The organism is Nocardia sp. NPDC050175 (assembly GCF_044459885.1).
Taxonomy (GTDB): domain Bacteria; phylum Actinomycetota; class Actinomycetes; order Mycobacteriales; family Mycobacteriaceae; genus Nocardia.
Genome location: NZ_JBITJI010000014.1, coordinates 1 through 55,357 on the forward strand (window position 1 = coordinate 1; position 55,357 = coordinate 55,357).

The 55,357-nt window shown below is 67.2% G+C and carries 54 protein-coding genes and 1 pseudogene (1 of these 55 cut by a window edge); 20 read left to right on the top strand and 35 right to left on the bottom strand.

The annotated features are described in order from the left end of the window. Window positions 1-430 precede the first annotated feature (430 nt). Window positions 431-1,708, bottom strand: a complete 1,278-nt coding sequence (tyrS, locus tag ACIBK2_RS36135) for a tyrosine--tRNA ligase (protein ID WP_396974157.1) — start codon at window positions 1,706-1,708, stop codon at window positions 431-433. A gap of 82 nt (window positions 1,709-1,790) precedes the next feature. Beyond that, window positions 1,791-2,426 (bottom strand): TetR/AcrR family transcriptional regulator C-terminal domain-containing protein, encoded by a 636-nt coding sequence (locus ACIBK2_RS36140; protein ID WP_396974159.1) that lies wholly within the window; start codon window positions 2,424-2,426, stop codon window positions 1,791-1,793. Between the two features lie 91 nt (window positions 2,427-2,517). Here ACIBK2_RS36140 and ACIBK2_RS36145 point away from each other — a divergent pair, with 91 nt between their 5' ends. After that, window positions 2,518-2,844 (top strand): hypothetical protein, encoded by a 327-nt coding sequence (locus ACIBK2_RS36145; RefSeq protein WP_396974161.1) that lies wholly within the window; start codon window positions 2,518-2,520, stop codon window positions 2,842-2,844. Window positions 2,845-2,913: 69 nt separating this feature from the next. On the opposite strand, the gene ACIBK2_RS36150 is transcribed toward ACIBK2_RS36145, so the two are convergent. The 6 genes from ACIBK2_RS36150 to ACIBK2_RS36175 form a co-directional block, all read right to left on the bottom strand. Next, the gene (locus ACIBK2_RS36150) at window positions 2,914-3,339 is read right to left on the bottom strand and encodes a DoxX family protein (protein WP_396974163.1); all 426 of its coding nucleotides are present in this window, start codon (window positions 3,337-3,339) and stop codon (window positions 2,914-2,916) included. A 98-nt stretch (window positions 3,340-3,437) separates the two neighbouring features. Further along, window positions 3,438-4,064, bottom strand: coding sequence for a DNA-3-methyladenine glycosylase (locus tag ACIBK2_RS36155; protein WP_396974165.1), 627 nt, complete (start codon window positions 4,062-4,064; stop codon window positions 3,438-3,440). A gap of 15 nt (window positions 4,065-4,079) precedes the next feature. Continuing rightward, entirely contained in the window at window positions 4,080-4,361 is a 282-nt protein-coding gene (locus tag ACIBK2_RS36160) for a DUF3761 domain-containing protein (RefSeq protein WP_396974166.1), read from the bottom strand. Window positions 4,362-4,468: 107 nt separating this feature from the next. Continuing rightward, window positions 4,469-5,617 (bottom strand): low temperature requirement protein A, encoded by a 1,149-nt coding sequence (locus ACIBK2_RS36165; protein ID WP_396974168.1) that lies wholly within the window; start codon window positions 5,615-5,617, stop codon window positions 4,469-4,471. A 61-nt stretch (window positions 5,618-5,678) separates the two neighbouring features. After that, on the bottom strand, window positions 5,679-6,569 hold the full coding sequence (locus tag ACIBK2_RS36170; RefSeq protein ID WP_396974169.1) for an RNA polymerase sigma-70 factor: 891 nt from the start codon (window positions 6,567-6,569) through the stop codon (window positions 5,679-5,681). 4 nt (window positions 6,570-6,573) lie between these two features. Next, on the bottom strand, window positions 6,574-7,773 hold the full coding sequence (locus ACIBK2_RS36175; protein WP_396974170.1) for an NAD(P)/FAD-dependent oxidoreductase: 1,200 nt from the start codon (window positions 7,771-7,773) through the stop codon (window positions 6,574-6,576). 291 nt (window positions 7,774-8,064) lie between these two features. On the opposite strand from ACIBK2_RS36175, the gene ACIBK2_RS36180 reads away from it, so the two are divergent. From ACIBK2_RS36180 to ACIBK2_RS36190, 3 genes are read left to right on the top strand one after another with little or no spacing between them, the layout of a single operon-like run. Next, window positions 8,065-8,796, top strand: a complete 732-nt coding sequence (locus ACIBK2_RS36180) for an ABC transporter ATP-binding protein (RefSeq protein WP_396974172.1) — start codon at window positions 8,065-8,067, stop codon at window positions 8,794-8,796. Window positions 8,797-8,831: 35 nt separating this feature from the next. After that, on the top strand, window positions 8,832-9,626 hold the full coding sequence (locus tag ACIBK2_RS36185) for an ABC transporter permease (protein WP_396974173.1): 795 nt from the start codon (window positions 8,832-8,834) through the stop codon (window positions 9,624-9,626). Further along, window positions 9,623-10,252: a TetR family transcriptional regulator gene (locus ACIBK2_RS36190; protein ID WP_396974175.1), complete on the top strand. Its 630-nt coding sequence runs from the start codon at window positions 9,623-9,625 to the stop codon at window positions 10,250-10,252. The genes ACIBK2_RS36185 and ACIBK2_RS36190 overlap by 4 nt, the downstream gene beginning before the upstream one ends. 232 nt (window positions 10,253-10,484) lie before the next feature. Here the strand turns inward: ACIBK2_RS36190 and ACIBK2_RS36195 are convergent, their stop codons facing one another. From ACIBK2_RS36195 to ACIBK2_RS36210, 4 genes are all read right to left on the bottom strand, one after another. Then, window positions 10,485-10,712, bottom strand: coding sequence for a Trm112 family protein (locus tag ACIBK2_RS36195; RefSeq protein WP_379288813.1), 228 nt, complete (start codon window positions 10,710-10,712; stop codon window positions 10,485-10,487). Window positions 10,713-10,721: 9 nt separating this feature from the next. Continuing rightward, window positions 10,722-11,339 carry a GtrA family protein gene (locus ACIBK2_RS36200; protein ID WP_396974177.1) on the bottom strand — a complete coding sequence of 206 codons (618 nt, stop codon included), beginning with the start codon at window positions 11,337-11,339 and terminating at the stop codon, window positions 10,722-10,724. 77 nt (window positions 11,340-11,416) lie between these two features. Continuing rightward, window positions 11,417-13,660 carry a hypothetical protein gene (locus ACIBK2_RS36205; RefSeq protein ID WP_396974575.1) on the bottom strand — a complete coding sequence of 748 codons (2,244 nt, stop codon included), beginning with the start codon at window positions 13,658-13,660 and terminating at the stop codon, window positions 11,417-11,419. 15 nt (window positions 13,661-13,675) lie between these two features. Continuing rightward, window positions 13,676-15,886 (bottom strand): hypothetical protein, encoded by a 2,211-nt coding sequence (locus ACIBK2_RS36210; protein WP_396974576.1) that lies wholly within the window; start codon window positions 15,884-15,886, stop codon window positions 13,676-13,678. A 363-nt stretch (window positions 15,887-16,249) separates the two neighbouring features. Between ACIBK2_RS36210 and ACIBK2_RS36215 the strand changes: the two genes are divergently transcribed. Next, a complete protein-coding gene (locus ACIBK2_RS36215; protein ID WP_396974179.1) occupies window positions 16,250-17,362 on the top strand; it encodes a glycosyltransferase in 1,113 nt (370 codons plus the stop codon). Then, window positions 17,352-18,491: a dTDP-4-amino-4,6-dideoxygalactose transaminase gene (gene rffA, locus ACIBK2_RS36220; RefSeq protein WP_396974181.1), complete on the top strand. Its 1,140-nt coding sequence runs from the start codon at window positions 17,352-17,354 to the stop codon at window positions 18,489-18,491. The genes ACIBK2_RS36215 and rffA overlap by 11 nt, the downstream gene beginning before the upstream one ends. Before the next feature lie 321 nt (window positions 18,492-18,812). Here the strand turns inward: rffA and ACIBK2_RS36225 are convergent, their stop codons facing one another. Beyond that, on the bottom strand, window positions 18,813-19,412 hold the full coding sequence (locus tag ACIBK2_RS36225; RefSeq protein ID WP_396974183.1) for a class I SAM-dependent methyltransferase: 600 nt from the start codon (window positions 19,410-19,412) through the stop codon (window positions 18,813-18,815). A gap of 118 nt (window positions 19,413-19,530) precedes the next feature. After that, window positions 19,531-22,524 (bottom strand): acyl-CoA synthetase, encoded by a 2,994-nt coding sequence (locus ACIBK2_RS36230; RefSeq protein ID WP_396974185.1) that lies wholly within the window; start codon window positions 22,522-22,524, stop codon window positions 19,531-19,533. A gap of 469 nt (window positions 22,525-22,993) precedes the next feature. Between ACIBK2_RS36230 and ACIBK2_RS36235 the strand changes: the two genes are divergently transcribed. From ACIBK2_RS36235 to idi, 4 genes are all read left to right on the top strand, one after another. Beyond that, window positions 22,994-24,400 carry a family 2B encapsulin nanocompartment shell protein gene (locus ACIBK2_RS36235; RefSeq protein ID WP_396974186.1) on the top strand — a complete coding sequence of 469 codons (1,407 nt, stop codon included), beginning with the start codon at window positions 22,994-22,996 and terminating at the stop codon, window positions 24,398-24,400. Between the two features lie 20 nt (window positions 24,401-24,420). Then, window positions 24,421-26,085, top strand: a complete 1,665-nt coding sequence (locus tag ACIBK2_RS36240) for a family 2 encapsulin nanocompartment cargo protein terpene cyclase (protein WP_396974578.1) — start codon at window positions 24,421-24,423, stop codon at window positions 26,083-26,085. A gap of 71 nt (window positions 26,086-26,156) precedes the next feature. After that, complete coding sequence (locus ACIBK2_RS36245; protein WP_396974188.1) at window positions 26,157-27,029, top strand: geranyl diphosphate 2-C-methyltransferase; 873 nt, start codon at window positions 26,157-26,159, stop codon at window positions 27,027-27,029. Next, window positions 27,026-27,589, top strand: coding sequence for an isopentenyl-diphosphate Delta-isomerase (gene idi, locus ACIBK2_RS36250; protein ID WP_396974190.1), 564 nt, complete (start codon window positions 27,026-27,028; stop codon window positions 27,587-27,589). Before ACIBK2_RS36245 ends, idi begins: the two co-directional genes overlap by 4 nt. On the opposite strand, the gene ACIBK2_RS36255 is transcribed toward idi, so the two are convergent. Beyond that, window positions 27,576-28,094, bottom strand: coding sequence for a hypothetical protein (locus ACIBK2_RS36255; RefSeq protein WP_396974192.1), 519 nt, complete (start codon window positions 28,092-28,094; stop codon window positions 27,576-27,578). The two genes, idi and ACIBK2_RS36255, sit on opposite strands and share 14 nt — an antisense overlap. A 265-nt stretch (window positions 28,095-28,359) precedes the next feature. Between ACIBK2_RS36255 and ACIBK2_RS36260 the strand changes: the two genes are divergently transcribed. Then, window positions 28,360-28,710: a hypothetical protein gene (locus ACIBK2_RS36260; protein WP_396974194.1), complete on the top strand. Its 351-nt coding sequence runs from the start codon at window positions 28,360-28,362 to the stop codon at window positions 28,708-28,710. Window positions 28,711-28,771: 61 nt separating this feature from the next. Here ACIBK2_RS36260 and ACIBK2_RS36265 read toward each other — a convergent pair whose 3' ends face one another. From ACIBK2_RS36265 to ACIBK2_RS36275, 3 genes are all read right to left on the bottom strand, one after another. Beyond that, the gene (locus ACIBK2_RS36265) at window positions 28,772-29,509 is read right to left on the bottom strand and encodes an aspartate/glutamate racemase family protein (RefSeq protein ID WP_396974196.1); all 738 of its coding nucleotides are present in this window, start codon (window positions 29,507-29,509) and stop codon (window positions 28,772-28,774) included. Next, the gene (locus ACIBK2_RS36270) at window positions 29,509-31,014 is read right to left on the bottom strand and encodes an NCS1 family nucleobase:cation symporter-1 (RefSeq protein ID WP_396974198.1); all 1,506 of its coding nucleotides are present in this window, start codon (window positions 31,012-31,014) and stop codon (window positions 29,509-29,511) included. Before ACIBK2_RS36270 ends, ACIBK2_RS36265 begins: the two co-directional genes overlap by 1 nt. Window positions 31,015-31,099: 85 nt before the next feature. Beyond that, window positions 31,100-31,825 carry a GntR family transcriptional regulator gene (locus ACIBK2_RS36275; protein ID WP_396974200.1) on the bottom strand — a complete coding sequence of 242 codons (726 nt, stop codon included), beginning with the start codon at window positions 31,823-31,825 and terminating at the stop codon, window positions 31,100-31,102. A gap of 159 nt (window positions 31,826-31,984) precedes the next feature. On the opposite strand from ACIBK2_RS36275, the gene ACIBK2_RS36280 reads away from it, so the two are divergent. Continuing rightward, the gene (locus tag ACIBK2_RS36280) at window positions 31,985-33,154 is read left to right on the top strand and encodes a serine hydrolase domain-containing protein (protein WP_396974202.1); all 1,170 of its coding nucleotides are present in this window, start codon (window positions 31,985-31,987) and stop codon (window positions 33,152-33,154) included. Window positions 33,155-33,358: 204 nt separating this feature from the next. Then, complete coding sequence (gene ilvA / locus ACIBK2_RS36285; RefSeq protein ID WP_396974204.1) at window positions 33,359-34,588, top strand: threonine ammonia-lyase; 1,230 nt, start codon at window positions 33,359-33,361, stop codon at window positions 34,586-34,588. Window positions 34,589-34,704: 116 nt separating this feature from the next. Here ilvA and ACIBK2_RS36290 read toward each other — a convergent pair whose 3' ends face one another. The 4 genes from ACIBK2_RS36290 to ACIBK2_RS36305 form a co-directional block, all read right to left on the bottom strand. After that, a complete protein-coding gene (locus tag ACIBK2_RS36290; RefSeq protein ID WP_387244743.1) occupies window positions 34,705-34,851 on the bottom strand; it encodes a hypothetical protein in 147 nt (48 codons plus the stop codon). 275 nt (window positions 34,852-35,126) lie between these two features. Further along, window positions 35,127-36,101 carry an ABC transporter substrate-binding protein gene (locus ACIBK2_RS36295; RefSeq protein ID WP_357391479.1) on the bottom strand — a complete coding sequence of 325 codons (975 nt, stop codon included), beginning with the start codon at window positions 36,099-36,101 and terminating at the stop codon, window positions 35,127-35,129. 42 nt (window positions 36,102-36,143) lie between these two features. Next, complete coding sequence (locus ACIBK2_RS36300) at window positions 36,144-37,199, bottom strand: ABC transporter permease (RefSeq protein ID WP_396974207.1); 1,056 nt, start codon at window positions 37,197-37,199, stop codon at window positions 36,144-36,146. After that, the gene (locus ACIBK2_RS36305; RefSeq protein ID WP_396974209.1) at window positions 37,196-38,002 is read right to left on the bottom strand and encodes an ATP-binding cassette domain-containing protein; all 807 of its coding nucleotides are present in this window, start codon (window positions 38,000-38,002) and stop codon (window positions 37,196-37,198) included. Before ACIBK2_RS36305 ends, ACIBK2_RS36300 begins: the two co-directional genes overlap by 4 nt. 402 nt (window positions 38,003-38,404) lie before the next feature. On the opposite strand from ACIBK2_RS36305, the gene ACIBK2_RS36310 reads away from it, so the two are divergent. Further along, window positions 38,405-38,962 (top strand): Uma2 family endonuclease, encoded by a 558-nt coding sequence (locus ACIBK2_RS36310; RefSeq protein ID WP_396974211.1) that lies wholly within the window; start codon window positions 38,405-38,407, stop codon window positions 38,960-38,962. 55 nt (window positions 38,963-39,017) lie between these two features. Here the strand turns inward: ACIBK2_RS36310 and ACIBK2_RS36315 are convergent, their stop codons facing one another. The 4 genes from ACIBK2_RS36315 to ACIBK2_RS36330 all read right to left on the bottom strand — a co-directional run bounded on the left by ACIBK2_RS36315 (window position 39,018) and on the right by ACIBK2_RS36330 (window position 43,142). Then, entirely contained in the window at window positions 39,018-39,341 is a 324-nt protein-coding gene (locus tag ACIBK2_RS36315) for a DMT family transporter (RefSeq protein ID WP_396974213.1), read from the bottom strand. Window positions 39,342-39,491: 150 nt separating this feature from the next. Continuing rightward, a complete protein-coding gene (gene argH, locus ACIBK2_RS36320) occupies window positions 39,492-40,913 on the bottom strand; it encodes an argininosuccinate lyase (protein ID WP_396974215.1) in 1,422 nt (473 codons plus the stop codon). Continuing rightward, complete coding sequence (locus tag ACIBK2_RS36325) at window positions 40,910-41,830, bottom strand: class I SAM-dependent methyltransferase (RefSeq protein WP_396974217.1); 921 nt, start codon at window positions 41,828-41,830, stop codon at window positions 40,910-40,912. Before ACIBK2_RS36325 ends, argH begins: the two co-directional genes overlap by 4 nt. A gap of 109 nt (window positions 41,831-41,939) precedes the next feature. Continuing rightward, complete coding sequence (locus tag ACIBK2_RS36330; protein WP_396974219.1) at window positions 41,940-43,142, bottom strand: argininosuccinate synthase; 1,203 nt, start codon at window positions 43,140-43,142, stop codon at window positions 41,940-41,942. A 257-nt stretch (window positions 43,143-43,399) separates the two neighbouring features. Between ACIBK2_RS36330 and ACIBK2_RS36335 the strand changes: the two genes are divergently transcribed. Next, the gene (locus ACIBK2_RS36335; protein ID WP_396974221.1) at window positions 43,400-43,555 is read left to right on the top strand and encodes a hypothetical protein; all 156 of its coding nucleotides are present in this window, start codon (window positions 43,400-43,402) and stop codon (window positions 43,553-43,555) included. Window positions 43,556-43,562: 7 nt separating this feature from the next. Here the strand turns inward: ACIBK2_RS36335 and ACIBK2_RS36340 are convergent, their stop codons facing one another. From ACIBK2_RS36340 to argC, 6 genes are read right to left on the bottom strand one after another with little or no spacing between them, the layout of a single operon-like run. Continuing rightward, window positions 43,563-44,078: an arginine repressor gene (locus ACIBK2_RS36340; RefSeq protein ID WP_396974223.1), complete on the bottom strand. Its 516-nt coding sequence runs from the start codon at window positions 44,076-44,078 to the stop codon at window positions 43,563-43,565. A gap of 28 nt (window positions 44,079-44,106) precedes the next feature. Then, the gene (gene argF / locus ACIBK2_RS36345) at window positions 44,107-45,063 is read right to left on the bottom strand and encodes an ornithine carbamoyltransferase (RefSeq protein ID WP_396974225.1); all 957 of its coding nucleotides are present in this window, start codon (window positions 45,061-45,063) and stop codon (window positions 44,107-44,109) included. Then, window positions 45,060-46,283 carry an acetylornithine transaminase gene (locus tag ACIBK2_RS36350; RefSeq protein ID WP_396974227.1) on the bottom strand — a complete coding sequence of 408 codons (1,224 nt, stop codon included), beginning with the start codon at window positions 46,281-46,283 and terminating at the stop codon, window positions 45,060-45,062. The genes argF and ACIBK2_RS36350 overlap by 4 nt, the downstream gene beginning before the upstream one ends. Beyond that, window positions 46,280-47,206, bottom strand: a complete 927-nt coding sequence (gene argB, locus ACIBK2_RS36355) for an acetylglutamate kinase (protein ID WP_396974228.1) — start codon at window positions 47,204-47,206, stop codon at window positions 46,280-46,282. The genes ACIBK2_RS36350 and argB overlap by 4 nt, the downstream gene beginning before the upstream one ends. Beyond that, complete coding sequence (gene argJ / locus ACIBK2_RS36360) at window positions 47,203-48,408, bottom strand: bifunctional glutamate N-acetyltransferase/amino-acid acetyltransferase ArgJ (protein WP_396974580.1); 1,206 nt, start codon at window positions 48,406-48,408, stop codon at window positions 47,203-47,205. The genes argB and argJ overlap by 4 nt, the downstream gene beginning before the upstream one ends. A gap of 47 nt (window positions 48,409-48,455) precedes the next feature. Further along, the gene (argC, locus tag ACIBK2_RS36365) at window positions 48,456-49,529 is read right to left on the bottom strand and encodes an N-acetyl-gamma-glutamyl-phosphate reductase (RefSeq protein ID WP_396974229.1); all 1,074 of its coding nucleotides are present in this window, start codon (window positions 49,527-49,529) and stop codon (window positions 48,456-48,458) included. A 127-nt stretch (window positions 49,530-49,656) separates the two neighbouring features. On the opposite strand from argC, the gene ACIBK2_RS36370 reads away from it, so the two are divergent. Both ACIBK2_RS36370 and ACIBK2_RS36375 read left to right on the top strand, forming a co-directional pair. Continuing rightward, entirely contained in the window at window positions 49,657-50,487 is an 831-nt protein-coding gene (locus ACIBK2_RS36370) for a helix-turn-helix domain-containing protein (protein WP_396974230.1), read from the top strand. 86 nt (window positions 50,488-50,573) lie between these two features. After that, a complete protein-coding gene (locus tag ACIBK2_RS36375) occupies window positions 50,574-51,155 on the top strand; it encodes a dihydrofolate reductase family protein (protein ID WP_396974232.1) in 582 nt (193 codons plus the stop codon). A gap of 81 nt (window positions 51,156-51,236) precedes the next feature. Here ACIBK2_RS36375 and ACIBK2_RS36380 read toward each other — a convergent pair whose 3' ends face one another. Then, on the bottom strand, window positions 51,237-51,473 hold the full coding sequence (locus tag ACIBK2_RS36380; protein WP_396974234.1) for a hypothetical protein: 237 nt from the start codon (window positions 51,471-51,473) through the stop codon (window positions 51,237-51,239). Window positions 51,474-52,017: 544 nt separating this feature from the next. Here ACIBK2_RS36380 and ACIBK2_RS36385 point away from each other — a divergent pair. Continuing rightward, entirely contained in the window at window positions 52,018-52,350 is a 333-nt protein-coding gene (locus ACIBK2_RS36385) for a hypothetical protein (RefSeq protein ID WP_396974236.1), read from the top strand. A gap of 62 nt (window positions 52,351-52,412) precedes the next feature. Here the strand turns inward: ACIBK2_RS36385 and ACIBK2_RS36390 are convergent, their stop codons facing one another. Together ACIBK2_RS36390 and ACIBK2_RS36395 are read right to left on the bottom strand one after the other, a co-directional pair. After that, a complete protein-coding gene (locus ACIBK2_RS36390) occupies window positions 52,413-53,048 on the bottom strand; it encodes a DUF4097 family beta strand repeat-containing protein (protein ID WP_396974238.1) in 636 nt (211 codons plus the stop codon). A 48-nt stretch (window positions 53,049-53,096) separates the two neighbouring features. Next, window positions 53,097-54,209 (bottom strand): serine hydrolase domain-containing protein, encoded by a 1,113-nt coding sequence (locus ACIBK2_RS36395; RefSeq protein WP_396974240.1) that lies wholly within the window; start codon window positions 54,207-54,209, stop codon window positions 53,097-53,099. Window positions 54,210-54,356: 147 nt separating this feature from the next. On the opposite strand from ACIBK2_RS36395, the gene ACIBK2_RS36400 reads away from it, so the two are divergent. Together ACIBK2_RS36400 and ACIBK2_RS36405 are read left to right on the top strand one after the other, a co-directional pair. Further along, a complete protein-coding gene (locus tag ACIBK2_RS36400; RefSeq protein WP_396974241.1) occupies window positions 54,357-55,298 on the top strand; it encodes an ATP-binding cassette domain-containing protein in 942 nt (313 codons plus the stop codon). Between the two features lie 26 nt (window positions 55,299-55,324). Then, a pseudogene (locus ACIBK2_RS36405) lies at window positions 55,325-55,357 on the top strand (ABC transporter permease) (its annotated part continues 339 nt past the right edge of the window); the annotation flags it as partial.

Consider the following 55,357-nt stretch of genomic DNA (forward strand, 5'->3'; position numbering starts at 1 on the left):
TCAACCGGGGGGTATGAGAGGCCGGAACCAATTAAATAATTGGCACTGACATTCATCGACACACTATTGAGTTCTCAAAGAACACACGCACACACTTCATCCCCGGCGCTAACCGGTTCTTCCGTGAGGCAACTGTTCCAGCCTAAACGGCATCTCCCGCAGAGTCAAGTCCGCGTGATCACCTTAGGTTTCTAACTGATGGCCAGGCGCTCTCGTACTACCTCGTTTCCCGGTCCATCCGCTCAGCGTTTCCGCTGGGCTTCTCGGCTCCGGGTCGGTGTCCGTGTCGCTCTGACTCGAACTAAGTTACGCGGCGGATAACGCAGAGTCAAATCCACCGTTCGGTCCGGTGTTTCCCCAGGTCAGAGCCCCGGGCCCGGCCCGACCGGGGGCTTGAATCACATGGATGTGACTCAAGCCACCGCGATCTTCATGCACCTGCCCGCAGTACCCCGGCGAGGTTCTTCTTCCCACGCCGCAAAACCAGCCAGCGTCCGTGCAGGTAGTCGCTGTCGGCGGGGGTCCATTCCAGATCCGAGACCCGCTCGTTGTTCACCGACGCCCCGCCTTCGTTCACCGCGCGCCGGGCCGCACCGCGACTTTCGCTCAGCCCGGTGGCGACGAGCAGATCCACGATCGTGCTCGGCTCCCCCGCGCCCAGCTCGGCGACGGCGGCTTCCCGCAGCGCGGCGCCCAACGTCGGCTCGTCCAGTTCGCGCAGCTCGCCGCGCCCGAACAACGCCTGACTCGCGAACTGCACCGCGCGGGTGTTCGCCTCGCCGTGCACCAGCGTCGTCATCTCGGCCGCCAGCCTGCGCTGCGCTTCCCGCGCGTGCGGCCGTTCGGCGGTGGCCTGCTCGAGTTCGTCCAGTTCTTCCCGCGAGAGGAAGGTGAACCACCGCAGGTTCCGGATCACGTCGGCGTCGGCCGTATTCACGAAGTACTGGTACCAGGCGTACGGGCTGGTCATCTCCGGATCGAGCCACAGGCTGCCGCCGCCGGTCGACTTGCCGAACTTCTTGCCGTCGGCCGAGGTCACCAGCGGAACGGTGAGCGCGTGCACCGAGGCGCCGTCGACCCGCCGGTTCAGCTCGACGCCCGCGATGATGTTGCCCCACTGATCGGAGCCGCCGACCTGCAACGTGCAGTCGTACTGCCGCCGCAGCTGCAAGTAGTCGTTGGCCTGCAGCAGCATGTAGCTGAACTCGGTGTAGGAGATGCCCTCGCCGTCGAGGCGCCGTTTGATGGTGTCGCGGGCCAGCATCACGTTCACCGAGAAGTGCTTGCCGATATCGCGCAGGAAGTCGACGGTGGACAGCTGCCCGGTCCAGTCCATGTTGTTCGCGATCACCGCGCCGGTCGTCGGATCGTCCAGGTCGACGAAGCGTTCCAGCTGCGAACGGATGCGTCCGGCCCACTCCTCGACGGTGTCGGTGGAGTTCATGGTGCGCTCGCCGACGTCACGCGGATCGCCGATGAGACCGGTGGCGCCGCCGGCCAGCACGATCGGCCGGTTGCCCGCGCGCTGGAACCGCTTCAGCGCGAGCAGTGGCACCAGGTGTCCGGCGTGCAGGCTGGGCCCGGTGGGATCGAAACCGGCATAGACGGTCAACCGTCCCGCGTCCAGGGCCGCGCGCAGCGCGTCCAGGTCGGTGGATTGCGCGATCAGTCCGCGCCAGGTCAATTCGTCGATGATGTCGCCGCTCACGGTGTCCCATCTTTCCGCACGGGTAGTTGGTGGCTGGAGTGCACCTCAGTGTGTCGGTGTTATCCGGCGCAGGTCGAGCGAATTACGTGGTCTCGGCGAAGCCGCGGACGAGGATGTCCACGGTGGTGGCGAAGCGGGATGCGAAGTCGAGTCCCGCACCCGTGGCCAGTGATTCGGCGAGCAGCGGATAGGCGGCCGGGTCTGCCTCGGCCTGGCCGGTGGCGTCCTGCTCGTGGCCGGGTGTGGTGCCCGCTTCGGCGAGGGTGTGCCCGATGACGAAGGTCATCACGGCATTGACGATGTCCATCGCTCGCCCGAGCGGCACGCCCTGATCACACATCACCGCCAGACCCGATTCCAGAATCCGATAGGCGCCGGGTGAGTTGACCGGCCTGGTCGCGAGGATGCCCAGCGTCGCGGGATGAGCGAGCAGCGTCGCACGGAATCCGTGTGCCATCGCAGTCACCGCTTCGGGCCACGGTCGGTCCCCGTCCGGCAGCAACTCCGATTGTTCGAGCAGACGCTCGACCATGCCGTCCAGCAGCGCGGCCTTGCTCGGCACGTAGTGATAGAGACTCATGCCGTCCACGCCCATCGCCGCGCCGAGTTTGCGGGTCGACAGGGCGGTGAGTCCGTGTTCGCCGACGAAAGCGATCGCCGCGTCCAGGATCTTCTCCCTGGTCAGCCCGGCGCGCGGGCGGGATCTCCGATCAGCCACGCAGTCATCCTCCCAGATTTCTCTTGCACTGCAAGAAAACAGCGGCTACGGTTTATCTTGCACTGCAAGATAACTGGAAAGGCCCTCGAAGATGCTGATCGCAGCCATGTCCCGCCGCCTCAACGACGATGTCGACTACGCCACCTTCCGCAAGGCGTGGCTCCCCGACGAGACCATCCCCGGCGACCCGCGCACCCGGGTGTTCAGCGCGCTGAACGTCGAGGACCCCCGCGAGCTGTTCACCCTCGCCCTCATCGAGCACGCCGAGGCCGCCGATATCCCGGCCTGGATGGAGCGCCTCACGCCGATCGAGGAACGCCGCCACGAACGCATCAAGCACCTGGTGGGCGAACCGACCTTGAACGCCGTGTACCAGGTGGTCGCGGAAGACGATCTCTCCCAGCCGATTACCGAGTGAGCCTGCCCCGCAACGCAGCGTGACGTTCGACGGACCGAAGTCCGCCGAGCGTCCGCGTTATCGAATTGTTCAGCGGGACAGCATTTCCCGCACCGCAACGATGCTGTCGCGCCGCTCGTAGGCGATCCAGGCGAAGAGGACGGCCAGCACCAGCGGGAAGGGCGCGAGCTGGGGCGCGTCCAACAGGAAGGCCTGGGTGGCGGCGGCGAGCACCGTGGTGATCGACAGGCCGGCGGCGGCCAGGCCGCTCAGCCGCGGCACCAGCAGGCCGATGCCGCCGGAAACTTCGACGATGCCGGTGAAGTAGCGGAACCAGTCGCCCCAGCCGATGTCCTTGAAGGCCTGCACGGCGTCTTCCTGGCCGAACAACTTCGGCAGGCCCGAGGCGATGATGAAGAAGAGGCCGAGCACGATCTGCAGAGTCCACAGGGCCACGTTCAGCTTCTTGCCGGGGCGGGCGTCGGGGGTGGAGGCGGAGGCGGGGATGGCGGTCATGATGTCGTTCCTTTAGGTCGGTCGCGCCGGGTGTTAGCGCGTTCACCTGATAGGACGTGGCCCCTCGAAAAAACTCATCGGCCGCCGCGAAAAAACTTTCAGGACACCTCGGCGCGCGGTGCCCTGGGGCTGCGTCGGTAGGTGGAGACCGCAGGAGAGGACGGCAACCAGAACCGCCACGGCAGGTCCGCCGCAGTGCTCACGCCGACGCGCGGACCGCTGGCGATCTGCTTCGCGGCGATGGGACGACCGAGTTCCAGCCGAATCGACGAGGACGGTTCGAACAGCGCAGTTCCGTAGTCGCTCAACGTGATTCCCAGCGCGCTGCCGAGATTGCCCGGCCCCCTTGCCAAATCGGCCTCGGTCCGCGCGGTGCGGCGGCGCGCGCGGGCCTCGTCCAGCCCGGCCACCACCTCACCGGATCTGATCAGCGCGGCGCTGGCGATCCCGTCGGGTCCGCTCGTCACGTTGATGCAGGTGTGCATGCCGTAGCTGAGATACACGTACAGCACCCCGGCCGGGCCGAACATCACCATGTTGCGCTTGGTCCGCCCGCGCCCGGAATGTGACGCGGTATCCGGCCACGGCCCGGCGGGATCTCCCCCATACGCCTCGACCTCGACGATCCGCACGCCGACCGCGCCGGACCAGAGGGTGGCTCCCAGCAGTCGGCGGGCGGCGACGGGCGGTTCGACGGCTAGCTCATCGGCACACACAGCCGCCATTGTCCAAGACGGCGACTACGGCAGCCGCACCAGCCACTCTGCGACGCCCTTGTGTCCGGAGCAGGTGCCGCTGCGGTGCTGACTCTGGCTGTAGGTGCCGTCTTTGCACAGTGCGGTCGCCCCCGACGGCGGGGTCGCGGCCTGTTGCGGACGCGGCACGCACCGGTTGTCGACGTTCTCGTACTGGCTCGCCGGGCATGCGGTGTGCAGCGCCGGTGTCGCCGCCGCGGGCGCGGAGACCAGCGCGGCGATACCGGCGACGGCCGCGAACAGCCCGAGCAGAGATTTCATTCTCATTGCGAAAGTCCTTGCGACAGAATGGCATTCGGCGAGACGATGCGTATTTCTCGCCGGTCGCAACAACCTACCGCGCGCCGGAGGTGCCCCGGTATCAGTCGTACGACCTACACATACGAGCTGTGCTGGCCGCTGCGCAAGGTGATCAGATCGTCGATGATGACGGCCGCGTAGCCCACCGCGACGAGTGCGGCCAGCTGCCCCCATGACACCCACACCACCCCGATCGGCGTGGTGGCCGCGACCGCGGCGGCGGCGATCAGCCGACTCCACGCGCGCGGCAGCCCCAGCGCGCGGCGGAAGAAGAACTGGCCGAGGAAATACACCGCGACACCGCCGGACAACGCGGCCGCGGTCGCGACGGAGGCGGGCTCGTTGCCGTGCGCGATGCTCATCTGAATGCCCGCAGCCGTCACAATGATGCCGATGAGCAGGACGTACAGCGAATATCCGTAGGCGAGCACCGCGGGCCGGGAGCGTTCGCGATCCGGCACCGCCGCGAGCGCGTGCTCGCCGCGCTCGTCGTCCATGCCGAAGTACGCCCACCACAGCACGTAGGCCAGGCACAGGCCCAGCGCCACGGTCGCGATGAGCGGCACCGTGATCTTCTCCTCCGCCAGCCCGACGCCGATGGCGACGATCGACTCACCGATCGCGACGATGATCACCAGCCCGTGCCGCTCACAGAAATGACTGGCCCGGATCCGGAAGTCGCCCGTATCGACCAGATACGGGCTCAGCACCTGCACCGCGAGCGCCGCACCCCACAGCGCGTATTGCGGCCAGCCGTGCGCGAATCCGCCGGCCAGCACCAACCCGGCGGCAAGGGTATTGAGCGGCGCGATCCGCTTGATCGCGAGGACGGCGGACTCGCCGCCGTTGCTATAGAACAGCGCCGTGTGCACCGCAGTGATCACGAAGTAGCCGACACCGAAGGCCACGCCGGTGCCGTGGAAGGCGTCCGGAATGGCCAGCGACACCACGAAGAAACCGAACATGCCGATCAGCAGCCAGGTGCGCCGGGCCGAACTGCTCGGCGCCACCTCGTTGGTGAGGAAGACGAATCCGCTGTACATCCACCAGATCACGCCGAACAGCAGCGCCACCTGACCCAGTGCCTGCCAGCCGGGGTGGTGCGAGAAGACATGGGTGAGCTGGGTGATGGTGAAGACGAAGACAAGATCGAAGAAAAGTTCCAGCGTCGACGCTCGTAGCTGGCCGCCGTCGCTGGACGACGCGGTGTTCTGGTTGTTCACGGCAGGAGCCTAAAACGCCAGGACACTCCGCGCCCGGTCAGGTCTGGCCGGGCGCGTCGTCTCATCCGAGGGTGTCGGGGCTCAGGTACAGGCCCTTCAACTTTCCGGGATTCACTTGAAACCGCAGGTTCTGGATGCGACCGTCGACGATGTCGTAGGTGAACGCGCCACCCGGATTTCCGCCCATGCAGGCCAGCGTGCCGAGTTCGCCGTTGATGTAGGCGGATTCGAGTTCGAAGCCCGCGGACACCGGTTTGGCGAACACGCCGAGCAGCCAGCGGGCCACGTGGTCCGGGCCGTGCAGCGGGCGGCGGGCGGCCGTGACCACGCCGCCGCCGTCGTTCCACAGGGTGACGTCGGGGGCGAGCAGATCCATCAGCGCGTTGAGGTCGCCGCCCGAGCAGGCGGCCATGAACTGGGCGGTGATGTGGTCGCGTTCGGCCTTGTCGGTGTCGAAGCGGGGGCGGCGGGCTTGCACGTGGGTGCGGGCGCGGTGCGCGATCTGGCGGATGGTCGGTTCGGGGCGGTCGAGGGTGTCGGCGATCTCGGCGTGGGTGTAGCCGAAGACCTCGCGCAACAGGAAGACGGCGCGTTCGATCGGGCTCAGGGTTTCCAGGATCACCAGCATCGCGGTGGAGACGGTGTCGGCCAATTCGGTCTCCTCGGCGATGTTCGGGGTGGTGAGCAGGGGTTCGGGCAGCCAAGGGCCGACGTAGTTTTCGCGGGTTGCCCGGGCGGAGGTGAGCCGATTCAGGGAGAGGTTGGTGACGGTGCGGACCAGGTAGGACTTCGGGTGCCGCACCGTCGCCTGATCGGTGTCGTGCCATTTGAGCCAGGTGTCCTGGAGGATGTCCTCGGCGTCGGTGACGGTGCCCAGCATCCGGTACGCGGTGGCGAACAGCAGCCGCCGGTGTTCGAGGAAGGGATCCTGCCGGGGTGTCACGTCGATCATCCGGTCATGCTCCCAAATCCGTTTTCGACTGAACATCGCAGGTCAGAGCGGGGCGGCCGGCCTTCAGTTTGATCGGGACGTTCATCCGACGGCTGAACCGGAAGACCGGGACCGGGCTGGCGCTGACCGACTCCTTATAGGCGGCGGCTACGCGACCGGTCAGGTAGAACCGGCCCGGTGTGTCGTCCGACTTGGTGAATTGGACGACGCCGTCGCGGCGGCCGAGGCTGACCGGCTGGTGGAAGTAGCCGAAGCGGAAGGGGCGCAACGTCTTTCCGCGTAGGCGCCGGGCGATCGTGTCGGCGGTGTACGCGGCGGTCGGCATGCCGCTCTGGCAGGTGCCGTGGATCTGGCCCCACGGCATGCGGACGGCGGCCGCGTCGCCGATCGCGTGGATGTTCGGGTGCGAGAGCGAGCGCAGGGTCTCGTCGACCACGATCAGCCCGCGGGCGTCGGTCTCGATGCCCGCCTGCGTGGCCAGCGGCGCGACGCGCACGCCGGCGGTCCAGAGGGTGACATCGGTGGGAACCAGTGTGCCGTCGGCCAATTCGACCGCGTCGGGCAGGACCTTGGTGACGGCCCGGCCGGTTTCGCGGGTGACGCCGAGGCGGTCCAGCGTGCGGCGCAGGTAGGCGCGCGCCTTGTCGCCCATCATGGCGCCGGGTTCGCTGTTGCTGATCAGGGTGACGCGCAAACCTGGGTGCCCCTCGGCGATTTCGGCCGCGGCCTCGATACCGGTCAAGCCGCCGCCGCAGACCGCGACCGTACCGCCTTGCACCGCAAGGGCATTCAGTTGTCCGGCGAAAAGGTGCGCGGCGTGTGGGTCGTTGAGGGTCCAGGCGTGGTCGGCGGCGCCGGGGACGAGGGTGGTGTCGGTGCTGCTGCCGAGGGCGTAGACGAGTTCGTCGTAGGGCAGGGTCACCGCGTCGTCGACGACTACCCGCTGGGCGGCCGGATCGATGGAAGTGGCCCAGCCCTGGACGAATTCGACGCCGGTGCCGGTCAGGATGTCGGCGATGCGGTGGTCGGCCAGTTCCTGGCCCGCGGCGATCTGGTGCATGCGCAGGCGTTCGGTGAATCGCGGCGATGGGTTGACCAGCGTGATCCGGACGTTCAGTTTGCGGGTACGCCGGGCCAGCCGCACGGCGGTCAGCAGGCCGGTGTACCCGGCGCCGAGGATGACGATCCGATGGTCGGTGTTCATGGCGTTGCTCCGATGGTCCGGTCACCGAGGTTGGTGACGACCATGGGACAAACAGCCCTGGGCTGACGTGACAGTACGGCGTTGTGATCCGGGTCACCTGGCCTGATCGGCCCTCTTCCCACGCCCTCGAGTTGACGACGCGCGCATGGGGATCGCAGTGCTCAGCCGGAACACCCGCAACGCCGATGCGGGCAGACACGCCGAGGTCAACCATCCCACTCTTGCCCCTGCGGCATACCCGCGCTAAATTCATCACACAGTGAATTCAACACTCGATGAATTGAGGCGACCATGTCGCAAAACACCTCATCAACTGCGGTCGAGGTGCAGAACCTGACCGTGCGACGCGGCGGGCGCGAGGTCCTGCACGACGTGTCGCTGACGATTCCGCGCGGTTCGATCACCGGATTGCTCGGCCCGTCCGGCTGCGGCAAGACGACGCTGATGCGCAGCATCGTCGGCACCCAGATCGTGGAGTCCGGGGAGATCTCGGCGCTGGGCCGGCCAGCGGGGTCGGCGGAGTTGCGGCGGCGGGTCGGTTACGTCACGCAGGCGCCGAGCATCTACTCCGACATCAGCGTGCACGAGAACGTCGCGTACTTCGCCGCGCTCTACGGTCGCGAGCGCGGCGCCACCGACGACGCGATCAACGCGGTCGGCCTCACCGAACACGCATTCCAGCGCGGTGACCAGCTCTCCGGCGGGCAGAAGACCCGCGCCTCCTTGGCCTGCGCGTTGGTCGCCCAGCCGGAGCTGTTGATCCTCGACGAACCGACGGTTGGACTGGATCCCGTGCTGCGCGTGGATCTTTGGCAGCAGTTCCGCGAATTGGCGTCGAACGGCACCACTTTGGTGGTGTCCAGCCATGTGATGGACGAGGCCGAGCACTGTGACCGGCTGCTGCTGATGCGCGACGGCCATCTGCTCGCCCAGCTGAGCCCCGACGAATTGCGCGCCGAAACCGGCGAGCAGAACCTCGAACGGGCCTTCCTCACCCTCATCACGACCGCGCATGCGGCATGATCACCCACGCGCACAACGAATTCCAGGCAGGAAACATGACCACCATCGTCGAGTCCGCACCGCGGCGGACTCTCACCCTTCGCCCCTATGTCGCGACGACCACCCGCATCCTGCGCCAACTGCGCAACGATCACCGCACCGTCGCGATGATCCTGGTGGTGCCCGCGCTGCTGATGACGTTGCTGTACTTCATCTATCGGGACACCCCGACCAATCCGTTCAACCCGGTGTCGCTGTTCGACCGGGTCGGCATCAGCATGCTCGGCATCCTGCCGTTCATCGTGATGTTCCTGATCACCGCCATCGCCATGCAGCGCGAACGCACCTCCGGCACGCTGGAGCGACTGCTCACCACGCCGTTGGCGAAACTCGATCTGCTCGGCGGTTATGGCACGGCGTTCTCGCTGGCCGCGGCGGCGCAGGCGGTGGTGGCGTGTCTGGTGTCGTTCGGGCTGCTCGGCCTCGACTCGGCGGGTAACCCCGGCTGGGTGGTGCTGATCGCGGTGGTCGACGCGGTCTGCGGTGTCGCCCTGGGTCTGCTGGCAAGTGCCTTCGCGCGCACCGAGTTCCAGGCGGTGCAGTTCATGCCGGTGGTGGTGGCGCCGCAGATCTTCCTGTGCGGCTTGCTCGTTCCGCGCGGGGAGCTGCCGGGTTGGCTGGAGGCGATCAGCAATGTGCTGCCGTTGAGTTACGCCGTCGATGCGCTGCAACAGGTTTCGACGCATCCGAACGCCACCGGGGCGATGTGGCGTGACCTCGCGGTGGTTGCCGGGTTCGCGGTGGTCGCCTTGTGCCTCGGTGCGGCGACACTAAGGCGGCGCACTCCGTGACGGCGAACGGATCCGATACCGGAGATCGCCCCCGCTCCGGGCGTAGGCCGGGACAGTCCGGGGCGCGCGAGGCGATCCTGGCGGCGGCACGAACGCGATTCTCGGAGGTTGGTTTCGACAAGACGTCCATCCGGGCGGTGGCCTCGGACGCGGGTGTCGATCCCGCGTTGGTGCACCACTACTTCGGCACCAAGCAGCAGTTGTTCGGCGCGGTCGTGCAACTGCCGGTGAATCCCGAAGACACCCTCTCGGCCGTCGATGCCGCTCCCCTCGACCGGCTCGGCGAAACCATCCTGCGCGCAGTCCTCGGCGTCTGGGACTCCCCCGCCGGCCCCGGCATCGTCGCAATGGTCCGCAGCATCATCGGCGGCGGCGACAACTCCCTGGCCCGCGCCTTCATCCTGGAGGTCGTCATGGAACGAGTCCGCCTGCGCATCGCCACCCCCGAAGACGACGGCCGCCTACGAGTAGCCCTCCTCGGCTCCCAAATGATCGGCCTACTGATGGCCCGCAAGGTAATCGGCATCGAACCCATGGCGTCGGCCGAGGCCGACAAGCTCGTAACCGCGATAGCCCCCACCCTCCAGCGCTACCTGACCGGCGAAATCGACACGGCCCCAAGCTAACCCAACTGAGCAGACGCTGAGCATCGCGCACGGCACCGAACGAGATAAGGGCGCGCCACAGGCTGAGTGCGGCCGCCCTCGTGTCCCGGTCGAGAACCTCAGGGCGGACCGCTGCAGCGGGCGGGACATGGTGGCGGCAGATGGCGCGTCGACCTCGCCGTCATGTCCTACTCGGCAGCCTGGCCGCTTCGGTGGCTGCGGCGCAGGTCAAGCAGCGCGGGGCCGGGGTGGGTCAGGCTTCTACTGGTTGTTCGATGAAGTCGGTGTGTTCTGCGTCGGTGACGTCGCGGGCCTCGTCGATGAGCAGCACGGGGATGCCGTTGTCGATGGGGTAGGCGCGGCGCAGGCGCGGGTTGTAGAGGACGGTGCCCTCGGTCGCGCGGACCAGCAGTAGCGGGCCCTTGTCCTGGGGGCAGGCCAGCAGGCTCAGCAGCGTGGCGTCCAAGGTGTGCTCCGGCATGAGCAAAACCTACCCGACGGCGCCGTCGGCCTCGACCGGCGGTCGGCGCCGGAACGAGATGTGGCGGTGGCCGAAGTAGCTGGCGACGGCGACCAGCGCCATCACCACGACCGCGGCGGGTTTGTCGGGGAAGTGCCAGACCGAGACGGCGAGCTCGAGCAGCGCCATATTCAACAGCAGCCCACCGGAATTCACCGCGACGAACCGCAGGAAGTCGCGCAGCAGATGCCCGCGCACCCGGAACACCAGCGTGCGATGCAACACGAACGCGATGACAATGCTGACGGCATAAGACGCGGCCACCGCCACCGACGGCGGCACGTTGTCCCCGAGCACCGCCAGCCACACAACGGTCAGCCCGATCCCCAACGCGGTGTTGAACCCACCGACCGCCGCGAACGCAACCTCCTGCCGCTGCACAAGCCGCAGCAGCGGACCGGGTTTCGCCTGCTCGGCAGGGCCGATATCACCCGTCGGATCGAACGGCTCCGCCAGCGGCCTCGGCAAACCGGCATCTCGCAGGCCCGATTCGTCGACCTCGGTCAGCGAATGAGCGCCACCGGTCACCGTCGGCACAACCCCGTCAACGCCCGCAGACGCCGTACTTCGCTCACCGTTGAAATCCATCAGACGCCCACCTCCAGTCGCGCCAGGCACTCTATCGCCCTATTGGTCCAGCCGGTCGACCGGACTCGCTGTGGGAGTCAGTGCTTCGCGTCGACCAGGTCGGGCTGCGGTGTGGGTTCGGGGGTGTCGGTGGGGGTCGGTGGATCCAGGTCGTCGTCGCGGCGGCGACTTCGCAGGAACGCCCATTGCAGGACGCCGACGCCGAGTAACCCGAGCAGCACCGACGCGCCGCCGATCTTCCAGCCGGGTGGGCGCCAGCTCAATTCCAGGTCGCCGTTTTTGGCGCCTGCGGGGATGTCTACCGCGACAAAGGTTTTCGCGACGACCCTGATCGGGAGGTCGTGGCCGTTGAGGGTGGCTCGGTAGCCGGGCCAGCCGAGGCGGGCGAAGACGACCTGGCCGCCGTTGTCGGAGTTCACTCGGACGCGGCTGGTCAGGTCGGATTCGGCGACGGAGGTTGCGGTGACGCCGGTGGTGGTGGCGACGCGGCCGTTGCGGGTGGAGATCAGTCCGCCGACTCGTTCCAGCACGGAGATCTGCTGTTCGTGGCCGGGGTAGTCGACCCATTTCCAGCCGTCGGGTGCGGGTTGGGTGCGGGCGTCGGGGTACATCGAGCGCTGCAGTACCACTCGGTCGACCTTCATCAGGTCGACGATGGTGCGTCCGGTGGTCGGTTCGACCTCGAACGCCCGCCGGAACGCGTCGGGGCACACGCTGGTGTCCCATCGCATGCAGAGCATCTCGCCGAACCAGAAGTGTCCGTTCGGCGTGTATCCGCTGACGTAGGTCTGCTCGAGATCCTTGGCGTAGTTGCCGAAGACGAGCGACCCGTAGGCGCCCTTCAGGTTCTTCTCGGCGGGCGGGATGGGCCCGCGGTCGGCGAGTTGCAGTGTGGTGCCGGTGAAGCCGGGGAACGCGGCCTTCATCTCCGACCGGTTCGTCGGCAGGTTCCAGCTCATCGGCGTCGGCTGTGCGCCACGCACCTGCACGTAGGCGATGGGGAACACCGCGACGAGCGTCAGCACGCAGGCCGCGACCATCCCCCTGGTCCGCCCGAGCCACACCACCGCGGCACCGAGCGCGGCCACCGAAAGTGCCGCCAGCACATGCCAACCCAGCTGATGCGGCGCCGCCGAGAACGAGCGCACGAACAGCAGCCCGATCAGCACACCGCCTGCGATCCCGCGCCGCCGCCACCCGTCGAAGGTGGCGAAGCGACCGAGCAGCACACACACCAGCACCAGCAGCCCGAGCGCCACCATCGGCAGCACCCGCGCGGGCCAACGCAGCGGACCGATGGTGCCCGGCCCGGCGGTCCACATCAGCCCCATGATCGCGACGAGCGCGATCGCGGTGAATTCGCGCCAGTTCTCCCGCGCCTTACCCCAATCGATGAACGCCAGCGCCGGAATCAGGAACCACGCGATGTAGACGACCGGCATCGGCTGCACATAGCCCCACCAGGAGCTGTACGCGGGCAACGTGCTCGGCAGGCTCGCGTTGAGCGATTCCGACCACGGCACGGTGAGGAACTGGTCGTTGTTGATCTGCGCGGTGCCGCGCCAGGTCACCTTCGCCGACAGGATGCTCGGCAGATAGGTGGCGAGCCCGGCCAGCGCCGCGCACGCCGACACCGCGAGCAACCGCAACGACGGCATCCACTTGCGTTGGTAGACAACCTCACCCACGGCCACCGCGCCGATCATCAGACCGGCTTCGACCGCCGGAAAGATGTACTGCACCGAGATCGCCAGATACAGGAAGATAAATGCCGGGATCGGCCCGCTGCGACCGCGCGCATAACGAACACCGGACGCCCACGCGTGCACCAACCACGCGGTGCCGACAAAGGCGGTGTACCAGCTGGCCTCGTCGAAGAACAGCAGCCAGCCGGTGAACGGAATCGCGATACCGGCAACCGAAGCCCACGGCGCGCTGGCCCCGTACTCCAGGCACACCCGGTACACGCCGAGCCCGAGCACGATCGCGAAGATCAGCTTGACGAGGGTGGCGTAGAGGGCGACGTTGTCCACCGAGGGCGCGATCAGATCGATCAGCAGCTGCGGCGGATTCAGCAGCCCCGCCTCTTCGATGGTGTAGTTACCGGCCATCCAGTGTTCGGGGATCATCGCCGGGAACTGCCCGTCCCGCAGGCGATTCCCGAGCATCACCCACAGCGGGGCGTACTGCGACTCGGTGTCGTCGGTATAGAAATGCCGGATGTTGGCCAGCAGGACGGCACCGTAGCCGGCCACCACGCCGAGCGCGGTTATGAGGCCCCATTTGTACACGTCCCGCCGGGCGAGGGCGCTGCTTTCCACCACGAGTTCCAGACCCTACATTGCGGCGGGCTGCGCCTTGGCACGCCGCCGCGACCGTACGTACAGCCATTGCAGTACGCCGGTACCGATCACGCCGGCGGCCAGCGCGGCGATACCGATCTTCCAGCCCGGCGGACGCCAGGTCAGCACCAGTTCCGCGTTCTGGGTACCGGCGGGAATATCCACGGCGACAAACGATTTCGCGACCGTGGTGATCGGGATCTGCTTGCCGTCGATGGTAACGCGATAGCCGGGCCAGCCGAGCCGGGCGAACACCACGCGACCGCCGCTGGGCGAGCTGACCCGCACCCGGCTGGTGGTGTCGGTCTCGGAGATCGACGCCGCCGTCACGTTCTTGGTCGCCGAGACCCGGCCGTTCACCGTCGAGATCGGCCCGTCGGCCCGTTCCAGTACCGAGATGAACTGCTCGTGGCCGGGATAGTCGACCCACTTCCAGCCGTCGGGTGCGGGCTGGTTGCGGGCGTCCGGGAACAGGGCGCGCTGCAGTACCACTCGATCCAGTTTCATCAGATCGACCAGGGTGCGCTCGGTGGTCTTCTCGGGAGTGAACATGCGCCGGAACGCGTCCGGGCAGACGCTGCTGTCCCATCGCATACACAGCAGTTCACCGAAGTAGAAGTGACCCGTCGGGGTGTAGCCGTTGACGTAACTCAGTTCGAGCGACTTGGCGTAGTTGCCGAAAACCAAGGAACCGTAAGCACCTTCGAGGCTCTTGTCCTCCGGCTGCACCAAGCCACGCTCGGCGAGTTGCAGAGTGTTGCCAGGGAAATCCGGGAACGCGGCCTTGGCCTCGGATCGGTTGGTCGGCAGGTTCCACGTCATCGGAGTCGGCTGCGCGGCCTGCACCTGGAAGAACGCGATCGGGAACATCGCGACGATCACCAGCACACACGCCACCGCGATGCCCTTGACCCGACCAAGCCACAGCACCGCGGCACCGAGCGCGAACACCGCGACCGCCGCGAGCACATGCCAGACCACGTCGTGCGGATCGGCGGAGAACGTCCGCACCCACAGCAGCAGGATCAGCACCCCCGCTGCAATCCCGCGATTCTTGAGATCACGAGTCGTGCCATAGCGCGCGAGCAACACACACACCAGCACCAGCAGCCCGATCGCCAGCATCGGCAACACCCGAACCGGCCAGCGCAACGGACCGATCGAACCCGGCCCCGCCGCCCACATCAGCATCATCACCGCGAAGAACGCGACCCCGAAGAGCTCGCGCCAACTGTCCTTGGCCCGCCGCCAATCGATGAACGCGAGCGCCGGAATCAGGAACCAGGCGATGTAGGTGACCGGCATCGGCTGCACGTACCCCCACCAGGAGGTGAACGCGGGATGCGTGCTCGGCAGGCTGGCATTCAACGATTCCGACCACGGCACCGTCAGGAACTGATCGTTGATGATCTCCATGGTGCCGCGCCAGGTCACCTTCGCCGACAGCATGCTCGGCAGGAAGGTCAGCAGACCCGCGAGCCCGGCACAGCCGCCGACGACCGCCAGCCGCAGCACCGGCCACCATTTGCGCTGGTAGATGATCTCGCCCACCGCGACCGCCAGCAGCATCAGCGCCGCCTCGACCGCCGGGAAGATGTATTGCGTGGAGATGGTCAGATACAGATAGACGAAGACCGGGATCGGCCCGCCCTGACCGCGCGTGTAGCGCACCGACGACGCCCACGCGTGCACCAGCCACGCGGTGCCGGTGAGCGCGGTCATCCAGCTGGCCTCGTCGAAGAACAGGAAGAAACCCGACAGCGGGAACGCGACACCCGCGACCGCGGACCAGGCCGGCTTGCCGCCGTAGGCGAGGCAGATCCGGTAGACGCCCAGTGCGGCGATGATCGCGAAGATCAGTTTGACGACGGTCGCGTACAGCGCCATGTTGTCGACGGACGGTGCGATCAGATCGATCAGCAGCTGCGGCGGGTTGAACAGGCCCGCGTCGTCCATCGTGTTGTTGCCCGACATCCACCGCTCGGGCACCAGCACCGGGAAGGTGCCGTCGCGCAGGGCGTGGCCGAGGCCGACCCACAATCCGGTGTATTGGGATTCGGTGTCGTCGGTGTAGAAGTGCCTGGCGTTGGCGAGCAGCACCGCGACATAGCCGAGGACGACGCCGACGGCGGTGATCAAGCCCCACAGGTACACGTTGCGGCGCGCGGCGCGCTGAAGATCATCCGGCCCGGTGGCGGCAGGCATGGCGGCGGCAGCTCCGGCGGTTCCGGCCGGAACTTCTGCTGCGACCGGGTCACCCCCGTTGACCTCGGCGGACCCGGGGCGCGTCACCCTCGACACTGCACTATCCGTCACGAGTTCCAAACCCTACACAGCAGTGTGGCGCTTGGCATCCGGCCGCCGACGCGATGATGATGGTTGGCATGCACACGGCGGTAGCGGCAGGCCCGGAAGCGGCAGCTTGCGTAACCATGGAGGGACCCGCGGACGCCGCATGATCCAGCCCCGATTCCGAAACCCGCACCATGCTAGAGTTCTGGGCGGCTCGGGCCCTGCTGTCCAGCGGGGGACACCGGCACGCACCGTCATCGAAAGTCGATCCAGCTGATGCCGATTCCCTCCCGCACGCCCCGCCCCGCCGCGGTCACCCCGAACGGCAGGCCGTCCCGGCCGCACGCCGTTTCCGTAGTGGTGCCGATCTACCGTGGCGAGGACACCATCGGCGGTCTCGTCGCCGAACTGCACGAGCTCACCCGCCCCACCCAGACTCCCGGCGGCACCACCTTCCAGATCGACGAGATCATCCTGGTGCACGACCGCGGACCGGACCGTTCCGACGTGGTGCTGCAGGAGTTGGAGCAGACCTATCCCGAGGTGCGCACCATCTGGTTGAGCCGCAACTTCGGCCAGGACGCCGCGACGATCGCGGGCATGTCGGCCGCGGGCGGCGACTGGATCGTCACCATGGACGAGGACGGCCAGCACGATCCCCGGTTCATCGGCACCTTCCTCGACGCCGCGCTGACCGAGCGCGCCGAGCTGGTGTACTCCAAGCCGAGCAACACCCGCCCGCACGGCTTCCTGCGCAACATCACCTCGCGCGGCGCGAAGCTGGTGCTCGCGACGATCTTCGCGTTCCCCGACTCCACCCGTTTCGAGAGCTATCGGCTGATCCGCGGCGCCATCGGGCGCCAGCTCGCCGAGGTCGCCTCGAACGGCGTGTATCTCGATGTCGCGCTGACCTGGGTGGTCGGCACCGTCGCGCAGGTGCCGGTGGTGCTGCGCGCCGAGGGCCGCGAGGAGTCCGGCTACAACTATCGCCGCCTGTTCTCGTTGTTCTGGAAGATGGTGCTGTGCAGCGGAACTCGCGGCCTGCGCCTGGTCAGCCTGCTCGGCGTGACGCTGGGTCTTGGCGGCGGTGTGATGGCGAGCGTGATCGTTTACGAGGCGCTCACCACCGACAACTGGGCGCCCGAAGGCTGGGCCTCGATGATCGTCGTGTTGCTGCTGGTCTCCGGGGCGATCCTGTTCTCGCTCGGCCTCATCGCCGAATACCTCGGGGTGGCATTGCATATCCTCGTCGGTAAGCCGCTCTATCTGACCGTCGATTCACCGACGCCGCGCCCGGTAGCAGCGGCGGACCCGGACGCCGACTATTCGGCCGCCAGGGAACTGACCACAACCATTGCGAACAAGGGGAACGACCGGGTTGAGCACTGACCGCATCATCTTCAGCCGACCGTTTCGGGCGCGCCGCGAACTGGCCAACCTCGAGACGGTGCTCGCCTCGGACCAGAGCCACGGCGACGGGCCGTTCACCGCGACGGCGACCGAGAAGCTGAAGGTCATCACCGGGGCGCCGCACGCGCTGCTGACCACCTCGTGCACCTCGGCACTGGAAATGGCGGGCCTGCTGCTGGAACTGGGTCCCGACGATGAAGTGATCGTGCCGAGTTTCGCGTTCACCTCGACTGCGACCGCGATGGCGTTGCGCGGGGCCACCTGCGTGTTCGCCGACATCGATCTCGAAACCGGCAACCTCGACCCGGAATCGGTCGCGGCCGCGGTCACCGAGCGGACCAAGGCCGTGGTGGTCATCCACTACGGTGGCGTCGCCGCCGACATGGACCGGCTGCTCGCCCTGGCCAACACGCACGGTTTCGCCATCGTGGAGGACAACGCGCACGGCCTCGGCGGCCGGTGGCAGGGGCGGCCGCTGGGCACCCTCGGCAGCCTGGGCACGCTCAGCTTCCACGACACCAAGAACGTGCACTGCGGCGAGGGCGGCGCGCTGCTGCTCACCGACGAGATCCTGATGGCGCGCGCGGAGATCATCCGGGAGAAGGGCACCGACCGGGCCCGGTTCCTGCGCGGCGCGGTGGACAAGTACTCCTGGCAGGACATCGGCTCCAGCTACCTGCCCAGCGAATTGAACGCGGCGGTGCTCGACGCGCAGCTCGACGAATTCGACACCATCCAGGCCGGACGGCACCGAGTATGGAACGCCTACGCCGCAGCCCTCCCGGAATGGGCCGCCCGCAACGACGTTCGCCTCATGACGGTCCCCGCCGACCGCGAACACACCGCCCACCTCTACTTCCTGCGTACCCCCACCGAGGACCGCCGCGACGACCTCATCGCCCACCTCCGCGCCCGCGGCATCGTCGCCCCGTTCCACTACGTCCCCCTGGACTCCAGCCCCGCCGGCCTCAAACTGGGCCGCACCCCGCACCCTTGCGTCCGCAGCGCGGAGTTCTCGGGAACCGTTGTCCGCCTCCCCCTCTGGCCGGATCTCACCGACGAACAGATCGCCCGCGTCATCGAGGGCGTCACCGACTTCACCGTCTGACCGCTCGTCCGGTATCGAACGCCCCGCCGCGCGACCTACCGCCCAGCCGCACGCCTTTTGACATCGGCACGCGTGTTAGTGCGGCGAGTCCGAGTGCGAGAGATCAGAAGCCGTGCGGCTGTCAGCAATCGGCGGCCCGGAAGGCGTGCGGCTGTCAGCAATCGGCGGCCGACCACGCACGACTTCTCCAGCCCACTCGCGACCGGCTCCCGCCGCACCACTCGTGACCGCGTGACGTCGCAGCCGCACGCCTTCTGACAAACGCACGCATGTCAGGGCGGCGAGTCCGAGCGCGGGAGGTTAGGAGGTGTGCGGCTGGGGTTAGGCGTCGAGGACGTAGAGCTTCTCGCGGCCGCCTGCGATCAAAGTCTGCTGGACCACTCGCGATTCGTAGGGGCGGAAGAAGGCGTCGAGGGTGGGTTCGGTGAATCGGTGGGCCTGGACGCCGTCGCCTGCGTTGGTGAAGCGTTGGCCGATGGCGGCGAGTAGGCGGTTGTCGCTGCTGGACATGTTGCGGATCGGTTCGGCGATGATGACCTGTTTGCGGGCGGCGGTCAGCATGCGGTCGAGGACGGGGGCCGGCTCGGGCAGGAAGTGGTAGAGGCTGGCCTGCATGAGGACGTAGTCGGCCTCGGGCAGTGGGGCGTCGGAGTTCAGGTTCCAGACCTGGCCTTGCCCACCGGCTTTGGTGAGTTGGGCGACGAATCGGTCGTTGCGGTCGAGGCCGGTGTAGTCGACCGACTTCTGCCGCAGGTAGCGGGTGTACAAAGTCGCAGGGCCGCAGCACAAATCGACCACGCTGGCACCCGCAGGGAGCAGCCCCTCGACCGCGCGATAGCGAGCCGTGTAGTACCGGCCGTATAGCGCACGGATCAGCAGCTCGTAGAGGGTGGCGTTGCGGTAGATAAGGCTCGTACTCACCAAGTACTCCTGACAAATCGGACAGCAACGTCAGCGTGGGATGGTACGGACCGAGCCACCTGCGCGCGCGACCGGGTCGAGCCGCCGCGCTGGTGAATCCGCGGCGGCTCGATGCGCGTCAGCTGTCGCCGAGGATCTTGGCTGCGTCCTCGTCGGTGAGGACCTCGTAGGCGTCGGAAGCCCGGTTGTACCACCAGGTGTCGGGACCGGGCGTCGGACGTCCCGCCGCCTGCACCGCGCGGGTGGACGGCCGGTACGAGGAGCTGCGCGGGATCTCGTCGACCACATAGACCAGATCGGGCCGCTTGTCGGGCTCGAGTGCGCGCAGCGCCTCGGTCACGTCCTTCGGCTCCAGCCGGAAACCCTTGCGCACACTGACCGCGGCGACGGCGATGCAGTGATCGCCAACCTCCAAGCCGTAGGCGACTTCCATGTCGACACCGGTGATGTCGTTGAGGACATCGACGATCGGCTGCCCGTACACCGGCCCACGCTGAGTGCGGATCACGGTGTCCTTGCGGTCGATCAGCCAGTAGTCGCCGTCGCTGTCGCGCCGGAACAGATTCTCCGTCGGCATCCACGAGTCACCGGGCGCGAACACTCCGCGCAGCCCGCCCGCGGAGATGTCCACCCCGTCTGAGGCCTTGCCGAGCATCAACCCGACCTCGTTGTCCGCGCACCGCCGCGCGTAACCCGAACCGTCGACGAGGATCTCCTCGGTGATCGGGTCGTAGGCGACCAGTTCCACCTTGGCGGTCCCCGGCACCGGGCGACCCTTGCAGCCGCGCTTCACGCCCTTCACGTTGGCCAGCACCACGTCACCCTCGATGGAGGCGTAGAACTCCAGCACCCGTGCCGGGTCGAACTGCTCGGTGGTGCGCCGCCACAGACCCGCGGGCATACCCGAACCGATGAACAACCGGATCGGATGCCACTGGGGGACGGCAGTCGGCGGAGCCGACGGGGTGGGCGAATACTGCCCGGCCGGGAACACCTCGGCATCGAGGATGTCGCGCAACATCGTCCAGGTGTAAGTGACCACGGTGACGCCGTAGCGGTGCACCTCCTCGGCGAACTGCGCCGGATCCAGCGAACGCGCCAGCGCGATCCGGCTACCGCCCGCGATCGCCCCACCGAGACTCACCAGCAGCCCCGACGAATGATGCAGCGGCGCAAGGCAATACACCGTGTCGCGGCGGTTCAGATCCGCGGTCGTCGCGGTACCGAAGGCGGACAGCGCCCAGCGGTGGTTGCTGATGTACTTGGTCTCCAACCGATCTCCGGTGCCGGTGACGAGCACGAACGCCAACTCACGCGCCAAACCCGGATCGGCTCGATACCAGGCGGGTAGCTTCACCTGCGCCGGATCGATCTGCTCGAGATCGATCACCTTGTCGCTCAACGGAATACCGAGCTGACGGGAATCGCCGCCGCCGAGCACCAACACCCGCGCACCGGCGCTCGCCGCCTGCCGCAGATTCTCCGGATCCGCGACAACCGTATCGACACCGGTGATCTCGAGCGCCCGAGCAAGCTCACTACCCGGGGCGAGCAGCACCGCCACCGCGCCCAGCCGCGACAACGCGGCAACCGTCGCCAGCGCACTGGGCCGGGTCTCCATGATCACGCCGACCCGCATCGCAGGCCGGACACCGACCGAGACGAGCCCACGCACCACGTTATCGATGCGGACGTTGACCGCAGCGTTGGTGTGCACCCGATCCTCGAACAGGAACAGGTCTTTCAGCGGTGCGCGCCTGCCCTGTTCGGCGATCAACCGCCCCAGCGAGATGCGGGTGTGCGGCTGGATCATGCCGAGCCTGGTCAGCCGCGGCAGCGCCCGCGCGGCCTCACCGGCCAGCTCGACCGAACCGCGCATGGTATTGCTCGCGATGCCTTCGAGCGCCTTGCCGACGCCCGCGCCCGCCTCGGCCAGCGACGCGGCGGTGTGCACCGCCCGGGTGGCCGCCGAGCGCGGCCGATTCGAGTCGACATGCTCGGTCATCGGATGGATTTCCGGCGGCAGTGCCTTGTCGCGTTCGAGCCAGTCGATCCACTGCCGCACCAGCGGCCAGGTCTGATTGGTCGCCATGCTGCCCGCTACCAGGCCGAAATGCCCGGCGAGCAGGTTGGCCTCGTACACCTCCGCGTTCGGCGCGGCCCGCACGATGCCGCGCACCGCGGCGGGCTGGCCGATGTCGTCGACCTCGCCGACGAACGCGAGGATCGGGCACTTCAACTCGGCGAGCGAGACCGGCTGATCGCGAATCACGAAGCCGCCCAACATCAACCGGTTGTGCGCGACGAACTGCTTGAGCAGATCCGCCGCGGCCGGACCGGCGTAACCGACCCAGCCGTCACTGTTCAGGAACCGGCGTTGCCGCTCCTTGGGCAGCAACGCCTCCCGGTCGTGCAACTGCCGTAGGAAGTCGATCCTGGCCTTGGCGGTCTTCACCGGGTCCAGCAGCTGGAAGCCGATGCGCACCATCGAATCGGTGATCGGCAGCCGGGTGACCACGTGATCGGCCAGGAAATCGGCGACGTCGGACACCATCCCGTAGGGCAGCCCGAACGGCATGCCCGCGACCACGTCGACGGGACTGCCGAACGTCACGATGCTCTGCACGCCCTTGCCGTACCGGTAGGCGGCGACCTGATAGGCGAACATGCCGCCCTGCGAATAGCCCATCAGGTGCACGGCGCTGCCGGTCGCCTCGGTCACCGCGTCGATCGCGCTGCTGACCGCCAGGACATGGTCGGCGAGATCACGTTGCCAGCCGCCCTCCTCGCTGGCGGGTGAGCCGAAATCGACCACCCAGCAGTCGATTCCGCCGCGCTGCAGGATGCCGACGGCACCGTCCTCGACGTTCACGTCCCAGATGTCGGCGTTCACCATCAGCGGCGGCACGAGCAGCGCGACAGGGCGCCCCGGGGTGGTGTCGTCCGGGAAGTAATGCCGCAGCCGGTACATCCGCCTTCTCTCGACCACCTCGAACGGGGACGACTCGACATCGTGGGTCAACCCGCCGAAGCGGATGACCTCGAGGCCGTTCTGCGCGGTTGCCATCAACCGCTGCACCGATCCGACCAAATCCTTCGCACTGAACTTCAAGATCGCTCCTGGCCCTACCCTAGAACGTAACCCTCATCCGCGTCCGCGTACTCCACCGGAGGGATACCCTTCGGTCCCCTAGAAGTACACAGCGATGTTTCAGACGAGCTTCCCACATCGTGTGTCCATTATGGGTCCGCTGTGACCCGATCCATGCACGTATTGCGGGGTCAGTGGCCGATTATCGGCAGATTCACAGCGACGCCCGCCGCGCGCGGTAGCTACCGGGCGGCGATCTGTCCCGGCGATTCGATCGGCGGCGTGTCGTCACCCTCCGCGACGGCATCCGCCGTTTCGCTGCGTGCGGGCCGCTGTCCGGCCTACGATCGATGCCGTCTGGAACGCACTGTCGCGTAAGCCATTTCGCTCGAGTGACTGGTTTTGCGGGCCGCATTCGCCCGCTGTTTTGCTGTGCAGAATAACCGTCTCCACATAACGGGCTCGACCCGTCTCGAGGTGAGGACAACGCATGACTATCGAAATGCCGGTCCAAACGGAAAACAATCACCGCAAGAGCCTCAGCACCTCGGCCGCGGCCAAGCTGGCGCACACCACCAAATCCGAACCCCAGATGCAGGGCATCAGCTCCCGCTGGCTCACCCGCATGCTGCCGTGGACCCAGGTCAAAGGCGGTGTCTACCGGGTGAACCGGCGGCTCACGCACACCGTGGGCAATGGCGAGGTCGAATTCGACGTGGACGGCCCGCAGGCCCGGGTCATTCCGTCGGAATTGCGTGAGCTGCCCGCATTGCGCGATTTCGACGACGAGGAGGTGCTGCAGGCCCTCGCGCAACGATTCCAGCAGCATGATCTGGCGCCGGGCAGCATCGTCGCCGAATTCGGCAATCCGATGCATCAGGTCGTCCTCGTCGTGCACGGCAAGTTGAGCAAGAACGGTTCCGGCGAATACAACGAACACACCATGCTCGGCATTCTGGCGGGCGGCAATTACTTCGGCGACCAAATCCTCACCGACCCGCATGCGATCTGGCCGGTCACCGTCAAAACCGTCACCAAGACAACCCTGCTGGTACTCCCCCGCCAGGCCCTGCACGACCTGCTCGGCAACGCGCCGCAGCTCCGCGAGCAACTGACCAGAATGGCCGAGGCGCCGGCCCAGCCGCAGAACGCCAAGGGCGAGGCCGCCATCGAGATCGCCTCCGGCCACGTCGGCGAGCCGCTGCTCACCGGAACGTTCGTCGACTACGACGCCGCGCCACGCGAATACGAGCTCAGCCTCGCGCAGAGCGTGCTGCGGGTGCACACCCGCGTCGCCGACCTGTTCAACGACCCGATGGACCAGGTCCAGCAGCAGCTGCGCCTCACCGTCGAGGCACTCTACGAACGCCGCGAACACGACCTGGTCAACAATCCCGAATTCGGGCTGCTGCACAACTGCGACCTGAAACAGCGCATCTCGACCGAGTCCGGCCCGCCGACCCCCGACGACATGGACGAGCTGCTCAGCATGCGGCGCAGCACCAAACTCTTTCTGGCACACCCGAAAGCGATCGCCGCGTTCGGCCGCGAATGCAGCAAACGCGGCCTCTACCCGGATCCGGTCAACGTAGACGGCCACCGGGTGCCCGCCTGGCGCGGCGTGCCGATCTTCCCGTGCGGCAAGCTCGCGGTGAGCCCGACCCAGACCACCTCGATCCTCGCCCTGCGCACCGGCGAGCAGGACCAGGGCGTGGTCGGCCTGCACCAGACCGGCATCCCGGACGAGTACGAGCCGAGCCTCAACGTCCGCTTCAAAGGCATCGACGACCAGTCGATCATCTCCTACCTGGTCAGCTGCTACTACTCCGCCGCCGTACTGGTACCGGACGCGCTCGGCGCACTCGACAACGTCCTGGTCGCTCGACAAACGGACTGACGGAGGGATGAGCCGTGTCGATGCTGTCGCGCTCCCTGGCCCTACCCGCAACCCACGAAATCGCCACCACCGTCGCCGCACTGCTCTCCGACCTGGGTGGTGGCGCGCCAAAGATGTTGGTGCACAAGGACGCACCCACGCCGGAGGTCGCCTCTCTGCCCACGTCGGAGGCGGCCTCTCCACCCGCGCCGGAGGTGACCTCTGCCCCTACACCAGGAGCGACCGATCCAGATACGGCCAGCGTAGTTACGTCGGAGGTGGCCGGTCGACCCGCACCGAACGTGCCCCATGCACTCGCGCCGAACGTGCCCGATGCACTCGCGCCGGATGCACTCGATGCACTCGCACCACAGGTATCCGACGCACCCGCGTCCGACCTGCCCGCCCGGCCGCGGATACTCGGTCCGACCGGCCTCGGGGCCGCATCACTGTTGATCACGCCACCGGTCGGCACGACGGGACCGACTGTCCCGCCGGTCATTTCGTCGACAGCTTCAGCTCCACCACGTGTGACGACCACCACCCGCACCATTGCCGAACAGCCGACTCCGCCGACCAGCCCGGCAAACCTGCCCGGCGCGACCATGTCGCCCGGACCGACCGCCGCACCATGGATCGGCGAACCGCTCGCTCCGCCCACCGGCCACATACCCACCGGCCCAACCGGATTGGGCACCGCGTCGACGCGCCGCAGCGCCGGGGGTTCCGCGATCCCTCCGCTCTACTGCCCGCCGCCGATGCGCGACGACCCGGCGCTGGCCGCTATCGTCAACGAGCGAATCCTTGCCTGGGCCAAGGCAATCGGCTTATACGAGGGCAGATTGGATGATCTGCGGGACGCGGGGTTCGGTCGGCTGATCATGCTCGCGCACCCCGACTGCAACGACCCCGACCGGCTGCTTGCCGCCGCGAAATGCGCGGTGGCCGAATGGGCGGTCGACGATTACTACTGCGACGCCGGAGCCGACGACACCGCACCCGACGGCACACCATCGAGTGCCGAGGCCGAACTCGGGCCTCGGCTTGAATTGGCCGCTGCTGCAATAGATCCTGTCCATCTGCCCGCACGCTACGTCGCACGGCTCGAAGAGGTGATGCAGGCGGACCCGATCCTGCGCGCGTTCCGTAGCGCCTTCGCGCATGTGGCCGAGTACGCCACGCCCGCTCAACTGGCACGACTGCGCACGGAGATCGCGGGCTGGTTCATCGCACTCGGTGCTGAAGCGGGCTGGCGGCTGGCCGACCGGACGCCACCGGCCTGGGAGTACCTCACCAACCGGCAGCCGCACAGCTTTCTGCCCTGTATGGCACCGATCGACGTGGTCGGCGGCTATGAACTCCAGGCCGCCGAATACACCGATCCGCGGGTGCGCCGGGTGATCACCACGGCCGCCCTCGCCAGCCAGCTGGTGAACGACCTGTACTCGATGGCCCGCGAAGATCGTTCGGACGGTAGGGAATTCAATCTTCCGACGGTTCTGGTCGCCGAGGAGGGCTGTACCCGGCGCGAGGCGGTCGTGCGCACGGCCGAGTTGCACGACGAACTGATGCACCGCCTCGAACTCGAGGCGGCCCCGTTGGCCGCCCTCGGCTCCGCCGAACTACGCCGCTACCTCACCGGCGTGTGGGCCTGGCTCGGCGGCAGCCGCGCCTGGCACGCGGACAGCAGGCGCTACTCCGATTGACACCGCGACACCTCCAAAGCTGTGACACCGCTAGGGAAATAGACAGTGCTGCAACGAGAGGGTGAATTGGCATGACCATTCTCAATCCGGACACCGACGCCGTGCTCCAGACCAGCTACCAGAAAGCCGTTGCCGCCTACTGGAACAACAATCCCAACGACGACCGGGTCAACACGAAACTCGGTGAGGTGGACGGGCTTTACCACCACCACTACGGCATCGGCGCACCCGACCTCTCGGTGCTGAGCGGTCCGGAGGAGACCCGCCAGGAACGAATCGTCAAGGAACTACACCGTTTAGAGACCGCACAGGCCAATCTGCTGCTGGATCACCTCGGCCCGGTCCACCCGGACCAGCGCCTGATGGACGGCGGATCCGGCCGTGGCGGCACGAGTTTCCTGGCCAACCAGCGCTTCGGCTGCTACGTCGACGGCGTCACCATCTCCGAGTACCAGGTCCGCTTCGCCAACGAGCAGGCCGCCAAGCGCGGCGTGCAGGACAACGTGCGGTTCCATTTCCGGAACATGCTGGAGACCGGTTTCGAGCCGTGGTCGATGCGCGGCATCTGGACCAATGAGACCACCATGTACGTCGACCTGTTCGAGCTGTTCCACGAATTCTCCCGGCTGCTCGAGCCGGGCGGCCGCTACGTGTGCATCACCGGCTGCTCCAACGACGTGACCGGCGGCCGCTCCTCCTCGGTCAGCTGGATCGACGCGCACTACGGCTGCATGATCCATCCGCGCAGCGAATACTTCCGCGCGATGGCCGAGAACAACCTGGTCCCGGTCGACGTGACCGACCTCACCGCGGCCACCATTCCGTACTGGGAACTGCGCACGAAATCCGAGCTCGCGACGGGCGTGGAGCGGCCGTTCCTGACCGCCTACCAGGAGGGCAGCTTCCAATACCTGCTGATCGCCGCCGATAAGGTGGGCAGGTGACCGAGACCTTCGCCCAGGCGATCACCGACCGCGAGGCCCTGCCCGTCGAGCTCGTCGACGACGCGGGGCACGCGATCGGTACCTGCCCGGTGTCACAGGCTCATCAGGCGCCGGGACAGCTGCATCGCGCGTTCTCGGTGCTGCTGTTCGACGACGCGGGACGGGTGCTGCTGCAGCAGCGGGCCGCGGTGAAAACCCGCTTCCCGTCGCAGTGGGCCAACACCTGCTGCGGCCATCCCGCGCCCGGCGAACCCGTCGCCGCAGCGGCCGCGGTCCGCCTCGCCGAGGAGATGGGCCTGGCCACCTCGTTCACCGAGGTCGGCGTCTACCGCTATCGCGCCGAGGATCCGTCGACCGGCCGGGTCGAGAGCGAATGGGATCACGTCCTGCTCGGCAAGCTCAGCGCCGGTGTCCCCCGTCCTGATCCGGCCGAGGTCGCCGACTACGCCTGGATCGAGCTCGACGCGCTGCACGAGGCGATGGCCGCCGATCCGGCCGCCTACACGCCGTGGCTGGCCGGCGTGCTCGAGCTCGCCGAGCGGGCGCTCACTGAAACGTAGCGGCGCTGAGCCGTCCGACACCGGTGCGCACGCCGGGGCCGAGGCAGCCGCCGAGCATCGCGGGCGTCATCATCTCGTAGTCGGCGGTGATCCGGACCTTGCTGCCCTGGCCGAGCCCGTCGACGACGTCGAGGGTGCCGACGGTCGGCTGCTGCATGGTCACCGGCCACGGTCCCCACAGCTTGCTCGTCTCGCCGTCGGACCAGAGCACGTCGACGGTGATCGGGCCGTCCGCCGGGCGCATGCAGTCCGATGTCGCGATGTGCGTGCCGGTGAAGGTGCCGCCGGTGATGCCGCCGGGGCCGCCGGTGCAGTCGCGGAGGACGCCGACGGAGGTGAAGGTGAGCGCATGCGGGGTCATGTCGATCGCGCCGTCCGCGGCCGTCCAGCGGAAGTCACCGTTCGCGCAACTGCCTGCGGGCGGCAATGCGGAGGCGGCCGGAATATCTAAGGGGACGAGCAATACCGTGGCAATCGCGGCGGTGGTGACGAACTTCCCGAGCATCGACAACCTCTTCTCGCGGGCGGTGTACCTGCAGAAACGGATGGAGCACGAGCACGGTGAGAATCCCATACCGTCCGTGCTGTTTTAGTCCGACACACTCGGGACCGAGTCTGGATCGTTCCAACCGACAACGTTGATAGATGCGCATATCTACGTAAGACAATGGCTCAAACCCTGAGAGAAATCATAGGAAGGGCTCAGGCTATGACCAGGTCGGCCCGGCATTGTGGGGTGCGTTGGAGTTCTCCACGAAGTGAGGTGTGCGATGGTCGAAATCGAAGTTACGGGAACGACCGTGACGATCCAGGTGGTCGGCGGGCATCAGGTCCTCGCCCTGCGTGAGCACATCACCTTCGACCTAGCGAACATCACCGAGGTGGTCAGAGCCGAAGTGGACCTGCGCCCGCCGTGGGTACGCGCGCCGGGCACCTTCTTCCCCGGCGTGATCGCGGCCGGGACCTTCCGAGGCAAGGGCCGTAAAGAGTTCTGGGACACCAGGTTCGACGGCCGCGCGGTCCGCATCGAACTCGACGGCGGCCCGTTCACCCGCCTCGTCGTCGATGTCGACGACCCGGACCTCATCCTGCAGGCCCTCCGGACCGCAGTCGCCGCCTAACCTGCCGCACGCCTTCCGATTTCCCGCACCGAATTTCGCATGCGATTTTCGGTGTGGGAAATCAGGAATGGTGCGTGCCAAAGCTTCGCAGCAGGCCGGCGTACGGCTTGGGCGGGGGCGGCGCGAACTCTCCCCTACCCGACTTGTGCAGTCGGAGTGTGATCAGCGATTGCACGGTCAGCGTCGCCGCCGCGACGCCGTCGATCACCGGCACGCCGATCTCGTCGCGGATATGCGCGCACAGGTCCGCCATGCCCGCGCAGCCGAGCACGATCGCGTCGGAGCCGTCGGCGTCCACCGCCTCGCGGCAGGCCTCGGTGACGATCTTGCGGGCGTCCGGGTCCGTATCCAGCGCGAGTACCGGTAGCTCGCAGGCATGGATGCCGAGGCAAAACCGTTGCCGTCCATAACGTTCCACCAGGTCACTGGCCCGTCCGATGGTTCGGCTCAATGTCGTGACGACGCTGAATCCGCGACCGAGATGACCGGCCGCCGCCATCGCCGCCTCGGCAATGCCGATCACCGGTCCGTGCGCCAACTCTCGCGCGGCATCCAAGCCGGGATCGCCGAAGCAGGCGATCACATAACCGTCGACGCCTTCGTCCTCGCCGCGGCTGATGGCGGCGAGAATCCCTGGGACACTGAGCGCTTCGTCATAGTGACTCTCGATCGACGCGGGCCCCATCTCGGCGGTCACCGCGTCGAGCAGCGTGCCGGGACCGGCGACGGCCCTGGCACACTGCTCGATCGTGTCGGTCATCGCCCGCGTCGTGTTCGGGTTGACCACACGGATACGCATCAGGCGGGTGCTCCCTTCACCGCCAGCCTCGTTCGGGTGGCCAGCAGGTAGTAGACGATGAAGCCGAGGCCGCAGCCGATGAACCAGCTGTACTGCGCGGCGGTGTACATGCCGGTGATGTCCTTGGCCAGCACCGGAATCACCGCGACCACCGCGCCGATCGCGGTCGCGATGACCGCCGCCGGGTTGTATCCCTTGCTATACCAATAGCTTCCGGTCTTCGACATGGTGAACAGGTCGTCCACAACCACGTGCTGCTTGCGCACCCGGTAGTAGTCGGCGATGAGCACGCCGAACAGCGGACCGATGAACGCGCCCAGCACTTCCAGGGTGTAGTGGATGACCTCGGGGTTGTTGTACAGGTTCCACGGGGTGATCAGCACCGAGCCGACCGCGGCGATCATGCCGCCCGCGCGCCAGCTGATCCGCTGCGGGTTCACGTGCGAGAAGTCGAAGGCGGGCGAGATGAAGTTCGCGACGATGTTGATGCCGACGGTGGCGACGGTGAAGGTCAACGCGCCCAACACGATCGCGAAGGTGCTGTCGATCCGCGCGACGGTCGCCACCGGGTCGGTGATCAGCTCGCCGTAGACCGGGACGGTCAGCGAGGCCGTGATGACCACCAGCAGCGAGAACAACAGGAAGTTGACCGGCAGCCCGAGCAGGTTGCCGCGGCGCACGGCGGCGAAAGTCTTTCCGTAGCGGGAGAAGTCACCGAAGTTCAGCATCGGCCCGGAGAAGTAGGACACCACCAGCGCGATGGCGCCGAGCATCACCGGAACCGAGTCCCAGCCCGTGTATTTCACGTCGCCGAGGTTCACATCGATGGCGCTCCAACCGGCTTTCGCGATCAGGTACCCGCAGAGCAGGAACATCACCACGTAGACCGCGGGCCCGCAGAAGTCGATGAACTTGCGGATGGATTCCATGCCGCGCCAGAACACGCACGCCTGCACCACCCACAGCGTCAGGTAACTCCCCCAGCCGAGCAGCGAAAGCCCGAGGAAGCCATAGTCATCGGCCACCGCGTACGGCGCCAAGCCCGGAAAGAGCTTCACCAGCACCACATCCAGCGCCGCCGAGGCCAGGAAGGTCTGGATCCCGTACCAGGCCACCGCGATCAAGCCGCGAATGATGGCGGGGATGTTCGCGCCGATCACCCCGAAGGCGCTGCGGCACATGACCGGATACGGCACGCCGGTCACCTGACTCGGCTTGGCGACCAGGTTGCAGAAGAAGTAGACGATGGTGATGCCGATCAGCAACGCCGCCAGCACCTGCCAGCTGGCCAAGCCGAGCGCGAACAGGCTGCCCGCGGTGACGTAGCCGCCGACGCTGTGCACGTCCGACATCCAGAAGGCGAAGATGTTGTACGAGCCCCAGGTCTGCTTGGTCAGCGGCGCGAGGTCCGCATTGGTCAGGCGTGGGTCATAGTCGGGCGCGGTATTCGGCGCCGCGGTGTCGGGAATGGCGACAAGCGTCGGTGCCGCGATGGTTTCGGTCATGGTTTTCCCATCCGGGAGGTGAAACTGTGCTCGAAACGACCGTAAGTATTCGGCATTGCCCGGCCATTGCGCTGTTATTTCCCGGCTATTGCGCGGCAGATATATCATCTTCCGGCGCGAGCAGGCCGGTGTCCGTCGGCAGGGTCGCGATGACCGTCTCCAACCTGCGGTGATGGCGTTCGGCGACGAGCAGTAGGCAGTCGACGTCGCGGGCCAGAAAAGCGTCCATCATGAGCGCGTGATCGGTGTGCAGGCGCACTCGATCGCCGCGGCTGATGTGCACCATCGACTGCACCGGTTCGGTGACGTTCCACGCCGATTCCAGCATGTGCAGCAGCCGGAACATGCGCGACGGCTTGGTCAGCGCGATATGGAAGTTGCGGGATTCACGGTGGTAGGCGGCCGGATCGTCGTCGCGAATCGCCTGTTCCAGCAGCGCGTTCACCTCGATCAGCGCCGCGCGGTCGGCGCCGCTCGCGTTCAACGCGGCCGCGGCCAGCGAGGCGTTCTCCAGGGTCTCCCGGACGATGTACATCTCGCGCAATTCGGCGGCGGTCAGCTGGGCCACCGCGTAACCGCCGTGCGGCTCATGGGTGACCAGTCCCTCCCCGATCAGCGTCTTGAGCGCCTCACGGACCGGGATGTGGCTCACCCCGAACAGTTCGGCCACCTCGCGCAGCGGGATTACGGTGAGCGGTGGCACCGCGCCGTCCAGGATCACCCGGCGAAGCTCACCGAGAATCACTTGCGGTCGGCCGGGTGCGTCGATGACCAACCTCGCGAGCAGCGCCGAACGTCGTCTCGGGGGCATGCGAAACACGCTAGGCCAGGCGTGTTGCGATTTCGGTCAGGTTTGTGACGCTCAGGAAACGTATTCGGACAGAACCAACCGGTCCCGTGGGAGGGCATTGGCGTCGGCGCGTCACGTCCATGTAATTCTGTTCGGACACGTAACGACAGAGAGTTTCCGATGACGGTTTCGGCAGCACAGTTCGTAGATCGCCGGTTCGCGACCCTGGTCGCCGAGTTCGACCGGCTGTTCCGGCGACCCACCGACGGCGGCGGGGCGCTCGCGGTCTACCTGCACGGCGAGCCGGTCGTGGACGTCTGGGCCGGGTACGCCCGGCCTGCGGTGCCGTGGGAACGGGACACCGTGGCCATGGCGTATTCGACCGGCAAGGGCGTGGCCAGCACGCTGCTGCATCGGCTCGCCGAGCGCGGCCGGGTCGCGTACGACGAGCCCGTCGCGACGTACTGGCCCGAATTCGGTGCCGCGGGCAAGGAGCGCATCACCGTGCGCGAATTGCTCAGCCACCGAGCGGGTTTGCATCGGCTGCGCGGACTGCTGCCCGGGCCCTACGACCGATTCTTCGATGATGCGGCGGTGACGGCGGCACTCGCCGCGGCGGTGCCGGACCCACGTCATCTGGTCACCAGCGGGTATCACGGAATCACCTTCGGGCACTTGGTCGCCGAGCTGGTGCGTCAGATCACCGGTACGGAGTTCACCGAGGTGCTGCGCACCGAGATCGCCGAACCGCTTGGCGCCGAGGAACTCTGGTTCCGGGTGCCGGACGGCGAACGCCACCGCATCGCGGCCAACTTTCCCCGGCTGACGGTCGCGGGCATGAGCTGGGAGAACAGCTCCCGGCTGCTCGGCCGCACCAGGTTCTCGGCCGCCATGGACACCACGCCGAAGGGTTTCGCCGATCTGGTTTCCGATCCGCGCCTGCATGATTCGGTGATGCCGGGCCTCAACGGCGTGTTCTCCGCCCGCGCCCTTGCCCGCGTGTACGGCGCGCTGGCCAACGGCGGCGAACTCGACGGATACCAGCTGCTGCGCCCGGAAACCATCGAGTTGATCACCCAGCGACAGGTATTCACCCCGGATTACGTTCTGGCCCTGCGTGTCCCGTGGGCCCTCGGCTACCACGCCGTCCCGATGAAGCCGTCCAAGGCCGACCCGATCTCCGCCTTCGGCCATTTCGGCCTCGGCGGCTCCGGCGCGTTCGCCGACCCCGCCACCGGCATGTCCCTCGGCTTCGTCACCAACCGCCTGGGCGGCCGCCTGACTCCCCTGGGCGACGCCCGCCTGGCCCGCCTCGGCACAGTCGCCCACAACCTCGCCAAAGCAGCCTGACCCGCCAGACCCCAAGGCCCCCTCAGTCGCCGAGACGCGACGAAGGGCGCCTTCAGTCGAGGGGCTAGCGCTGACCGAAGGGGGCCTTCGGTCGCCGAGACGGGATGAAGGGCGCCTTCGGTCGGGTGGCTCGACGGCGGGTCAGTCTTGGGGACGAGACACCCGCTGGGGAATCGTCGGACGTATTGGTTGCGGGGTGGCAGCATGTGCGGCATGGAGTTGGTCAGTATGGAACGAATCACGGCTGCTGCGGAGTTGCTGGCGCCGGTGATTCGGAAGACGCCGATCGTGGCGTCGCGCGTGCTTTCCGAGCGGGCCGGCACCGAGGTGTGGCTGAAGTGCGAGAACCTGCAGCGGACCGGGTCGTTCAAACCGCGCGGGGCCTATAACCGGATTGCTAATCTGCCCGCCGCGGACCGCGCTCGCGGGGTGGTTGCGGCGAGTGCCGGTAATCATGCGCAGGGGGTGGCCTGGGCGGCTACCTCGCTCGGTATCACCTCGACGGTTTTCATGCCCGTCGGTGCCTCGCTGCCCAAGCTGGCGGCCACCAAGGCGTACGGGGCCGAGGTGCGGCAGGTGGGTGAGACGATCGAGGACGCGCTGGACGCGGCCATGGAACTCGCCGACCGCACCGGCGCGACGCTGATCCATCCGTTCGACCACCCGGACATCGTGGCCGGGCAGGCGACGGTAGCGCTGGAAATCCTGGAGCAGATCCCCGACGTCGGCACGGTGCTGGTGCCGACCGGTGGCGGCGGGCTGCTGGCGGGCATCGCGGTGGCGCTGCATCAGCTGGCCCCGCAGGTGCGGGTGATCGGGGTGCAGGCAAAGGAGGCGGCGGCCTGGCCGGGTTCGCTGGCGGCGGGCAAGCCGGTGCGGGTCGGGCGGATGGCGACGATGGCCGACGGTATCGCCGTCGGGCAGCCGGGACAGGTGCCGTTCGTGCATGTGGCCGAGCATGTTTCGACGATGTTGACCGTCGACGAGGATTCCCTGTCCAAAGCGCTGCTGCTATGCCTGGAGCGGGCCAAGCTGATCGTCGAGCCAGCGGGTGCGGCGGCGGTGGCGGCGTTGATGAGTTGCGCCGCAACGGATCTCGATCTGAAGGGCCCGGTCTGCGCGATTCTGTCCGGCGGCAATATCGACCCGCTGCTGCTCACCCGCCTGATCGGCCACGGACTGAGTGCCGCGGGCCGCTATCTCGCTGTCCGCGTGACGATTTCGGATCGACCGGGCGGCTTGAGCACGCTACTCGGGGTGGTCGGTAAAACCGGCGCCAGCGTGGTCGACGTGGCCCATGCGCGCACCGGCGCCCGGCTCGCCCTCGACGAGGTCGAGGTCTTCCTCACCCTGGAAACCCGAGGCCCGAACCACCGCGACGACGTCCTGAACGCACTCGCCAACGCGGAATACTCCGTCCGGGTCGAGGACTGACAGCGACCTCGCCGTGGTCGGATCTCGAGCAACTCGATCCGGTCACGGCGAGGTCCCGTCGAACACCCTCCCGCACAGCCGAACTCGCGCTGGATTACCCGCGAAAATACAGGCGCTCAGCTGCCCAAGAACAACATGGGGCTCACGATGGCGGCCATCGGCAGCAGCACGGCGTCCATGATGGAGCCGCCGATCGGAAAAGCGACGGCCAGGACAGCGGCCATGAACATTGCCAAGCTGTTGCCCACGATGGATCCGATCATTTCCTCTTCTCCTTCTGTTCGTTACTTCCGGTAGCTGTCGAGCTGTACGAAGACTCGAAGTGCCATCAAGCAGAGAACCGGGTAGAGGCCACTTCACCTGGTCAAGGGCGAGGTGCTCGGACGCCTTTCAGATGGGCGCCGCGACTCATGATAAGTCATGAGTGGTCCGATATGGGTGTTTCCAGATATTTGCTGAAGACCCCGCCTGGTAGCGGCGCCTGGACCCGTGCCGACCGGACGCGGTGGCGTCCGGTCGGCCCCTCATCGGGCGACTGTCAGCACTTGCGCTTGTAGAAGTACTTCGAGTTGGCGTCCATGTCCGCCTGGGTGATCGCGATCATGTCGGTCTGGATATTGCGGGTGACCGGCTTGCCCTCGATCGCCGCGGCCGCCTGGTCGACGCCCTTGGCGCCGATGCCCGCCGGGTCCTGGGCGATAAGCGCTTGCACGGTACCGGCTTTCAGGTCCTCGACCTGCTTCGGGCTCGCGTCGAAGCCGACCAGCTTCACCTGACCGAGCTTGTTCGCGTTGCGCAGGCCGGTGGCCGCGCCCTCGGCCGAGCTCAGGTTGGTCGCGAAGATACCGGCGAGATCCGGGTGCGCGGCCAGCGTCGCGGTGACGATCGAAGCCGCCTGTGCCGCTTCGTTGTTGTTGTACTGCACGCCGAGCGAGGTGATGCCGGGGAAGCTCTTGACCGCGTCCTCGAAACCCTGCGCGCGAGCGTCGGTGGTGGACGTGCCCGCCTTGGTGTTGATCACCAGCACGGGCCCCTTCTCCCCCACCAGCTTCGCCAGGGTCTGCGCCGCGAGCGCGCCGCCCTTCTTGTTGTCCGACGAAATCGACGACAGCGCAATGGAAGTGTCGTCGAGCGCGGTGTCAACCTCGACGATCTTGATGCCCGCGTCCTTGGCCTGCTTGATCGGATTGGCCATGGCGGTGGCGTGCGTCGGCGCGATCAGGATGCCGCCCGGCTTGTTCGCCACCACACCGGTCAGCACCGGCGTCTGGGAGCCTGCGTCGAACTTGGTCGGCGCCTGCGTGTCCAGCTTGTAGCCGAGCTTCGTGGCTTCGTCCTGTGCGCCGCACTGCATCGAGATGTAGAACGGCTCGTCGGCGACGCCGGGGATCAGCACCAGCTTCTTGCTGTCCGTGCTGCCCGAATTGCTCACCTGCCCACTACAAGACACCAACAGCGCGCTGATCGACGCCATCGCGCCGATCACCACCGCTGTCCGCTTGGCCACCCTCATTGGTTACCTCCACCGTTATTGTGTTGTTCCACTATCGAATTCCTACTTCCGATCACGGGCCCGGCGGCGGAGCTGGTCGAACCAGACCGCCGCGACGAGGACCACGCTCACCGCGATCGGCTGCCAGAACACCGGCACCTGCGCGATGACGAACCCCTTCTTCAGCACCGACGGAATGAACACGCCGATCACGGTGCCGACGATCGAGCCGACACCACCGAAAAGGCTGGTGCCGCCGATCACTACGCCCGCGATGGCATCCAGGTTGTCGGTGGTGTGCCCGCCGATGGTGGTGGTGCCGAAGTAGGCCAGGTTCATGAAGCCCGCCAGACCGGCCAGCACGCCGGTGAGCAGGTACACCGACACCAGGTGCCGGGTGACCGCGATGCCGGAGCGCCGGGCGGCTTCCTCATTGGAGCCGATGGCGTAGGTGTAGCGGCCGAAGCGGGTGGTGTGCAGCACCCAGGCGGCGAGCACGGTCACCACGGTGGCGACCAGCACCAGGTTCGGGATCCCGCCCAGCGTGGTGCCGAAACCGAGTGTGTCACGCAGGTTTTCGGGGACGGTCCGGGTGTCCACCCCGCCGGTGATCAGCTGGGCCGCGCCGAGTGCGGCGCCGAACGAGCCGAGCGTGACGATCAGTGGCGGAATCTTGGCCTTGGCCACCAGCAATCCGTTGATCAGGCCCCAAAGGCCGCCGCCCGCAATGGAAAGCAGGAAGCCGACGGCGATGATGCCCCAGCCCGCGCCGGTGGCGTCCTGGTCCGGGCTCAGCCACTCCATCGATTTGGCGCCGATGACGCCGGAGAAGATCAGCACCATGCCGACCGAGAGGTCGATGCCGGAGGTGATGATCACGAACGTCATCCCCACCGAAAGAACAAGCAGCACCGAGGTTTCGATGAGCAGCGTCTGAAAGGTGAACCGGGTCGGGAACGCATCGGGCCGCAGGATGCTGAACACGATGCACAACGCGACCAGCACGACGCCGATCCACACCGTGCTCGCGCCCATCAGTCGTTGCAGGACAGTGCGTTCCGGCAGTTCGGTGCCGCCGTTGTCGTTTCCGTCGACGCTGACGGACTTGACCTCGCTCACGCGGCCCCCTCCTGTGACAACGCGCCGGTCATGGCGCCCACCAATTGCTCGAGCGTGGCCTCGGCCGCGGTGAACCGCGCCACCCGCCTGCCGAGCCGCAGCACTTCGATGCGGTCCGCGACCGCCAAGACCTCCGGCATGTTGTGGCTGATCAGCACCACCGCGATGCCCTCGCCGGCCACCCGGCGGATCACCTCGAGCACCCGCTCGCGCTGCACCACGCCGAGCGCGGCGGTCGGCTCGTCCATGAACACCACCTTGCTGGCCCACATCACCGCCCTGGCCACCGCGACGCTCTGCCGCTGCCCGCCGGACAGCGAGCCGATCGGCACGTCGGCGCTCTGCAGGGTGACGCCGAGGCGCCGGAAGTGTTCGACCGCTTGGGCTCTCATCGCGGTGCGGTCCAGCATGCCGAGCCGGCCCGCCAGGCCCTTACGCACCAGTTCGCGGCCGAGGAACAGGTTCGCGGCCGGGTCAAGATCGGGCGCCACCGCGAGGTCCTGATACACGGTCTCCACGCCGAGTTTGCGTGCGGCGGTTGGCGTATTCAGCACCACCGGCTTGCCGTCCAGCAAAATCCGCCCGGAATCCGGCTGCTCGGCCCCGGAAAGGCATTTCACCAGAGTCGATTTACCCGCACCGTTGTCGCCGATCAGCGCGACGACTTCACCGGCGCTCACCTCAAAGTTCGCGCCACGCAACGCCTCGACCCCGCCGTAGCGCTTCACCAGCCCCTCGGCCCGCAGCGTGACGACGGAATCGCCCCCGGTATCGGCATGCTTCGCCGCATCGTCCGAGGTCATCGGCCACATCCGTGCGCGCACAGCTGAGCAAACGTCCAGTCCATCGCCCGATGCTACGTTCGCCCCATCATCTCGTGGGACGTATTCGGCAAAATGCGGAAGACGCAACGGAATCCGGTTTCCGAGCCGAGAAAACAATGCACGGAATGTTCATGTTGGCAGGTTCCTCGGGTAGGGCTCGCCAATGCTGCAGTTTCGGTGCAGAAAGTCGTGGAGATTTGCGGGAACTAGCTGGCCCCGTCGCACGTCAAAGAAAATGCACAACCGTCCTGTCGTCGAGTAGGAGGAGTTGCCAATGGACCGTGGAAGCCCGCGACCAGACCTGAGCCCGCGCACCACAGCGCGACGTCTGCTGGTGGACGACCAGCAGACCGAACCAGCGCCACCCGGTTGCCTAGGGATATGAGCAGCACGGACGCCGACGTCAGCCTCGCGGAGTTCGACAGGCTGGAGCGCGCATCGTCCGAGGAAGTCGACGTCGAGCTGATCAACGGAAGGATCCACGTGGTTCCGGTCCCGGATGGCGAGCATGCTGAGTTCACCAGCATCGTCAGCGATCAGATTCGGGACCACTGCCCGGATTGGCGGCTATTCTCCCAGGTCGGCGCACGTATCCCGGCCTATCGTGAAAGTCGCGCCAGAGTGGACGGCGCCGTCGCACCGCGTGGCTGTTTCCGGGACCAGCCATCGTGGTCCGCCCCGACCGGGGTCCTGATGATCGTGGAGATCACCTCAGGCCGCGAACGCGACGCGGAAGTTGATCGCATAGAGAAGCGCGATGCCTATGCACAGGCAGACATTCCCGCATACCTGCTGATCGATCGCCATCGAGCCGAAACAAAGATCTACTGGGAACCGGCGAACGCAGAGTACCGGCACACCGCGACCGCCAAGTTCGGCGCCGCGCTCCGGCTGCCGAAACCCTTCGAGTTCGACCTGGAAACCGGCGAGTTCCTCTGATCCACACAGCATCCGGGTGTACCGACGGTCCAGCTGGTCGTCGGTACAGCTGAACTCAGTGCGCGCCGCCGAGCTCCAGTGCGAGGACGCCGAGGATGACCAGGCCGATGCCGCCGACTTGGATCAGGGTCAGGCGCTCGTCCAGGAACAGCACGCCGATGAGGGCGATGGCTGCCACGCCAACCGCGGACCAGATGCCGTAGGCGACGCCGATCTGCATGCCGCGCTTCAAGGCTTGGGAGAGGAACCAGAAGGCACTGCCGTAGCCGATCACCACGATGATCGACGGGATGACCTTGCTGAATCCGTCGGAAAGCTTCAGAAAGACGGTGGCGGTCACCTCGGACGCGATGGCAATGGCCAGCAACAACAGGGTCATGACCGCAGCGTATCGACTACCGCACAACAGCGACGCGGCGCGCTGCCGCAGCTGAAGATCCGCACTCTGACTTGGGATCTGCACTGGCTCTAGGGCCCTAGAGCCAGTGCAGATCCCAAATCAGAGTGCGGGATGTAGCTGCTCGCGGGTTCAGGCCAGCCAGGTGCGGAGTTGGGCTGTGGTGGTGGCTATTTCGGCGAGTTGGAGGGTTACCTGGGTGCCTGCGGTGCCGCCTCGGGCGTTGCGGGAGGCGATGGAGCCTTGGACGGTGAGGACCTCGCGGACCTGGGGGGTGAGGGCGGGGTCGATGGTGGCGAATTCTTCGTCGGTGAGGTCGGCCAGGCCGACGCCGCGGGATTCGGCGGCGCGGACACAGGCGCCTGCGGCCTCGTGGGCGACGCGGAACGGGACGCCCTGGCGGACCAGCCATTCGGCGATGTCGGTGGCGAGGGTGAAGCCGGCGGGGGCGAGTTCGGCCATCCGGTCGGTGTGGAAGGTGAGGGTGGCGACGAGGCCTGCGATGGCGGGGAGGAGCAGTTCCAGTTGGGCGACCGAGTCGAACAGGGGTTCCTTGTCCTCCTGCAGGTCTCGGTTGTAGGCCAGCGGCTGGGCCTTCAGGGTGGCCAGCAGGCCGGTGAGGTTGCCGATGAGCCTGCCCGCCTTGCCGCGGGTGAGTTCGGAGACGTCCGGGTTCTTCTTCTGCGGCATGATCGAGGAGCCGGTGGACCAGGCGTCGGCGAGGGTGATGTAGCCGAATTCCGGTGTGCTCCAGAGGATCACCTCTTCGGCCATCCGGCTCAGGTCGACGCCGATCATGGCGAGCACGAACGCGGCCTCGGCGGCGAAATCACGCGAGGAGGTGGCGTCGATCGAGTTGGCGGCGGAACCGTCGAAGTCCAGTTCGGCGGCGATCGCCTCGGGATCGAGTCCGAGCGAGGAACCGGCCAGTGCGCCGGAACCGTACGGCGACACCGCCGCTCGCTTGTCGAAGTCGCGCAGCCGATCGATATCGCGCAGCAGCGGATGCGCGTGCGCGAGCAGGTGATGCGCGAGCAGCACGGGCTGCGCGGCCTGCAGGTGCGTCTTGCCGGGCATCACCGCGTCGGGATGCGCGGCGGCCTGCGTCACCAGCGCGTCGACCACGTCGAGCACGCCGACCGCGACCCGGCGCACGCCGTCGCGCAGCCACATCCGAAACAGCGTGGCCACCTGGTCATTCCGCGACCGCCCGGCCCGCAGCCGCCCGCCGAGCTCGGTGCCGACCCGGTCGATCAGTCCGCGTTCCAGCGCGCCGTGCACGTCCTCGTCGGAGTCGGCGGGGGCGAACGCGCCCGAATCCACGTCCGCGGCAAGCTGATCCAACCCCGCGAGCATTCCGGCGAGGTCACTCTCGGAGAGCAGTCCGGCCTTGTGTAGCACGCGTGCGTGCGCCTTGGACGCGCGAATGTCGTAGGGCGCCAGGACCCAGTCGAACTGGGTCGACTTGCTCAGCGCCGCCATCGCCTCGGCCGGTCCGGACGCGAAACGCCCGCCCCACAGCGCACCGGTGTTCGTGCTGCCGCTCTGCGTCATGGTGTGCTGTCTCCTCCGGGTCGGATTGCGGTCATCAGTAAGTGGGAATGCATCTGCTCGGCGACGTCGGCGGGCACCACACGGCCGCGGTCGGCCAGCACGGTGACCGCGTCGGCCCGTTCGGCGGTCCAGCCGTGTTCGGCGAACCAGGCGACCGGATCGCTGCGCCCTTCGGTCGAGTACCACAGCGAGTCGACGTCCAGATCGATGTCGAGCGCGGCGAGCATGCGGTCTCGATTGTCTTGCTGCTGTTGCCTATCCGGTATCAGGTCGCCCTGCGTCGTCATATTGATCGCCACTCGGCTGCCCGGAACGCTCAGCTCTGCGATGTTGGTCAACAGGCGATCCTGCGCGTCCGCGGGGAGATAGCGCAGCAACCCCTCGACCAGCCATGCGGTCCGCGCGGCCGGGTCGAAACCCTTGTCGCGCAACGCCGCAGGCCAGTCGTTGCGCAGGTCCACCGGGACCTCGCGACGGTCGGCCGCAGGCTTGCTTTCGGCGAGCGCGGATGCCTTGAACTGCAACACCTTCGGCTGATCCAGCTCGAAAATCGTGGTGTCCGAAGGCCAGTCGAGCCGGTAAGCCCTGGCATCGAGTCCGGCGGCGACGATGACGATCTGCCGGATGCCCGCGGCGGCCGCCGCTTCGAGATAGTCGTCGAAGTAGCAGGTGCGGGCCACCAGGAGATCACCGAGCGCGCCGTAGGAGCGCACCACGGACTGGCCGATCTCGCCGATGGGGCGCTGACTCAGCTGAGTCCACGACGGCGAACCGACCGCGCTCACCAGCAGTTCGGCGTACGGGTCGCGGAACAACGCGTCGGCCCGCCTGCTCTCGCCCGCGCGCAGCGCCGCGACACCGAGTGCCGTCGCGCCCACACTGCTCACGATGTCCCAGCTGTCGCCATCGGTCCGCATCGTCGCTCCCTTCGAGTCGAGCCGATTCCTCGGCCGCCCCCGAGACTACGACCGCTTCCTGAGTGAGCCGCCGCCGACGTGCGGCTCACCAGGAGACCGAGCCTCGCGACTACTTCTGGTTCAGGTCCCGGCGCGCGGCGACCTTGGAGGACAGCCCGTGGATCTGCACGAAGCCCTTGGCCAGCGACTGGTCGAAGGTGTCGCCCTCGTCGTAGGTGGCCAGGTTGAAGTCGTAGAGCGACTGCTCGGAGCGACGTCCGTTGACGACCGCGTTGCCGCCGTGCAGCACCATCCGGATGTCGCCGGAGACGTGCTCCTGGGTTTCGCCGACGAACGCGTCGAGCGCGCGCTTGAGCGGGGAGAACCAGAGGCCGTCGTAGACCAGCTCGCCCCAGCGCTGCTCGACCTGCCGCTTGTACCGGCCGAGCTCGCGCTCGACGGTGACGGCCTCCAGTTCCTGGTGCGCGGTGATCAGCGCGATGGCGCCGGGCGCCTCGTAGATCTCCCGGCTCTTGATGCCGACGAGCCGGTCCTCGACCATGTCGAGCCGGCCGACGCCCTGACGGCCGGCCCGGTGGTTCAGCTCGACGATGGCCTCGAGCACGCTGACCGGGCGGCCGTCGATGGCGACCGGGATGCCCTTTTCGAAGCTGATGATGAGCTCGTCGGGCGCCTCGAAGTTGACCGTCGCGTCGGCGGTGTAGTCGTAGACGTCCTTGGTCGGCGCGTTCCAGAGGTCCTCCAGGAAGCCGGTTTCCACCGCGCGACCCCAGACGTTCTGGTCGATGGAGAACGGGGACTTCTTGGTGACGTTGATCGGCAGCGAGTTCTCCTCGGCGAAGGCGATGGCCTTCTCCCTGGTCCACGCGTAGTCACGGACCGGGGCGATCACGTTCAGGTCCGGCGCGAGCGCGCCGATGCCGACCTCGAAGCGCACCTGGTCGTTGCCCTTGCCGGTGCAGCCGTGCGCGACGGTGCTCGCACCGTGGAACTTGGCCGCCTCGACGAGGTGCTTGACGATGAGCGGGCGGCTGATCGCCGACACCAGCGGGTAGCGGCCCATGTACATGGCGTTGGCCTGGATGGTCGGCAGGCAGTAGTCGTTGGCGAACTCGTCACGCGCGTCCACCACGATGGCCTCGACCGCGCCGCAGTCCAGCGCTCGCTGGCGCACCACGTTCATGTCCTCGCCGCCCTGGCCGAGGTCGATGGCCACGGCCACCACCTCGGAACCGGTCTCCTTGGCAATCCAGCTGATCGCCACGGAGGTGTCCAGCCCACCTGAGTAGGCGAGTACGACGCGTTCGGACATGGTCTGTGTGCTCCTCGGTTTCGATGCTTTGTCTTCGAAGTACGGACAGGCTTCCCGCCCTAGCGGCCCGCACGTCCTGCAAATGATTATGCACGATGATGCAAGCCCATTCACAGCGGGGGTCCGGTATTCCGCCCGGCAACCCCGGGTCGTTCGCGAAAGTCACTGCCCATCAAGCGAATTACACCCTTGGCGCGCCCTGCCCGGTGTGCGACCCTGAGAAGCGGAATCTTCGGGCGGATAGAAGGACGGACGCAATGCTGCACCTCATCGCGCAAGACTTCAGCACTCTGGGCAACGACGTCCTCAACGTCGGACGCGCCGTGGTGGACCTCATCCAGGACGTGATCAACGCGGGCACGCCGAACAACGGGCCAGGTGGCGGCGGCACCGGCCAGTACCCGTTCTCCTGACCCGCGGTCAGGCGATCTCCTCGATCTTCGCGGCCAGTTCGGCCCCGGTCAGTGGTTCACGGGCGATGACGGCGATGGTGTCGTCGCCCGCGATGGTGCCGACGATGTACGGCAGCGCGGCCCGGTCCAGCGCGCTGGCCAAGTAGTGCGCGGCGCCCGGCGGAGTGCGCAGGACCGCGATGTTGCCGCTGTGGTCGGTGGAGACCAATAGATCACCGAGCAGCTTCGCGAGCCGATCGGTGCCGCCGATGACGCCGCGGATGGGATTGCCGTCCTCGGGAACCACATAGACGCCCGCGCCACCGTCGGCGGCGCGCAGCTTCACCGCGCCGAGTTCGTCGAGATCACGCGAGAGGGTGGCCTGGGTGGTCTCGATGCCCTCGGCGGACAGCAGCGCCGCCAGCTCGGTCTGGCTGCGTACCGCGTGCGCGGTGAGCAGTTCGACAATGCGGGACTGCCGCCCGGCCCGGGTGCGGGCGATCTCCGGGCCCGTCTTACCCGGTTCCGGATGCGCCACGCTCACGACACCACCTCAGATCGGTCGCACTCCGTCATGCCGCACCGTCACTTCGCTTGGCCAGCAACCACACCAGCAGCGCCTTCTGTGCATGCAACCGATTCTCCGCCTCGTCCCACACCACGCTGTGCGGACCGTCGAGCACCTCGTCGGTGACCTCCTCGCCGCGATGCGCCGGTAGGCAGTGCAGCACAACGGCATCCGGTTGTGCCTGCGCGAGCAGGTGGCTGTTCACCTGGAACGGGCGGAACGGGCCGACGCGATCGAGGCCGTCGTTCTCCTGACCCATCGACGTCCAGGTATCGGTCACCAGTGCGTCCGCGCCGTCGGCCGCGGCGATCGGGTCACCGGTCAGCGTGATGGTGGCGCCGGTCTCGGCGGCCCGCTTGCGCGCGGCCTCCAGGATCCACGGCACCGGCTCGAAACCCGCAGGCGAGGCGATGGTTACGTTCAACCCGGCGGTGACGCCACCCAGCAGCAGCGAGTGCGCCATGTTGTTGGCGCCGTCGCCGAAGTAGGTGAGGTTGCGGCCCGCCAGGCTGCCCTTGCGCTCGGCGAGCGTCTGCAGATCGGCGAGCACCTGGCACGGGTGGAACTCGTTGGACAGCGCGTTCACCACGGGAACCGTTGCGGTCGCTGCCATTTCGTCGAGCCGAGACTGCTCGAAGGTGCGCCATACGATCGCGTCGACGTAGCGCGAAAGCACAGTTCCGGTGTCCCCGAGGGTTTCCTCGCGACCGAGCTGGGTGTCGCGCCCGTCCACCACCACCGCGTGCCCGCCGAGCTGGGCGATGCCCACCTCGAAGGAGAACCGGGTGCGGGTGGAGTTCTTCTCGAAGATCACCCCGACGCCGCGCGGACCCTCCAGCGGCCGCCGGGAGAACGGCGACTGCTTGAGTTCGGCCGCGAGGGTGAGGATTTCGGCCTGCTCGGCCGGGCTCACGTCGTCGTCGCGGAGGAAGTGCCGTACCGCGTGCTGTGCTGAAGTCATAGCGCCGCAGCCTCCTTCGCATCTTGGGTCGCCGCGTCCAGGATTTCCGGCAGATCGGCGACGAAGTTGTCGGCCTGGGTTTCGGTGAGGATCAGCGGCGGCGCGAGCCGAATCACGTTGGGCTTGGCCGGATTCACCAGATATCCGGCCGCCCGTGCGCGCGCCTCGACATGGGCGGAGGCGTCGTCGGTGAGCACGATGCCGAGCAGCAGACCGGCCCCGCGCACGTGATCGATCAGCGGATGCTCCAGCAGTTCGATGCCGTCGGCGAGCCGCTTGCCGACCGACTCCACATGCGCGAGCAGATCCTGGTCGTCGATGGTGCGCAGCACCGCGAGCGCGGCCGCCGCGCAGACCGGGTTGCCGCCGAAGGTGGTGCCGTGCAGGCCGGGGGTGAGCAGTTCGGCGGCCCGGCCGGTGGCCAGCACCGCGCCGATCGGCAACCCGCCGCCGAGGCCCTTGGCGAGGGTGATCACGTCGGGCACGATGCCAACGGCCTGGTGCGCGTAGAACTTTCCGGTCCGGCCGATACCGGTCTGCACCTCGTCGAGGATCAGCAGCGCGCCATGCTTGGCGGTGATCTCGCGAGCCTTGACCAGGTAGTCGATCGGCGGCACGACAACGCCGCTCTCCCCCATCATCGGCTCGAGGAACACCGCGGCGGTGTCCTCGTCGACGACGGCTTCCAGCGCCGCGGCGTCACCGTAAGGAACGTGCACGACGCCGGCGGGCATCGGCTCGAACGGCGTCCGCTTGGCCGCCTGCCCGGTGAGCGCGAGCGCGCCCATGGTCCGGCCGTGGAACGCCTCCTCACAGGCGATGATCTTGCGCCGACCGGTCAGCCGCGCGATCTTGAACGCGGCCTCGTTGGCCTCAGTGCCCGAGTTGCAGAAGAAGGCCCGACCGCTGTGCCCGGATTCCGAAGAGCCGTCACCGAAGTGCGCGAGCAACCGCTCGGCCAGTTCGACCGTCGGTTGGTTGATATAGAGATTCGAGGTGTGCCCGAGCGTGCCGAGCTGCTCGGTGACCGCGGCCAGGATGGCCGGGTGCGCGTGGCCGAGGCTGTTGACCGCTATGCCGCCGAGGAAGTCGACGTAGCGGTTACCGTCCGCGTCGTAGACCACCGCGCCCGCGCCGCGCACCAAGGCGAGCTTCGGGGTGCCGTAGTTGTTCATCATCGCGGCGGTCCACCGCGTCTGGAGGTTTTGCTCTGCGCTCATTTTTTCGTTCCGTTCAGCGAGCCTGCCCCATTCGAGGACGGCGTCACCATCGTTCCGATTCCTTCTCCGGTGAACAGTTCCAGCAGCATCGCGTGCGGCACGCGACCGTCGATGACGTGCGCGGTCGGTACCCCGCCCTGCACGGCCCGCAGGCAGGCTTCCATCTTCGGCACCATGCCCGCATCCAGGCGCGGCAGCAACTCCGCGAGCGCCGAGGTATCGATGCGGGTAATCAGCGACGACCGGTCCGGCCAGTCGGTGTAGAGGCCCTCGACGTCGGTCAGCACCACCAGCTTCTCCGCGCCGATGCCCTGGGCGAGCGCGGCGGCGGCGGTGTCGGCGTTGATGTTGTGCACCACGCCGTCCGCGTCCGGCGCGATGGTGGAGACCACGGGGATGCGGCCCGCGCCGATCAGGTCGAGCACCGCGTCGGGGTTGACCGAGGTGACGTCACCGACCAGGCCGATGTCGGTCGGGATGCCCTCGACCTCGACGGTGCGGCGGGTCGCGGTGAACAGATTCGCGTCCTCGCCGGAGATGCCGACCGCGTATGGGCCGTGCGCGTTGATCAGCCCGACCAGCTCGCGCCCGACCTGACCGAACAGCACCATCCGCACGACATCCATCACCTCCGGCGTGGTTACCCGGAAACCGCCGCGGAATTCGCCTTCCAGGCCAAGCTTTTTCAGCATGGCGCTGATCTGCGGGCCACCGCCGTGCACCACCACCGGGTGCACGCCGACGGTGCGCAGGAAGGCCATATCGGCGGCGAACGCCCGCTCGAGTTCCGGGTCGACCATGGCGTTGCCGCCGAACTTGACCACGACGATCTTGTCCCGGAACTTCTGCAGCCAGGGCAGTGCGTCGGCGAGGATGTGCGCCTTGTCCAGTGCCGAAAGGTCTTCGTGCAGTTGGCCTGTCATGAGCTGTAGGCCGAATTCTCTTCGACATAGCCGTGCGAGAGATCGGTGGTGCGGATGGTGGCCTGCGCGGCTCCGACATTCAGGTCGATGCGGACCTCGATGTCCATCCCGGACAGGTCGACGTCGCGGGCACCGGGCGCGCCGACGCCGTCGATACAGACCGGACTTCCGTTGAACGACACCGAGATCCGGTTCGGGTCCAGGGTGACCGGCGCCATGCCGACCGCGGCGAGCACCCGTCCCCAGTTCGGGTCGGAACCGAAAAGCGCGGTCTTGACCAGACTGTCGCGGGCCACGGTGCGCGCGGCGGCCACCGCTTCGTCCTCGCTGACCGCGCCCGCGACGGTGACCAGCACCCGCTTGGTGACGCCCTCGGCGTCGCCCATCAGCTGGGCGGCCAGGTCGTCGCAGACCGCGAGGACGGCGGCGTCGAGGTCGGCCTGACTCGGGGTGACCTCGCTGGCGCCGTTGGCCAGCAGCAGCACGGTGTCGTTGGTGGAGCAGGAGCCGTCGACGTCGAGCCGGTCGAAGGTGCGGCCGGTCGCGTTGCGCAGCGCCTGGTCCAGCTGGTCGGCGGTGACGGCGGCGTCGGTGGTCAGCACCACGAGCATGGTGGCCAGCGAGGGGGCGAGCATGCCCGCGCCCTTGGCCATGCCGCCGACGTTCCACTTGTCGCGGTGGTGGAAGGCGGCTTCCTTCGGCACCGTGTCGGTGGTCATGATGGCGTGCGCGGCGTCGAGGCCGCCGGACAGGCCGCCGCCCATCTCGTGCACGATCTCGGTGATCGCGGGCACCAGCTTGTCCATCGGCAGCCGGTCGCCGATCAGGCCGGTCGAGCAGACGGCGATCTCGCCCGCGCCGGTCTCGGAGCCCCAATTGCTCAGTGCGGCAGCGAGTTCCTCGGCCGTCCTGTGCGTGTCCTGGAAGCCGCCGGGGCCGGTGCAGGCGTTGGCGCCGCCGGAGTTGAGGATCACCGCGCGCAGGCGGCCGCCGGTCAGCACCTGCTGTGACCACAGCACCGGGGCGGCCTTCACCTTGTTGCGGGTGAAGACGCCTGCCGCGGCATATTCCGGGCCCTCGTTGAAAACCAGTGCCAGGTCCGGCTTTCCGCTCGCCTTGATGCCAGCGGCGATACCGGCAGCGCGGAAGCCGAGCGGCCCGGTCACGCCCTGGTTCCGTACCAGCTTGCCGGGCTTGGGCATATCTCCCTCGCTTCGCTCGCCCGTTGTCGATGTCGCAGCGGATGTCGTCACGGTGCCACTCCTACGGTGGAAAGTCCTGCGGTCTCGTCGAATCCGACGGCCAGGTTCATGGATTGCACCGCGGCGCCCGCGGTGCCCTTGGTCAAGTTGTCGATCGCGCCGATCACCACGAGCAGGCCCGCGTCGGCATCCACCGCCACCTGCAGGGTGACGGCGTTGGAGCCGAGGACCGCACCGGTCTGCGGCAGTACGCCTTCCGGCAGCAGGTGCACGAAAGGTTCGTCGGCATAGGCTTTTTCGTAGACCGCACGGGCCTGGACGGCGTCCACCGCGGTCGGCGCGGTGCAGGTCGCCAGGATGCCGCGCGGCATCGGCGCGAGCACCGGGGTGAACGACACGGCGACGTCGATACCGCCTGCCGCGGAAAGGTTCTGGGTGATCTCCGGGGTGTGCCGGTGCGCGCCCGCGATGCCGTAGGCCCGCACCGAACCCATCACCTCGGAGCCGAGCAGTCCGACATCGAGCTTGCGGCCCGCGCCCGAGGTTCCGCTCACCGCAACGACATTCACCCGCGGCTCGATGATCCCTGCCGCAATGGCCGGTGCGAGCGCGAGGCTCGCCACGGTCGGATAGCAGCCGGGCACCGCGATCCGGCTGGCGCCGCGCAGCTTCTCGCGACCGCCGGGCAGCTCGGGCAGCCCATACGGCCAGCTGCCCGCATGCTTGCTTCCGTAGTACTTCTCCCACGCCCGCGCGTCGGTCAGGCGGAAGTCGGCACCGCAATCGATGATCACCGTCGAAGCAGGCAGCTGTTCCGCGATGGTCGCGGACGCCCCGTGCGGCAGCCCGAGGAACACCACATCGTGCCCCGCCAGCTCCTCGGCGCTCGTCGGCGCGAGCACCCGATCGGCTAGCGGCAGCAAATGCGGCTGCAACTCCCCGAGCAGGGTCCCGGCATTAGCCCCCGCCGTCAGCGCCCCGATCTCCAGGCGCCCGGCTCGATACGCCGGATGCCCCAGCAGCAGCCGCAACACTTCCCCGCCCGCGTACCCACTCGCCCCGGCCACCGCGACCCGCAACGCGGGCGCGCCTGGCTCCGGCGCGTGCACCGAATCAACCATGTGATGATTATGCACGACTATGCAATCTCATTCACCCGGTGGGTCTCCAGCCAACCCTCGATGGTCGCCTGGACCATCCGGCGCACGATGTCGGTGGAGTGTCGGCGATGCTATGGGCGTGGAGTACATGTCCAGAGTGCCGCGACCGCCACTGGACGGGCTGATCGACGACCTTTACTACCTGGAGGGTGTGCCGCCGTACGCCCGGCTGACGCTGCCGCCGATGCCCGCGGCGCTGCTCATCGTCAACCTCGGGGCGCCGTTCCGCATTCGCGCCGGCACCGACATCGAGACGGCCGAGTACGCCGACGGCTGCGTGGTCACTATGCCAACGCGCGCGTTGGAGTTCGGCTACCCACTCCGGACCCGGTCCGTCGGTGTGCACTTCAAGCCGTGGGGGCTGGCGCCGTTCCTGGCGATGCCCGCGGCCGAGCTGCGTGACCGGCCGGTGACGCTAGAGCAGGTTTGGGGCCGGCCCGCTGTTGCTGAGCTGCGAGACCGGCTGGCCACGGCGGACGGACCGCACGAGATGCTGACGCTGCTCGAGCAAGAGCTGATGCGACGGCTGTGCGAGACCGCCGGTCTGGGGCTGGTCCGCCATACGGCCCGCGTCATCGCGGCGACCACCGGAGGGGTGGTGATCGGCGACCTGAGCGCGGCAGCCGGCGTCAGCAGCACTCATCTGGCACAGCGGTTCAAGGAGCACATCGGCGTCACGCCCAAGCGGCTGGCCCGCACCTACCGCTTCGCCGCCACGGTGTTCGCGATCGACCCCGCCGGACCGGTCGACTGGGCCGAACTCGCCGGTGGCGCAGGCTACTTCGACCAAGCCCACTTCGGACACGAGTTCCGGGCGTTCACCGGGCTCACGCCGACCCGGTACGTCGAAGTCCGGCGGCAGTTCCTGCGCGAACATCCCGCCCACGTGCTGGACAGCTGGCCGCTGCCTGCCGTTTGATTTCTTACAAGATCGACAGCTCACGACACGCTAATTTGAGGACACCCCAAAGCATTTGGGGGCACCCCACAGCAAAGGAGAGCCCCGTGGGCAAGGTAGTCATGTACAGCTCGGTGTCGGTGGACGGCTTCGTCGCGAACGAGCATGACCAGCCCGGACCGCTGTTCGACTGGCTGTCCAGCGGCGACGTCCCGTTGGACGAGAGCGGCGCGCTGAAGGTGTCGCAGACGTCCTACGACTACACGCGGCCGTACTGGGACCAGATCGGGGTGACCCTCGTCGGCCGCCACGTGTTCGACATGACCGACGGCTGGGAGGGGAAGCCGCCGGCCGGGGTCGACCACGTGGTCGTCGTGACGCACCGGCCGAAGCCCGAGGGCTGGGACCCCGAGGCGCCGTTTCACTTCGTCGACGGCGTCGAGGCAGCCGTGGCCAAGGCGCAGCAGCTTGCGGGTGACCGCTTGGTCGAGGTCGCCGCCGGCGACGTCGGTGGCCAGGTGCTTGCCGCGGGCCTGGTCGATGAGGTGCGCATGGACGTCGTACCCGTCGTGTTCGGGTCCGGCAAGCGCTACTTCGGGTCGGTCGACGCGCAGCACCTGTTGGAGGAGCCTGACATGGTGATTCAGGGCAACCGGGTGCTTCACCTGCGCTATCGCGTGCGCCGTTGACCGATCTGAGCGGGTACGCGAGAAGTCCACGTCGACCCGCGAGCGGGGTATTCACCAGCTCGCGGTTGTTGTGTCGATCCGCTAGTCGACAGACCCTCGGGCGGTCAGGACGGTCCTGAGCACATGCTCGACCGCAGACTCGAACAACGCCCCCCGCAGCTCATTTCGTGCAGCCAGGTTGCGGGTGGCGAGGTCGAGCATCTGATCAGGGGTCAGGCGGCGCACTACCAGGGCGGCAACGTCTTCCAGGTCGAGGTCGCTGTCCGCGTTGTCCAGTCTGGTCAGGGCGAACGAGACGACGATCTCCTCGTCGGTCATTCTTCGCCTCCGCCGTTCGCTCGTTCGGCCACGCCGTGATAGTCAAGCCCAATACTACGGCGTTGGTCGATCGCGTCACCCCCTGCCTGGGCTAGGCCGGGGGTGCTTCGCGTCGACCAGCGACGCGCGCCCACCCGACGACTGGGGAACCTTCGCGAAGGCAAGTTGTTAGCATGATCGACGGGAGAAATCCCATTGAGCCAGTGGGCATTTCGAGCCCCGTGCGGGCAAGACCCACAGCGTAGGAACGACCCCGCCACTCGGCGTGGAGAGCTATTTCATGATCGGCTCCGTTGCCGCGCGTCATCTCCGACTCGACGCCCCCGAGGCTCCCGCATGCCCATCCAACGGTGTCTCAATTTTTACGTATTCCACTGTGGCACAACAGATTTCATCGATTTCCCCAGTGCGATTCTTGCTACGCTCGGAACCGTCGACGTCGACTGGCCAGGCCAAGACAAAACCCCCGGCGCGACCCACAAGGTGCCCGGGAGCGACCACGTTTCACGAGATACGTGGGTGAAGGCTCTACGAAAGGCAGATCATGAAACACCTCGGAGGCGCTCTCGCTGCGGCCGGCGCGGTTCTCGCATTGGCTCTCGGCGGAGCTACCACTGCTCATGCCGATACCGATCCGGGCACCCTGGAGGCCAAGGGCTCGTTCATCTACACCAACCACGGCGACCGTCAGCGGCTCGAAGATCCCAAGAACGACCGCTGCTACCGCATCGAAGGCAAGGGTTTCGCCGAGAACAAGACCAATCGCATTGCCGAACTCTTCCGCGGCGACGACTGCAACGGCAAGGTCGTGAACGCGATGGCGCCCGGCGAGCATGAGCGCGACGTCGAATTCCGCTCGGTGAAGTTCCGCAAGTAGCCCCACGCACAGCCCAGTCCACCTCCTCCACCCGCGCAGTGGAGGAGGTGGACCCGCGCGGATCACGCCGCGGTGGCGTGCCGGATGATGATGTTGCCGAACGAGTTTCGCGCGTACACGTGCACGGTCTCGGCCGCCGGGTCGACCGGTGCCATGAGATTCTGCACGGTGCCGGACAGCGCGTTGGTCTCCAGCCGCGCCGCACTGCCAGGGCGAATACCGACCTCGAGCTCGCCCATGGACGTCTCCAGCCGGAGCACCCCGCGCGACGCGTCGCCGATGCGGATGTCGCCCTTGGCGACCTTCGCGGTCACCGGGCCGCGCGGGCTCTCGACGGAGATGTCACCGGCGGCGATCTCCAGGACAGACTCACCGAGTTCGCCGGTCACCAGCAATTGCCCAAGTCCGGCAGTGGCTTTCAGCCGGGAACCGGTGGGCACCTCGACGATCACCTCGATCGACGGGTTGCCACCCAGCGGGGAGTAGGTCCGCCATCCGGTCGGCGTCTTCACTGTCAGCGTGCCCGCAGTGAAATCGACCTTGGTCTGTTCGGCGACGCGCACATCGGCTTTCTTGGACTTATCGGTCGGCCGGACCTCGACGTACGTGTCGGCGCGGTCCGAGGCGATGACCTGGACGGTCCCGGCGGGCACCTCGACGGTGACGGCGATCGGTTCCGGAGTCTGGAAGGCGGGCATGGCGGTACTCCTTATGTGTGAAATGTGTTGGGTGTGAAGTGATTACGATCAGGCGTGGTCGCCGAACACCTCGTTGACGAGCCGCTGCTTCGCCTGCTGGAACAACGCCGACATGGCGACGAAGTCGAGCTGAGCGTCTCCGGCGGTCAGCGAGGCGGTCATGGTCTTGCTGCCGTCGGGCGTGCTGTACATCAGCGCCGCCCAACCGAAGAAGCCGCCGTTGTGCGTGTAGAGGATGTCGCCGCCGTCCGTCTCCTCGATGAACAGTCCGAGCCCGTACTCGTTCTTCGGCAGACCGGTCGCGTGCGGCGTGCGCATCTCCGCCAAAAGTGAAGCAGGCAAGAGCTTTCCGCTCATCAGCGCGGAAATGAACGTCTGCAGATCCCGGGTCGTCGAGATCATGTCACCGCCCGCGGAGATCCAGGACGGGTTCATGCTGGAGGTGTCGACGATTTTCCACTCGTCGCCGTCCTGGTACGGGTAGTAGCCGTGCGCGTGCGGCTCGGGGATCTCGGTCTGGAAGTCCGGTACCACGGTGCCGGTCAGTCCGAGCGGATCGAAGATCAGCCGCTGCATCTCCGCCGCCAACGAGCGGCCGGTGACGTTCTCGATCAACAACCTGGCCAGCACGTAATTGGTGTTCGAGTAGCTCCAGTCGGTGCCGGGCTCGAACCGCGCGGGCTTGGACAACGCCAGCCGCACCAGGTCTTCCGGCTGGTAGCTGTGGAACAGGTTGTCCACCCACTCCTGTCCCTGCCACGGGATCCCCGGCACGATCGTGCCATCGGGATAGTACTCGCCGGTGAAGTTGAACACTCCGCTGGTGTGCTGCAACAACATTCGCACCGTGATCCGCCGGTCCAGGTCGAACTGGGGCAGGTAGTCGGCGGCCGGATTGTCCAGCCCGATCGTGCCCTCGGCCACCAGTTGCAGGACAACGGTCGCGACGAAGGTCTTGGTGTTGCTGCCGATCCGGAACAGTCCGTCGGTCGACGGTGCGGCGCTCTCGCCCAGTTTGCTCACCCCGGCACTACCGACCCACTCGCCCCGCTCGTCGTCCACCCGCAGTTGCACCCCGGCGTAGCCGGAATCGACGATCTCCTGGATGAGCTGTTGCCGCCGGGCGTCCGTCGTGGTCGCTGGCGCGGTCTCGATTGTCATGGTTCCTCATCTCTGGTCTGCCGTTCGATGACACCAACAATCGCCAGCCGCGCTGACACGGAGCCGTCACCGCGCTGACGCGGCCGGTGACACCGTCGAACAGCGCCGTGACAGGCCGGTGTCAGGCCGAGTGCCGAGGGTGATCGCATGAGTAATTCAGCGATCGAAGTCTCCGGGCTTCGGAAGACATACGGAGACAAGGTCGTGCTCGACGGCATCGACCTGAATGTTCGTGCGGGCACGATCTTTTCCCTGCTCGGCCCGAACGGGGCGGGCAAGACGACCACGGTGAACGTGCTGAGCACGTTGATGAAGGCCGACGGCGGAACGGTCCGCGTCGCGGGCCATGACGTCACGACCGAGGCCAAGGCGGTGCGCGCGGCGATCGGCGTCACCGGTCAGTTCGCCGCGGTGGACGAGCTACTGACCGGGCAGGAGAACCTGCAGCTGATGGTCGACCTCACCGGGGTGCCCACCAAAGACGGAAAGCGGACAATCGCAGCGCTGCTGGAACGCTTCGACCTGGTGGCGGCGGCGCAGAAGCCGGCCTCGACCTACTCGGGCGGCATGCGCCGCAAGCTCGACCTGGCGATGACCCTCGTCGGCAACCCGCGGATCATCTTCCTCGACGAGCCCACCACCGGCCTCGACCCGCGCAGCCGCCGCACCATGTGGTCGATCATTCGCGACCTAGTGGCCGATGGCGTGACCATCTTCCTCACCACCCAGTACCTCGAGGAGGCCGATCAGCTGGCCGACCGGATCGCGGTGCTCGACCAGGGCCGCCTGGTCGCCCAGGGCACGCCCGACGAGCTCAAGCGCCGACTCCCCGGCACACACGTCCGGCTCCGCTTCGGCGACGTCGCCCGGCTCGACGCGGGCGCCCGGCTGTTCCCCGAGGCCACCCGTGACGACGAGGCCCTCGTCCTGCGGGTGCCGAGCGACGGCGGCACGAAATCTCTTCGGGCACTACTGGACACGCTCGACGCGCACGCACTCGCCGCCGACGAGTTCTCCGTGCACACCCCCGACCTAGACGACGTTTTCCTCGCCCTGACGGGCCACGCCACGGAGGTTCTCACGAAATGACCACCACCAAATCCCCCGCAATTGTCATGTTGCGCCGCAACTTCAAGCACATCGCCAGG

Excerpts from the sequence above, each read along its gene's own strand:
- ACIBK2_RS36175 (WP_396974170.1), bottom strand. The coding sequence starts at position 7,773 with ATGAACACCGACCATCGGATCGTCATCCTCGGCGCCGGGTACACCGGC.
- ACIBK2_RS36235 (WP_396974186.1), top strand. The coding sequence starts at position 22,994 with ATGACTATCGAAATGCCGGTCCAAACGGAAAACAATCACCGCAAGAGC.
- ACIBK2_RS36245 (WP_396974188.1), top strand. The coding sequence starts at position 26,157 with ATGACCATTCTCAATCCGGACACCGACGCCGTGCTCCAGACCAGCTAC.
- ACIBK2_RS36335 (WP_396974221.1), top strand. The coding sequence starts at position 43,400 with ATGCTGCACCTCATCGCGCAAGACTTCAGCACTCTGGGCAACGACGTC.
- ACIBK2_RS36145 (WP_396974161.1), top strand. The coding sequence starts at position 2,518 with ATGCTGATCGCAGCCATGTCCCGCCGCCTCAACGACGATGTCGACTAC.
- ACIBK2_RS36170 (WP_396974169.1), bottom strand. The coding sequence starts at position 6,569 with ATGATCGACGTGACACCCCGGCAGGATCCCTTCCTCGAACACCGGCGG.
- ACIBK2_RS36260 (WP_396974194.1), top strand. The coding sequence starts at position 28,360 with ATGGTCGAAATCGAAGTTACGGGAACGACCGTGACGATCCAGGTGGTC.
- ACIBK2_RS36280 (WP_396974202.1), top strand. The coding sequence starts at position 31,985 with ATGACGGTTTCGGCAGCACAGTTCGTAGATCGCCGGTTCGCGACCCTG.
- ACIBK2_RS36350 (WP_396974227.1), bottom strand. The coding sequence starts at position 46,283 with ATGAGCGCAGAGCAAAACCTCCAGACGCGGTGGACCGCCGCGATGATG.
- argB (WP_396974228.1), bottom strand. The coding sequence starts at position 47,206 with ATGACAGGCCAACTGCACGAAGACCTTTCGGCACTGGACAAGGCGCAC.
- ACIBK2_RS36185 (WP_396974173.1), top strand. The coding sequence starts at position 8,832 with ATGACCACCATCGTCGAGTCCGCACCGCGGCGGACTCTCACCCTTCGC.
- ACIBK2_RS36210 (WP_396974576.1), bottom strand. The coding sequence starts at position 15,886 with ATGCCTGCCGCCACCGGGCCGGATGATCTTCAGCGCGCCGCGCGCCGC.
- ACIBK2_RS36330 (WP_396974219.1), bottom strand. The coding sequence starts at position 43,142 with ATGTCCGAACGCGTCGTACTCGCCTACTCAGGTGGGCTGGACACCTCC.
- ACIBK2_RS36305 (WP_396974209.1), bottom strand. The coding sequence starts at position 38,002 with ATGACCTCGGACGATGCGGCGAAGCATGCCGATACCGGGGGCGATTCC.
- ACIBK2_RS36150 (WP_396974163.1), bottom strand. The coding sequence starts at position 3,339 with ATGACCGCCATCCCCGCCTCCGCCTCCACCCCCGACGCCCGCCCCGGC.
- argH (WP_396974215.1), bottom strand. The coding sequence starts at position 40,913 with ATGACGCAGAGCGGCAGCACGAACACCGGTGCGCTGTGGGGCGGGCGT.
- ilvA (WP_396974204.1), top strand. The coding sequence starts at position 33,359 with ATGTGCGGCATGGAGTTGGTCAGTATGGAACGAATCACGGCTGCTGCG.
- argF (WP_396974225.1), bottom strand. The coding sequence starts at position 45,063 with ATGACTTCAGCACAGCACGCGGTACGGCACTTCCTCCGCGACGACGAC.
- ACIBK2_RS36180 (WP_396974172.1), top strand. The coding sequence starts at position 8,065 with ATGTCGCAAAACACCTCATCAACTGCGGTCGAGGTGCAGAACCTGACC.
- ACIBK2_RS36370 (WP_396974230.1), top strand. The coding sequence starts at position 49,657 with ATGTCCAGAGTGCCGCGACCGCCACTGGACGGGCTGATCGACGACCTT.
- ACIBK2_RS36390 (WP_396974238.1), bottom strand. The coding sequence starts at position 53,048 with ATGCCCGCCTTCCAGACTCCGGAACCGATCGCCGTCACCGTCGAGGTG.
- ACIBK2_RS36195 (WP_379288813.1), bottom strand. The coding sequence starts at position 10,712 with ATGCCGGAGCACACCTTGGACGCCACGCTGCTGAGCCTGCTGGCCTGC.
- ACIBK2_RS36240 (WP_396974578.1), top strand. The coding sequence starts at position 24,421 with ATGCTGTCGCGCTCCCTGGCCCTACCCGCAACCCACGAAATCGCCACC.
- ACIBK2_RS36255 (WP_396974192.1), bottom strand. The coding sequence starts at position 28,094 with ATGCTCGGGAAGTTCGTCACCACCGCCGCGATTGCCACGGTATTGCTC.
- ACIBK2_RS36385 (WP_396974236.1), top strand. The coding sequence starts at position 52,018 with ATGAAACACCTCGGAGGCGCTCTCGCTGCGGCCGGCGCGGTTCTCGCA.
- ACIBK2_RS36310 (WP_396974211.1), top strand. The coding sequence starts at position 38,405 with ATGAGCAGCACGGACGCCGACGTCAGCCTCGCGGAGTTCGACAGGCTG.
- ACIBK2_RS36215 (WP_396974179.1), top strand. The coding sequence starts at position 16,250 with ATGCCGATTCCCTCCCGCACGCCCCGCCCCGCCGCGGTCACCCCGAAC.
- ACIBK2_RS36275 (WP_396974200.1), bottom strand. The coding sequence starts at position 31,825 with ATGCCCCCGAGACGACGTTCGGCGCTGCTCGCGAGGTTGGTCATCGAC.
- ACIBK2_RS36160 (WP_396974166.1), bottom strand. The coding sequence starts at position 4,361 with ATGAGAATGAAATCTCTGCTCGGGCTGTTCGCGGCCGTCGCCGGTATC.
- ACIBK2_RS36290 (WP_387244743.1), bottom strand. The coding sequence starts at position 34,851 with ATGATCGGATCCATCGTGGGCAACAGCTTGGCAATGTTCATGGCCGCT.
- ACIBK2_RS36155 (WP_396974165.1), bottom strand. The coding sequence starts at position 4,064 with ATGGCGGCTGTGTGTGCCGATGAGCTAGCCGTCGAACCGCCCGTCGCC.
- ACIBK2_RS36395 (WP_396974240.1), bottom strand. The coding sequence starts at position 54,209 with ATGACAATCGAGACCGCGCCAGCGACCACGACGGACGCCCGGCGGCAA.
- ACIBK2_RS36315 (WP_396974213.1), bottom strand. The coding sequence starts at position 39,341 with ATGACCCTGTTGTTGCTGGCCATTGCCATCGCGTCCGAGGTGACCGCC.
- ACIBK2_RS36325 (WP_396974217.1), bottom strand. The coding sequence starts at position 41,830 with ATGCGGACCGATGGCGACAGCTGGGACATCGTGAGCAGTGTGGGCGCG.
- ACIBK2_RS36295 (WP_357391479.1), bottom strand. The coding sequence starts at position 36,101 with ATGAGGGTGGCCAAGCGGACAGCGGTGGTGATCGGCGCGATGGCGTCG.
- argC (WP_396974229.1), bottom strand. The coding sequence starts at position 49,529 with ATGGTTGATTCGGTGCACGCGCCGGAGCCAGGCGCGCCCGCGTTGCGG.
- ACIBK2_RS36265 (WP_396974196.1), bottom strand. The coding sequence starts at position 29,509 with ATGCGTATCCGTGTGGTCAACCCGAACACGACGCGGGCGATGACCGAC.
- ACIBK2_RS36400 (WP_396974241.1), top strand. The coding sequence starts at position 54,357 with ATGAGTAATTCAGCGATCGAAGTCTCCGGGCTTCGGAAGACATACGGA.
- argJ (WP_396974580.1), bottom strand. The coding sequence starts at position 48,408 with ATGCCCAAGCCCGGCAAGCTGGTACGGAACCAGGGCGTGACCGGGCCG.
- ACIBK2_RS36200 (WP_396974177.1), bottom strand. The coding sequence starts at position 11,339 with ATGGATTTCAACGGTGAGCGAAGTACGGCGTCTGCGGGCGTTGACGGG.
- ACIBK2_RS36270 (WP_396974198.1), bottom strand. The coding sequence starts at position 31,014 with ATGACCGAAACCATCGCGGCACCGACGCTTGTCGCCATTCCCGACACC.
- ACIBK2_RS36380 (WP_396974234.1), bottom strand. The coding sequence starts at position 51,473 with ATGACCGACGAGGAGATCGTCGTCTCGTTCGCCCTGACCAGACTGGAC.